Here is a 50,397-nt window from a genome sequence, read left to right as displayed (position 1 = left end):
TGGAGAAGGCGGCGGCCCGCGCCCGGGTGCTGGGGGTGTGCGGCGACGACGGCACGGTGAGCGCGGCGGCGTCGGCCGCGCTCAGGCACGGGCTGCCGCTGGCGGTGCTGCCGGGCGCCGCGCCGGGCGGGTTCGCCCGCGACCTGGGCCTGACGACGGTCGGCGACCTGGCCGGGGCGGTGCGGCGGGGCGAGGCCACCCGGGTGGACGTCGGCCGGTTCCGCTCGGGCGCCCGGGAGGGCGTCTTCCTGGACGGCTGCGGGATCGGCGTCCACCCGGACCTGGTGCGGGAGCGGGGACGCTGGTCGGAGTGGGTCGGGGAGTGGCCCGCCGGGATGCTCGCCGCGCTGCGCGTACTGAAGGCGGGTCACCGTCCGATGACGGCCCGGGTCAACGGGCACGAGCGTCCGCTGTGGCTGCTGACCGCGGGCAACGGCGCCCACCAGCGGACGGGGCTCGCGGCGGGCCGCCGTCTCGATCTGGCGGACGGGCTGCTGGACGTCCAGGTGGTGCACGGCGGCCGGAACCCTTCCTGGCGGCTGCTGGCCGCGTCGGCGGCGGGACGGCTGCCCCGCTCCCCCGTGCACGCCGCGGTCCGCACGGACCGGCTGCGGCTGTCGGACGTCGAGCCGGGCACACTGCTCGCGCACGACGGCGAGGTGACCGAGGTGTCGGGCGAGGTGGTCCTGGACAAGCTGCCCGCCGCCCTGACCGTGTACCGGCCGCGCGCCACGGACGGCAGCCGGGGCTGACGCCTGGCCTGTCCGGATGGTGAAACGGCGGTCTCATCATCCGACATGCGGGCGTACCGTGAGGCGTACCGCGACGAGGTCGTGCCCACGCCCCCGTGAGCGGGCCGACGAGTCACGACGACAGGGGACCAGCCATGTCCAGGCCGCAGGAGACCGCCGTCTACACGCACGGGCACCACGAGTCGGTGCTGCGCTCGCACACCTGGCGGACCGCCGCCAACTCCGCCGCCTACCTGCTCGGCTCGCTGAAGCCGCACATGAGGATCCTGGACATCGGCTGCGGCCCCGGCACCATCACCGCCGACCTGGCCGCGCTGGTGCCCGACGGACACGTCACCGGCGTCGACCACGCCCCCGGCATCCTGGACACGGCGCGCGCCGAGGCGGCGGGGCGCGGCCTCGAGAACGTCGACTTCGCGGTCGCTGACGTGCACGCGCTGGAGTACCCGGACGACACGTTCTGCGTGGTCCACGCCCACCAGGTGCTCCAGCACGTCGGCGACCCGGTGCAGGCGCTGCGCGAGATGCGGCGGGTCACCAGGCCCGGCGGGTTCGTCGCCGTGCGGGACGCCGACTACGCGGCCATGACCTGGTACCCGGCCTCCCCCGGCCTCGACGACTGGCTCGACCTGTACCGGACGGTGGCCCGCGCCAACGGGGGCGAGCCGGACGCGGGGCGGCGGCTGCGGTCGTGGGCCCTGGCGGCGGGGTTCGACGACATCACGGCGACCTCGTCCACCTGGACCTTCGCGACGCCCGGGGAGCGGGACTGGTGGAGCGGCCTGTGGGCGGACCGGACGCTGGCGTCGGCGTACGCGGACCGGGCGACCGGGGGCGGGCACGCGACGCCGGAGCGGCTGCGGGCGGTCGCGGACGCCTGGCGGGCGTGGGGCGTACGGGCGGACGGGTGGTTCGGTGTGCTGCACGGGGAAATTCTGTGCCGAAAGGATGTCTGAATCTCCGCATCCGGGTAAACCGGTGTGCAGGAGGTTCACATCATGGTTCCCATTCTTCTTGTTCTGCTTCTCGCCCTGATTCTCTTCGGCGCCGGTTTCGCGCTGAAGGTGCTGTGGTGGGTGGCCCTGGTGGTCATCGTGCTCTGGCTGCTCGGTTTCCTGGTGCGCGGCACGAACGCGTCCGGCGGTCGCGGTCGCTGGTACCGATGGTGACGTGAGGCAATTCCCGCGCGCCGGGAAAAGGCGCCTCGGCGTCATGGAAGGACCGAATTCCCGAATGCGGAATTCCACAAGGCCCGCGCCGCTCCAGGCGCGGGCCTTCCGCGTGTCCGGGACACCGGAACGGGCGGAAACGATCACCCGCGGGGATCCGCCCAACTAGGCTGCGGGGCATGGAGATTCTGGGAGCGACGCTGCGGATCTGCGTCGAGGACATGGAGAGCGCGGTCCCCTTCTACGAGCGGCTGGCGGGCGGCACCGCGCTGCGCTCCGAGCGCGGCGGTGTGCAGGTGGCCGCGATCGGCTGCTTCCTGCTGATGAGCGGGGACCCGTCGCAGCTCGACCTGCTGCGCAAGATTGCCGCGACGATCGCCGTGAAGGACGTGGACGCCACCCACCGCGTCCTCACCGAGCTGGGCGCGCGGGTGATCGCGGGCCCGGTGCCGACCCCGGCGGGCCGCACGCTGATCGCGATGCATCCCGACGGCAGCGTGTACGAGTACGCGGACCGCAACCTCCCCACCCCGTAGCCCGGACCGGGCCGGGCCCCTGGCCGCGCCCACCGGCCCCGGCCCGCTGGTGCCCTGACCGGAAAGGTCCACCGGCTCGCGATGCCCGGTCACGGCACTAGGCGGGCTCGGGCGGGCGCATCCGGAAGTCGTAGCGGGACGGCAGGGGGCCGTCGTCCAGGCTGCTCCAGACCAGGCCCAGGGTCTCCGCGCCCTCGCGCAGGTCGGCGACCTCGAAGCCCGCATCGAACACGGCGCGTGCCTCGGCCCGCCGGCCCTCGGCGAGCAGCAGCCTGGCCTCGATCAGCCGGAACCGGCCGCGTTCCCTGGTCGCGGGGTGCAACCGCTGCCAGACGGCCCGCGCCGCCGCCGTCCGGCCGACCGCGAGCAGCGCGTCGATCGCCTCGCGGCCGAGCGCGGCCGTGGCCGCCGTCCAGCGTTCGCCGTCGTCGCGCCGCTCCTGGCACAGGTCGTCGAAGGCCACCGCGTACCGGTCGGCGCAGCGCAGCGGGTTGCCGTCCTCCCGGTCGGCGACGGCGAGGCAGCGCAGCGCGGGCCAGAGCGACGGGGCGAGGGGCAGGGCGCGCTCCCAGCTCCGGACGGCCTGGGCGCGGTCGCCCGCGTGCCACTGGGCGACGCCGAGGTGGTACTCGGTGAGCGGGGTGGCCGGTGCCGTCTCCAGCAGTTCGCGCCAGTGCGGGGCGACCAGCGTCCCGCCGGGCGGGCAGGCCCGGCGCGGTTCGGGCAGCCGTCCCGTCCGCAGCAGGGCCAGCCACGGTTCCTGCTCCTCGCCGAGGGTGCTCGCGGGGAACGGGGTGCCGGGCAACTTCCAGTCGGCGCGCAGCACTTCGAGGGCGCCCCAGCCGGATCCGGTGGCGAGGACCTCGACCGGTGCGGTGTCGGCGTGCGCGCGCCAGGCGGTGTGGGCGGCCTCGACGGCGGCCCGCGGCAGCACCGACTCCAGGCGGTCACCGGCCGCCGCGACGACGGTGTCCCAGGCGCCGTGCGGATCGGCGTCCAGCGGCCCGTACGCCTCCAGCCAGGACACCTCGCTCTCCGCGTCCAGGCTCACGTGCTCCAACTGGGTGCGGGCGAGCCCGGCCTGGATCTCGCAGTAGCCGCCGGTGCCGGGTTCGGTGAGCCACTCCTGCCAGCGGCGGCCGCCGTCGCGGTGGCCCCAGACGAACAGCTTCCGGCCGCGCAGCACGTCGGTGGAGGTCTGGACGAGCCCGTGCCCGTCGGCGTCGAGCGCGGCGATCCAGCGCCGTCCGCCCTCGGGCAGGTCGTAGAAGTAGTCGGCCGCGTACGGGCTGTTGAGGGGATGGGTGCGGTCGATGCCGTCGTGCGCGGGGACCGGGACGCGGCTCAGTCGCCGCTCGTGGCCGAAGTGCCAGGCCGCGGTGGCGGGCGTGAGGACGCGGCGGTCCTCGGGGACGGCGGTGTTGGACCACCAGTAGGTGGGCCGGGGCCGCTCGTGCGGGTTGCGGATGCGGACGGCGACCAGGAGGAAGTCGGCGTCGGGGGGCAGCCACAGGTCGATCTGGAAGGGCAGGTCGCGCAGGCGCTCCCACTCCCACAGCCGGAGCATCGGGCCGCCGTCGGGGGCGGGGACCCGGGCGGCGTGCAGCGGGGCGCAGGAGAGGGTGGTGTGGCCGGTGGCGCCGATGTTCCACTCGACGCCGCCGGAGAACCAGGCGCCGTTGAGGGCGAAGTCGGCGGGCTGGAACACCGGGTTGCGGTACAGGAGTTCGCGTCCGGTGGGCTTGTGGAACAGGGAGGCGAGGCGCCCGCCGAGGCCCGGCAGGACGGTGGCGCGCAGCCGGTCGTTCTCCAGGACGAGGGCGGTGAGGTCTCTGGGCGCGCGGGCGCGTCCGTAGCCGTCCCGGATCCGGACCGGGAGGAGGCTGCGCAGCGGCGCGTGGCCGAGCTGGCGGGCCATGTCGTGGGGCAGGTCGCCGTCGCGGTCCCGGTCGTCGACGCGGTGGACCTCGTCGAGGGGCCGGAGCGGGGGCAGCGGGTTGTCCGGGCCCAACTCGGCGGCGGAGAGGGTGAGTACCTCACGTCGGATCGTCGTCACGATCACCATGGAAGCCGCAAGCCGGGTGGCTGACCAGGGGACCTACCGGTCAGGATTGGGCAAAGGCCGCACCGGGGGCGGGGTGGGAAATCCGGTGGGCGTCCGCCGCCGCCCGCCGTAGGGTCGGCCTTTCGCACGACGAGGAAGCGGGAGCGCGCATGAGTGAGCGGCACACCTACCGGGTGATCGTCCGGGGGACGTGGGACGGGCTGACCGAGGCGGCCAGGGAGCGGCTGCTCGCCCGTGCCGCCGATCACGGGCTGGCCAGCATGCGGTTCGCCGAGGAGGGCTCGCTGACCTATGAGGCGGCCCCGCTGAAGCACTTCTCGATGCGGTACGTGGTGGTGTCGGACGCCGAGGACGGCCCGGAGATGGCGGGCGCGATCGCGGAGGACCGGGCGGAGACCGCGCTGCGCGCCCTGGGCTACGGCTGGGCCGGTCTGCGCTCGACGGTCACCGACCTGGACACCATGAAGATCAACCGGAAGTCGGCTCCCCGGCGGTGAGCGCCCACCGCTCGTGGTCGCGCCAGGCGCCGTCGATGTGGAGCATGGCCGGTGAGTAGCCCTCCAGCCGGAACCCGCAGGCGCGGGCGAGGGCGATGGACGGCGCGTTGCCCGGCTGCACGTTGATCTCCAGCCGGTGCAGCCGCATCGGCCCGAAGGCGTGGCCGACGACGAGGCCGAGGCCCTCGCGCATCAGCCCGCGCCCGGCGGCGTGCGCGAAGGCCCCGTAGCCGAGCGCGCCGCACTGGAAGGCGCCCTGGACGATGTTGTTGACGGTGACGAACCCGGCGATGCCGTCGCCGTCGCGCTCGCAGAGCAGGAACCCGGCCTTGGTCGGGTCCTCGATGAGCCGTCCCGCGTAGGCGGCGTAGGCGTCCCGGCCCTGCGGCGGGAACAGCCAGGGGCGGTGCAGGTCCGTGCTCTCCCGGGCCCGCGCGGTGAACTCGTCGGCGTCCCCGTGGGTGAAGTGGCGTATGCCGACGCGGGGGCCTTCGGCGAGGTAGCGGTGTGCGGTGTGGGGCATCGCGCCAGGCTACGGCGGTTCAGCGGCGCCGTCGCAGGAAATAGGCGCCGCAGAGGGCGCCCACCACGGCGGTGCCGAGCAGGGCGGTCCACAGCGGCAGGGTCACCTCGGGGATGATCACCCGGATCCTGGTCTGCTGGGTGTTCTCGAAGATGAAGATCAGGGCGAGGGCGGCGAGCACCAGGACCACGATCCTGGCGGGCGTGAACAGACGGCGCCGCCCGTCGAGCCCGCTGCGCCGCTCGGTCGTCTTCCGGCTCATGTTCCCAGGGTGGACCCGGCGGGCCGGTCGCGCGCGGCGGGACCGGCGGGACGCCGTCGGGGGGCGCCTGCGGGGGACGGGCCCGCCCCCCGCAGAGGTCCGCCCCGCGGGCGTGCGCTCAGCTGAGGGCGGGTTCGTCGAGGGTGAGGGTGGCCGTGTCGGCGTCCAGCTCGGCCGGCACGCCGAAGGGGATGGTGCGGGCGCCGGGGCCGTGCCCGAAGCCGAACTCCTCGACCACCGGGACGCCGAGCCCGCCGAGCCGCTCCAGGAGCATCGGGCGGAGCCGCTCGTAGGGGTCGCAGCCCTGCCAGGAGCCGAGGAGCAGCCCGTGGACGCCGTCCAGCCAGCCCGCGCGCAGCACCTGGGTCAGGGCGCGGTCGAGGCGGTACGCGGGCTCGCCGACGTCCTCCAGGCAGAGCAGGCCGCCGCGCGCGCCGGGACGGGCGTGCGGGGTGCCGAGGTCGGCGGCGAGCAGCGAGAGGCAGCCGCCGAGGGTGACGCCCCTGGCCCGGCCGGGGACCAGCGGGGTGCCGCCGGAGGCGATGACGCGGACGGTCTCGGGGGCGAGCAGGGTGGCGCGCAGGTGGTCCTGGGCGGCCGGGTTCTTCACGAAGTCGATCCCCGCCGCCATCGGCCCGTGCAGGGTGACCAGGCCGAGCCGGGTGGCGAACGCCTCGTGCAGCGTGGTGATGTCGCTGAAGCCGACGAACACCTTGGGTCCTGCCGCCCGCATCGCCTCCCAGTCGAGCAGGTCGGCGACGCGCTGGGCGCCGTAGCCGCCGCGCGCGCAGAGGACGGCGTCCGTCGCCGGGTCGCACCAGGCGGCCTGGAGGTCGGCGGCCCGGTCGGCGTCGGTGCCCGCCAGGTAGCCGAACTCCGGGTGCCGGTCCAGGACATGGGGTGCGACGACCGGGTCGAGGTCCCAGCCGCGCAGCACGTCGAGCCCGGCGGCGAGCCGCTCCTCGGGCACCGGGCCGCTGGGGGCGACGACGGCGACCCGGGCGCCCGGCGCCAGCCGTCCGGGTCTGCGCAGTCCCCTCACCCGGACAGCCCCAGCGTCGGCACGTCCGGCGGGTTGAGGCCGAACACCTGGGCGTACAGGGAGAGTTCGGCCTCCAGGGCGCGGACGATCGTCTCCGCGCGGCGGAACCCGTGGCCCTCGCCCTCGAAGGTGAGGTAGGCGTGCGGGACCCTGGTGCCGTCGATCCCGGCGAGGAAGCGTTCGCACTGGGTGGGCGGGCAGATCACGTCGTCCAGGCCCTGGAGCAGCAGGAACGGCGCGGTGACCCGGTCGGCGTGGGCGGCCGGCGAGCGCTCGGCGTACCGTTCGGGCACCTCGGCGATCGGGCCGACGAGGCTCTCCAGGTACCGCGACTCGAAGTCGTGGGTCTCGCCGTCGTTCCAGCCCGCGAGGTCGAGGACGGGGTAGAGGATCGTGCCGCAGGCGTAGACGTCGGTGGTGGTGAGGGAGGCGGCCGAGGTCCAGCCGCCGGCGCTGCCGCCCCGGACGGCGAGCCGGTCGCGGTCGGCGGTGCCCTCGTCGGCGAGGGCGAGCGCGACGGCCGCGCAGTCCTCGACGTCGACGACGCCCCACTGGCCGCGCAGCCGGTTGCGGTAGGCGCGGCCGTGTCCGGTGGAGCCGCCGTAGTTGACCTCGGCGACCCCGATGCCGCGCGAGGTGAAGTAGGCGATCTCCAGGTCGAGGACGAGGGGCACCCGGCTGGTGGGTCCGCCGTGCACCCACACCACGTACGGCGGGAGTTGGCCGTCGGGGCCGCGGTACTCGGGGTGGTGCGGCGGGTGGACGTGGGCGTGGATGTCGCGTCCGTCGGGGCCGGTGAAGGTGCGGGCGACCGGCCGCGGGTAGTGGGCGGGGTCGACGGCGTCCCGGTGCGCGGCGCCGATGACCCGGGCCCGGCCGGTGCGGACGTCGAGCTCGACCGTCTCCCAGCCGCTGCGCGGGCCCGCGGCGACGGAGACCACGCGGTCGCCGTGGGCGGCGAGGGTGGCCGCGAACTCGGTCCAGGGGCCCGCCGCGTCGACGACCTCCCCGGTGGCCGGGTCGAGTATCCCGAGGGTGGCGGCGCCGTTCCCGTGCACGACCGCGACGAGCCCGCTGTCCAGGGGCGTGAACCAGTTCTGCCCGAGCTTCCACAGCGGTCCGGCGAACTCCTCCTCGCGCGGGCACAGCGGGGTGCCGTCGCGGTAGAGGTTCCACCAGCCGGTGCGGTCGCTGGCGTACAACAGGGAGCCGTCGGGCGCCCATTCGGCCTGCGGGACGGACTCCTCGGGGCCGCCCGCGACGGTGCGCGGCGGGGCGAGGGTGCCGTCGGCGAGGACGTCGGCGACGAGCAGGTCGGTGCCGTCCCACGGCATCAGCGGGTGGTCCCAGGCGATCCAGGCGGCCCGGGAGCCGTCCGGCGAGAGGCGCGGCGCGGTGACGAACCGGCGCCGGTCGTCGGTGAGTTCGCGGACGGCGTGCCGGTCGTCGGCGGCCGAGCCGTCCAGCGGTACGGCGGCCGGGACGCGCCGCAGGTCGGCGGGGCCCTCGCCGGTGAACTCCTCCAGGACGCACCAGACTTCGCCGCGCTCCGGGTGGATCGCCGGTTCCGCCCAGCGCAGTCCGCCGCCGACGGCGGAGACGGGGGTGAGCGGGACGGGCTCGGCGCCCGGCTCCCAGCGGTACAGGCGCTGGTCGGCGAAGTTCGCGAAGACCAGCAGCGGGCGGCCGTCGACGACGGTCCCGGTCCACGGCAGGCCGCCGTACTCGATGACGCGGCTGCGGACGTCCCACGGCGCGGGCAGCGCGGACTCCTCGGTGCCGTCGGCGTGCCGTCTGACCAGTGTCCTGCGGCCGCCCTCGGTGGGGCGCGGCTCGGTCCACCAGACCTCGTCGCCGACGAAGCCGACGTGGTCGGGCCGTCCGTCGTGGGCGGCGGCGAGCGCCGCGCCGACGGGCGAGGGCCACGAACCGTAATCGAGGACCCGCATGGTCTCCCCCTTCTCGTCTCGCCTAGGCCGACCGCAGGAAGCGGTCGAGGACACGGACGCCGAAGTGGAGTGCCTCGACCGGCACCCGCTCGTCGACGCCGTGGAACATCGCCTGGTAGTCGTACCCCTCGGGCAGCTTCAGCGGCGTGAACCCGTAGCCGGTGATGCCGAGCCGGGAGAACTGCTTGGCGTCGGTGCCGCCCGACATGCAGTACGGCACGACGTGCCCCTCGGGCGCGAACTCCTCGATCGCGGCCCGCATCCGGGCGTACGTCGGGGTGTCCAGGGGTGCCTGGAGGGCCACTTCGCGGTGGTGGAACTCCCAGTCGACGTCGGGTCCGGTGAGCCGGTCGAGGGTGGTGCGGAACTCGTCCTCGCCGCCGGGCAGGAAGCGTCCGTCGACGTACGCCACCGCCTCCCCCGGGATCACGTTGACCTTGTAACCGGCGTCCAGCATGGTCGGGTTGGCGCTGTTGCGGACGGTCGACTCGACGAGCTTGGCGGCCGGGCCGAGCTTCTCCAGGAGCTGGTCCACCCGGGCCAGGTCGGGGTCGACGCCGTAGAGCGCGGCGAGTTCGGTGAGGGCGGCGGAGACCGTCGGGGTCAGCCGCAGCGGCCACTCGTGGTCGCCGATCCGGGTGACGGCGGCGGCCAGCCGGGTCACCGCGTTCTCCCGGTTGACCTTGGAGCCGTGTCCGGCCCGGCCGCGCGCGGTGAGCTTGAGCCACCCGGTGCCGCGCTCCCCGGCGGCGACGGGGTAGATCTGGCGCCCCGAGCCGTCGTGGAAGGTGAACGCGCCCGACTCGCTGACGCCCTCGGTGCACCCCTCGAAGAGGCCGGGGTGCCGGTCGGCGAGGAATCCGGAGCCGTCCTCGGCGCTGGCCTCCTCGTCCGCGGTGAACGCGATCACCACGTCCCGCCGGGGCCGCTCCCCCGTGCGCGCCCAGCTCCGCACGACGGCCAGGATCATCGCGTCCATGTTCTTCATGTCGACCGCGCCGCGCCCCCACACGACGCCGTCCCTGACCTCGCCGGAGAACGGGTGCACGGTCCAGTCGGCGGCCTCGGCCGGGACGACGTCCAGGTGGCCGTGGAGCAGCAGCGCGTCGGCGCCGGGGTCGGTGCCCGCGACCCGCGCGACCACGTTGGTGCGGCCCTCGGTGCGCTCCAGGAGCACGGGTTCGAGTCCGGCGTCCGCGAGCCGCTCGGCCGCGTACTCGGCGGCGGGCCGCTCCCGGCAGTCGCCGCCGCCCCGGTTGGTGGTGTCCAGGCGGATCAGGTCGGAGGTGAACCGGACGACCTCGTCCAGCGCCAGGTCGTCAGCCATACTGCTCCTCCACCGCGGCCGAGGCGATCGTGGTGACCGCCTTGAAGGTCCTGATGCCCTCGTACATCGTGGGGCTGGTGTACGCGATCCGGCGTTCGCCGGTGCGGGTCACGCCCGGCACGACGGTCGCCGCCATCGCGAGGTGTTCGGCGTCGAACTCCAGGGCGATGGTGAACGGGCCGTCCTGCGACGGCTCCTGACGGACCGCCAGTTTCGCGGCGGCCGCCGCGGCGGTCCTGATGTCGGCGGCGGTCCTGGCGGGCGTGCGGCAGACGGCGGCGTACCGCGAGACGTGGTCCTTGACGGCGACCTTCAGCGCCTCGGGGGCGTAGCCGAGGGCGTCCTCGCAGGCCACGTCGTCGCCGGTGACCAGGACGACCGGGACGCCGTACTCGGCGACGACCCGCGCGTTCAGCAGCCCCTCGCTGGCGCGGACGCCGTCGACCCAGACGCCGGTGATGGAGTTGGCCAGGTAGGTGTGGGCGAGGACGCCCTCCATGCCGGCGCCCGCGTGGTAGCCGACGAAGGCGATGCCGTCGACGTCGCCGTGCTGGACGCCCTCCACCATGGACAGCGACTTGTGGCGTCCGGTGAGCATCTCGGCGCGCTCGTCGAGCTGTTCGAGGAGCAGGTTGCGCATCGTCCAGTGGGCCTCGTTGACGAGGACCTCGTCGGCGCCGCCGTCGAAGAAGCCGCGCACGGCGGCGTCGACGTCGGAGGTGAACATCGACCGGCAGCGTTCCCACTGCGGCGTGCCGGGCAGCACGTCGGCCGGCCAGGTCACGCCGGTCGCGCCCTCCATGTCGGCGCTGATCAGGATCTTCATGGGGCGCCACGTTACGCGCCGGGACCGGAACCGGCCAGGACGTCCGGGCCCGGGTGCCGCGCGGCCCGGCCGGGCGACCGGTCCGGCGCGCCGCCCCCACCGGACACTCCCCGGCGCACCCGCCACCCCATGGGGCGAACTTGGCCTTCTTTGCCGCGCGTTGACAAACCCATGGCCCGTGCACTTAGGTAAGCCTTACCTAATTTCGCCTCGCCGAGAAAGGTGCGCGCCTCGTCATGAGAGCCGTTCCCTCCCCCCGTACCGCCGCCCGCGCCGCCCTCGCCGTCACCGCGTCCGCCGCGCTGACCCTGGGCCTGGCCACCTCCGCCTCGGCGGCCACCGCCACCCGCACGGTCACGGACTCCGGCACCACCTACAACCTGTCGCTGACCTCCCCCGGCACCGCCGCCGCGGCGGGCCAGACGATCACCGTCTCGGGCTCCGGCTACAACACCACCCAGGGCGTCTACGTCGGCCTGTGCGTGGTCGACGGCGCGCAGGGCGCCAACAAGCCGAGCCCCTGCCTCGGCGGTCAGGACGAGTCCGGCACCACCGGGGCCTCGCACTGGGTCAACGACACCTACGGCGGACTCTTCGCCAACAGCTCCAAGTTCGGCACCGGCGGCACCTTCAGCGTCTCCATCTACGTGAAGGCGACCCTGGACGACGGCAGCGTCTGCGGCGAGGACGTCACCTGCGCCGTGGTCACCCGCGCCGACCACTTCGACAGCGCGGACCGCAAGTACGACGTCCACGTCCCGATCACGTTCCAGTGACACGGACCCACCCCAGAGGCCCGGCGGCGCTCCTCGGCGCCGCCGCGCTGGTGACCGCCTCGATCGCGACCGGCTCCGCCGCGCGGGCCGCGGACACCCCGGTCACCGCGCACGGCCGCGACGGGCAGGAACTCACCGTCTCCGCCACCGCCGACCTCGCCCCCGACGGCGAGCGGCTCCGGGTGGCCGGCTCCGGCTACGACGCGTCCAAGGGCATCTACGTCGCCCTGTGCAAGGACAACGGGGACGACCGCGTCCCCGGCCCCTGCGTCGGCGGCTCGGACGGCGGGTCCTCGAAATGGATCGTCCCGTCCGGCGACCCCAACGAGGGCGAACTCGCCCTCGCCTACGGCCCGGACGGCACCTTCGACGTCGAACTGGCCGTCAGGGGCGCGGACTCCAACGTCGACTGCCTCCAGGTCGCCTGCTCGGTCGTCACCCGGGTCGACCACCGGGGCACCGGCGACCGCTCGCAGGACGTGCGCGTCCCGGTCACCTTCCGGGGCACGGTCCCGGAGGACGGCGGCGACGGCGTCGACGTCCCGGCGGGCACCGTCAGCTACGCGCGGACCGCCGCCTTCACCACCGCGGGCCGCCCGCAGGACCTGCTGCTGCACCCCGACTCCGGGAAACTGTACGTCGGTTCGGTGGACATCCCGGACACCGCGGACGTCAACGAGCGGGGTCTGTACGCCCTCGACCCGGCGGACGGGACCGTCCTCGCGCACATCGCGCAGGCGCCCGGCGCCACCGGCGCGCTCGCCGCCCGCAACGTGCCGTCGCTGATCGCCCCGCTGGCGGGTGACGGCGTCGTCTTCCACTACCCGCTGCGCGGCATCGGCACCGCGCGCGCGGGCGACACCGCCGCCGGGGGCGTCTGGCTCGCGGGCGCCACCGTCACCGGCACCGGCCCCGGCACCACTCCGGAGACCGTCCTCGTCGCCCAGGGCCCGGCGCTCTCCGAGGTCGGGACCGCGACCGGCGAGGTCCGCAGGACGATCACCCTGGACGGCGGTTCGGTGCTCGGCGTGGACCCGGCGCACGGCGCGGCCTGGTCGGCGGGCCCGACCGGCGGCACGCTCCGGCGCGTCGACACCGGCTCCTTCACGGTGACGGCGACGGCCGAACTCCCCACGGGATACGTGACGTTCCTGGAGGCCGACCCGGCAACCGGCAACGTCTGGGCGGGAGTCGGGGACGCGGTCCTGGTCTACTCGCCGGACGCGCGCCTGCTCGCCACCCTGGACGGAGCCGACCGGCCGACCGCGCTGGCCTTCGACACCGCCACCCACCGGGCGTTCGTGCTCCGCGAGGACTACGGCAGCGCCGACGACGGCGCGGACAACGTCGGTTCACTGGAGGTCTTCGACAGCGCCGGCTTCGAGCGGGCCGCCGAGCCGACCGCCCTGCCCGGCAGCCGCGCCGAGGCCAACGCGGGCGTCGCCGTGACGCCGGGCGGCGGCACCGTCTACCTGACCGACCAGGCGCAGAGCACCGTCGTCCGGCTCGACCGGCGGGTCTCCCCGAAGGTGCTGCGCTCCCCCGCCGACCGCTCCGCCGCCCCGGGCGACGAGGTCACCTTCACCGCCGCGGCCGAGGGCACCCCGGCACCGGCCGTCCGCTGGCAGGTCAGCGACGACGGCGGTGACACCTGGGCGGACGCCGAGGGCGCGACGGAGGCGACGTACGCCTTCACCGCGCGGGCCGAGCAGAACGGGCACCGCTTCCGGGCGGAGTTCACCAACACGGCAGGCACCACCCGCACGGCCCCGGTCACCCTCACGGTCACCGAACCGGACGACGGCGACGACACGGGCGGCGCCACGGAGGGCGGCACCGGCGGCGACGGCGGCACGGGCGGCGAAGGCGGCGATCCGGGCGGGTCCGGCGCGACCGGCGGGTCCGCCTCGGGCACCGGCGGGTCGGGCGGCACCGGCTCCGTCACCGGCTCCACCGACGGCACAGGCGGCACGGACGGCACGGACGGCACCGCCGGTGTCACCGGGACCGGCTCCACCGGCGGCGGCTACAGCGCGACCGGCACGACCGGCGGCAGCCTCGCCTCGACCGGCGTCGGCGTGATCGGCACCGCAGCCGTCGCCGCCGCGCTGCTGGCCACCGGCTGGGCCGCCTACCGGCGCGGCCGGGCCACCGGCTGACCGACCGGCCCCGAAGGGGAGGAAGGGCCCCGGAGGGGCCGTGGACGGGTCCGCTCCCGCGCGGGGGCGGACCCGTCCGCACGACGGGGGCGGGACGGTCGGCTCAGCCCGTGCGCCCGGCCACGTACCAGCGCGACGGCAGCGCGACCCGGGTGCCGTTCTCCTCGGACTCCGTGGTGGTGAGCGGGAGTTCACCGCTGGCGAGGACGGTGAGACCGGCCGCCCCCAGGTACTCGGGCAGGGCCGCGTCCCGCATCTCGCCGGGCGTGATGCCGTGCCGCAGGACCGGCGCGAGTTTGGGCGGCGGGCCCGCCGCGCGTCCGGCCAGCTCCGCGAGCACCGACCGGGCGCGCTCGGAGAGTTCGACGAGGAAGGCCCGGCCCCGCCCGCCGACCAGGCTCGCGACGGCGTCCACCAGCGGCTGCCGGTCCTCGGGCGCGGCCTGGTGCACCACGCCCCGCACATAGACGTTGGCGTCGCCGAGTTCGGCGCGCAGGGTGTCCGTGTCGGTCTTGTCGGCCGCGTCGAGCACCTGGTAGGCCGCGAGCCCGCCGGGATCGGCACGGCGGGCGTGGCCGACGGCGGCCCCCGAGAGGTCGACGCCGATCACCCGCGGGAAGCGGTCGGCGAGGTACCGGGTCTGGGTGCCGTTGCCGCAGCCGAGGTCCACCAGCGGGAGCCCCGGGTCCGTCAAGTACGGTTCGTAGAGGGCGAGATGGTGGGCGGCGGTCAGGACCGGCTCCGCGTCCCAGAACACCGCCCCCGGTTCCTCGGGCGCCTCGCGCCAGAAGCCCTCCCAGGCCTCGCGGTACCGACTCGTCACGCTCATGTCCAACTCCCCAGGACGCGCCACCGACCCGCCGCCGAGAGCGGGCGAGTACGGTCCTACCGCGCCCTCACCGGCCCCGACAAGCGCAAGGCGCATTCCTTCACGCCCCGGTCGCGTTCCGTACGCCCGCGCACACCCCACACGCCCCCGCCGATCCCCGGGTACCGGGGCGCCACAGCCGTACCCGGACGTCGTCCGGGCCCGTCGGAGCACCCCGGCCGCCGGCCGCTCCGTCCGCGCCCGGTGTCAGCGTCAGGGGAGGGCGAGTTCGAAGCTGACCGTCTTGCCGGTGGCGGTGCGGCTGGTGCCCCACTCCCGGGCCAGCACGCTCACCACCTGCAGTCCGCGACCGGCCTCGTCGGTGGGCCCGGCGGCCCGCAGCGACGGCAACTCGGTGTCGTCGTCGTCCACTTCGCACAGCAGGGTGTCGCCGCGCACCAGCCGCAGCGTGACCGGCCCGCGCCGGGAGTGCCGGACGGCGTTGGTGACGAGTTCGCTGACCATGAGCACAGCCGGGTCGGCGAGCCGTTCGAGGCCCCAGCCGACGAGCCGCTCACGGACGGCGGCGCGGGCCCGGCGGACCTCGGCGGGGTCGGGGTCGAGGCGCCACTCGGCGACGGCCTCCGGGGCGAGCCCGTTGAGCCGGGCCATCAGCAGGGCGACGTCGTCCTTGCGTCCGCCCCGGGTGTTGAGGGCGCGGATGATGGTGTCGCAGGCGTGGTCCATGGAGGCGGCCGGGTGGGCGGCGGACTCGCAGAGCGTCGCCAGGCCGACGCCGATGTCCTCGCCGCGCATCTCGACCAGTCCGTCCGTGCACATCACCAGCCGGTCACCGGGGCGCACGGGCACCCGGACCGCCTCGAAGGGCACGCCGCCGACCCCGACGGGGGCACCGGTGGGCAGGTCGAGGAGTTCGCTGCGGCCGTCGTCGGCGCGGACCAGGACGGGCGGGATGTGACCGGCGTTGGCGAGGAGCAGTTCGCCCGCGATCGGGTCGTAGACGGCGTAGAGGCAGGTCGCGAGGTAGCCGTCACCGAGGCGCAGGGCGAGGTCGTCGAGGTTGCGCAGCAACTGCACGGGCGGCAGGTCGAGGGCGGCCATCGTGGCGACGGCCGTGCGTAACTGGCCCATCATGGCTGCCGAGTTGAGGCCATGGCCCATGACGTCGCCGACGACCAGGGCGGTACGGGCGCCGGGCAGCTTCACCGCGTCGAACCAGTCGCCGCCGACCTTGCCCAGCAGGGTGCCGGGCAGATAGCGGGTGGCGATGTCGCAGCCGGCCATCCGGGCCGGGATCTGCGGCAGCATGCTGTCCTGGAGCGTCTCGGCGACGTTCTCCTGGTAGGTGTACATGCGCGCGTTGTCCAGCACGAGGGCCGCGCGGACGGCGAGTTCGGCGCCGGTGACCCGGTCCATGTCGGTGAAGACGGGCCGCTCGGGGTGGCGCAGCAGGATCATGAAGCCGAGGACGACGGTGCGCGCCGTGAGCGGGACGACCAGCATGGAGCGGCCGTTGATCAGGGGCCGGATGTCGCGCTTCTCGAACTGCGCGGCGATGGCGTGCCCCATCTCCTCGGTGATGCGCGGGACGAGGACGGGCCGCCCGGTGGTCATGCACTGGAAGAACGGGGTGTGCGCCGGGAACGGCATGGCCTCGCCGACCGGCACGACGTCGTCCCAGCGGCCGGGTTCGTCGGTGTGCTCGACGGCGACCCGGTGCCAGAGGGTGGTGGTGTCGGGCACGCCGTCCGGGAACCCCTCGCCCGCGACGACCTGTTCGCGCAGATAGGTGCCCGCGACGTCGGTGAAGCGCGGTACGACGGCGCGGCTCACCTCCAGGACGGTGGCGGCCAGGTCGAGGGAGGTGCCGATCCGTCCGCTGACCTCGTTGAGGAACTCCAGGTGTTCGCGGACGGCCGCGTACTCCAGGTCCTTCTCCTCGTCCTCGGGTTCGCCGGGCAGGCCCTCGGCCGCGGCGCGGGCGGCCTGTTCGCGGCGGGCCCGGCGCGCGACCCGGCGGGGCACGCCCCAGTCCGGGGTGACGGGCACCAGGTCGTTCTGGCTGAACTCCAGGACCGGGTAGCCGAGTTCGAGGACCTGGGCGACGATCCTGGCGGCCTCGCCGACGCTCATGCTGGGCAGGATGTCGGGCAGCCTGCGGGCGAGTTCGTCGGCGCCGTCGAAGTCGGTGTGCAGGGCGAAGCCGGGCGCGATCCGCTCGTGGGCGAGGTCGCGGCCGGGGTCGTCGTGGCGCAGTCCCGCGGTGTCGGCGGCGAGCACGAGGAGCCGTTCGGGGCCCGGCCCGACCAGCGGGTAGGCCCACCACAGCACGTCCACCCGGTCCCGTTCGGGGACGGTGAGCCGGGCGCGTCCGGCGGCCGGGTAGGAGAAGCGGGCGCCGAGGGCGCTCTCGACGCCGGGGCCGAGCCCGTCGTAGGAGCCGTGCTCCCCGTACGGCCCGGTCTCGTCCTCGTCCGGCAGCGCTCCGGCGACGGGCAGCAGGTCGACGGCCGTGCTGCCGATGGCCTGCTCCTTGGTGACGCCGAACAACCGGCGTGCGCCCCTGCTCCAGTGGGAGACCAGCCCCGCGCGGTCCACCACGACGACGGCCAGCGGCACCCGCCCGGCACCGGAGGGATCGGGAGCAGGCCCGTCACCCGCTCCCGTGCTGGAAGGTGCGTCCCGCTCGGTGCCACGGTCCATGGCCCAGGCCCTCTCTCCCACGGCTCCCGCAAGATCTGTCACCTCGAACACCGTACGGGGCGGCTCGGTGACGATGTGCGGCAATCGGGGAATTGAGGCACGGGGGGCGCACTGGTGCGCGCGGGCGCACGATACGCGGGGCGCGGTCCCGGCCACCGGGGTGGCCGGGACCGGTCAGTCCTCGTGGCCGAGTTGCAGATCGCGCTCGGTGCGACCGCCGCCCGCGACCTGGAGGACGGTGGCGACCGGCGGGTACCCGGCGGCGATCACGGTGTACTCGCCGGACGACAGGTCGACGAACCGGAAGGTCCCGTCGGGCCCGGTGGTGAGGGTGTCGACGACGTTGCCCGCGGCGTCCAGGAGGGTCACCCTGGCGTCCTCGACGGCCCGGCCGCCGCTCGCCCGGACCGTACCGCGCAGCACCGCCCCACCGGCCAGTTCGACGTCCTGCCGGGTCTCCCGGGAGGCCTGCACGGTGACCGGGAGCGCGGCCGGGCGGTAGGCGGGGGCGCTGGCGGCGAGGGTGTACTCGCCCGCGACCAGCTCGGTGATGAGGTAGCCGCCCTCGCGGGCGCTGCGGGTGCTGGCGACGACCTCGCCGTGCACGTTGGTGAGGGTCACGGTGGCGTCCCGGACGGGGGTGCCGTCGGCGGTGAGCACGCTGCCCGCGAGGCGTCCGGCGCCGCCGAGGACGACGTCGAGTTCGACGGGGCGCTCGCCGACGGTCACCGAGACGGCCTGCGGCTGGTGGCCGCCCGCCGCGGCGATGAGCACGTACGCGCCCGCACCGGGGGTGGCGAGCGCGTAGCGCCCGTCCTCGCCGCTGGCGCCCCGGCCGATCTGGGTGCCCGCCACGTCGATGAGGGTGAGCGCGGCCCGGGGCACCACGGTGCCGTCGGGGTGCTGCACGGTGCCGCAGACCGCGATGCCCGCGGTGTACGCGGAACGGGCCTGCGGGACGGGGGCGTTCACGGGCGCGTTCTCCGTTTCGGCGGCGTTGTGGGACACCTGGGGACTCTCCTTGAGGAAGAAGGCGATGATCAGGCCGAGCACGAGCACCGGCACGAGGTACAGGAAGATCCGGGGCATGGCGTCGGCGTAGGCCCGGATGTAGTCGTCGCGCAGGCCCGGGGGCAGCGCGTGGACGAGTTGCGGGGTGAGGGACTCCGGGTCGGGCAGGGCGGCCCCGGCGCGCGGCGGCAGCCGGTCGGCGAGGGCGTCGGAGAGCCGTCCCGCGAAGAGGGTGCCGAAGACGGCGGCGCCGACGCTGCCGCCGATCTGCCGGAAGTAGGTGCTGGCGCTGGTGGCGGTGCCGAGGTCGGCGGGGCGCACGGAGTTCTGCACGGCGAGGATCAGCACCGGCATCACCATGCCGATGCCGGCCCCGAGGACGGCCATCCAGAGGCTGTAGTGGAGCCGGGGCGTGTCCACCTGGAGGCGGGAGAGCAGCCACATGCCGAGGACGGAGAGGGCGGAGCCGAGGATGGGGTAGAGCCGGTAGCGCCCGGTGTGGCTGATGAGTTGGCCGGAGACGACGGACGCGCCGACGATGCCGCCCATCATCGGCAGCATCAGCAGCCCCGACTCGGTGGCGGAGGCGCCGTCGACCATCTGGAGGTAGGTCGGCAGGTAACTGGCCGCGCCGAACAGGGCGACGCCGATGACGAGCCCCACCAGGCCGGTGACGTTGAAGACGGAGCTGGTGAACAGCCGTGGCGGGATGAGGGGTTCGGCGGCGCGGCGCTCGGCGAGCAGGAAGAGGACGGTGGCGACGACGGCGCCCGCGCCGAGGCCGAGGATCTCCCGTGAGCGCCAGGGGTACTCGGTCCCGCCCCAACTGGTCAGCAGGATCAGGCAGGTGGAGGCGGTGGCGAGCAGCAGGGCGCCGAGCACGTCGAACCGGGGCTTCGCGGCGGGCCTGGGCAGTTTGAGGACGACGCTGATGACAGCGAGGGTCAGCAGCCCGAAGGGCACGTTGACGTAGAAGCACCAGCGCCAGGAGAGGTGGTCGGTGAAGTAGCCGCCGAGGAGCGGTCCCGCGACCGAGGCGAGGCCGAAGGCGGCGCCGATCAGGCCCATGAACCGGCCGCGGCGGCGGGGCGGGACGATGTCCGCGATGATCGCCTGCACGCCGATCATGAGTCCGCCCGCGCCGACGCCCTGGACCGCGCGGAAGGCGATCAACTGGTCCATCGTGCGGGCCCGTCCGGCCAGCGCGGAGCCGATGACGAAGACGACGATGGCGAACTGGAAGACGCCCTTGCGGCCGAGGAGGTCGCCGAGTTTGCCGTAGACGGGCAGGCCGACGGTGGAGGTGAGCAGGTAGGCGGTGATCGCCCAGGACATCTTGTCGAGGCCGTGGAGTTCGCCGACGATCCTGGGCAGCGCGGTGGCGACGATCATCTGCTCCAGCGCGGCGAGCAGCAGCGCGAGCATGAGCCCGACGAAGACCAGCCGGACCCGGCGCGGGCTCAGTCCGCCCGCCGCGGCGGGCTCCGCGGCCCGGGGGTGCGGGGGCGCCTTTCCCGCCGTCGCGGGCGGCTGCCCCTCCACCAGCGTGGTCCCGCTCACGTACCGCTCCCCTCGTCGCGCCCACCGTTGTCGCACTTAGGGCGACAACTGCGGGCGCGGGCGGCGGGTTACGGTGTCCCCGGCGGTCCGCTGGAGATCCACTCGAACCGGTGAGGGAGGCCAACGGCCGCCGGGGTGCCGTGCGTTGGGCGCGGAGCGGGACGTCCCGACTCCGGGCGCGACAGCGCTACTCGGTGACCTCGGTGGCGAGGTTGCCGAGCAGCTCGTCGTAGATCCGGGCGAGGCCCTTGGGGGCGAAGGTCCGCTCGAAGAAGCCGCCGATGCCGCCCGCGCCGTTCCAGACGGTCGTGACGACCACCCGGGAGCTGCCCTCGCCCGCCGGGGTGACCCGCCAGGTGGTGACCATGGAGGAGTTGCGGTCCTTCTCGACCAGCTCGCCGTCGGTGGGCTCGGTGACCTCCAGGAGGCAGTCGCGGATCCGCTTGCTGGTGGCCTGGAGCTTCCAGTGGACGAGGGTGCCCTCGCCGTCGCCGCCCTCGCGCACCTCGTACTCGCTGAAGTGGTGGGGCAGCAGGCCGGCCCGCGTGCCGCTGTAGTCGGCGAGGGCGTCGAACACCTTCTCCGGGTCCGCCTCGACGACCCGCTCCGTAGTCGCCTCTACCTGCGCCATTGACTTCCTCCAGGCTTGGTTCTCGGGATCGGGGCAAGCCAACCACCCCCGGGTGCGGGCCCCCAAATCGGGGTCGGTTCCCGGTGCCGGAGGGGTCGGTTCCCGGTCCTGGCGGGGCCGGAACGTGTCCGAAAGCGTTCGGCGCGTGCCGTCGCGCACGATCATGCGAACTAATGTTCTATTATGTGGCCAGTGCTACCGAGGAGGCCTCATGCGCTGGGAGAACCTCTCAGTCGGTTCCGGCGACCACCGCCGGGCCGCCGACGCCGCGCTGTTCGGCGCCGACGCCGTCACCACCCGAACCTTCGAATCCCCCGAGTTCCGGGGCATCACCTTCCACGAGGTGCGCGCCCGCTCGATCGTCAACCGGGTGCCGGGCGCGTCCCGGATGCCGTTCGAATGGACGGTGAACCCCTACCGGGGCTGCTCGCACGCGTGCGTGTACTGCTTCGCCCGCAAGACCCACAGCTACCTGGACCTGGACACCGGCCTCGGCTTCGACTCCCAGATCGTGGTCAAGACCAACGCCCCCGAACTGCTGCGCCGCCAGCTCGGCTCGCGCAACTGGCGGGGCGAGCACATCGCGATGGGCACCAACGTCGACTGCTACCAGCGCGCGGAGGGCCGCTACCGGCTGATGCCGGGCATCCTGGCGGCGCTGCGCGACCACGCGAACCCGTTCTCCATCCTGACCAAGGGCACGCTGATCCTGCGCGACCTGGAGCTGCTGACCGAGGCGGCGCGGGTCACGGACGTCGGCGTCTGCGTCTCGGTCGGCTTCCTCGACGCGGAGCTGTGGCGGACCGTGGAGCCGGGCACCCCGGCCCCCGAGCGGCGCCTCGACGTGGTCCGCGCCCTCGCCGAGCGCGGCATCGGCTGCGGCGTCCTGATGGCCCCGGTGATCCCCTTCCTGGGCGACGACCCGGCCCGGCTCAGGGCCACCGTGCGGGCGGCGGCCGAGGCGGGCGCCACCTCCCTCACGCCCCTGGTGCTGCATCTGCGGCCGGGGGCCAGGGAGTGGTTCATGGCCTGGCTGGAGCGCCACCATCCGCACCTGGTGCGCCGGTACGAGCGGCTGTACGCGGACGGCGCCTACGCCCCGAAGTGGTACCAGCGCCGGATCACCCGTCAGGTCCACGAGCTGGCCCAGGAGTACGGGATCGGACCCGCGACGGCGGGCATGCCCCGGCGGCCCCGTCCGCCCGAGTCGGCCGAAACGGTTCTTCCCGTACCGGAGACGTCAGAACCCACGCAACTTTCGCTCATTTAAGAGCGTTAGAGGGCATCCCCGGACCCGTTCGGGTCAACTATGGGCGGAACGTGTTCCTCCGGTGCCCCTTTCCGGGACGATGCGGCCGGGACCGCGACCTCCGCGGTCCGCAGCCCCTCCGTCCTGGGAGGACCCTTTTGAGAAAACGCGCAGCCGCCGTCCACGTCTCCGCCCTCGTCGTCGCCGGGACGCTCCTGGCCGCCCCCGCCGACGCCAGCGCGCGCGACGCCGCGGCCGGTGCCACCGCCGTCGCGAGCCCCGCCTGGAAGAAGTGCGGCACCACCGACTACCCGACGCTCCAGTGCGCGACCCTGAAGGTGCCGCTGGACCACGCGCGCCCGCGCGGGAAGCAGATCACGCTCGCGCTGTCCCGGGTCCCGCACACCGCGAAGAAGTTCCAGGGACCCCTGCTGGTCAACCCCGGCGGGCCCGGCGGCAGCGGCCGCACACTGGCCGGTTTCGTCGCGTCGTCGCTGCCGAAGGCGGTCGCGGCCCAGTACGACGTGATCGGCTTCGACCCGCGCGGCGTCGGCCGCAGCAGCCCAGCCCTGGACTGCAGGCCCGGGTTCTTCGCGCCGGTGCGCCCCGACTCGGTGCCCGCCACCCCGGCGCTGGCGCGCGCCAACCTCGAACGGGTCAGGTCCTTCGCCGCCGCCTGCGGCACGAAGTACGCGGACGTCCTGCCCTACATCGACACGGTCTCCGCCGTGCGGGACATGGACGCGATCCGGCGGGCCGTCAGCGCCGAGAAGATCAACTACTTCGGCTACTCGTACGGCACCTACCTCGGCGCGGTGTACGCCAAGCTGTTCCCCGAGCGGGTGCGCCGCCTGGTGCTCGACTCCGTCGTGGACCCCACGGGCGTCTGGTACGACGACAACCTGTCCCAGGACCTGGCGTTCAACGACCGCCACCGCGCCCTGATGGCGTGGATCGCGCGGTACGACTCGACCTACCGGCTCGGCACCGACCCCGAGAAGATCGAGGCCCGGTGGTACGCGATGCGCCGGGCGCTGGCGAAGAAGCCGGCCGAGGGCACGGTGGGCGCCTCGGAGCTGGAGGACACCTTCATCCCCGGCGGCTACTACGACGGCTACTGGCCCTACCTCGCCGAGGCGTTCGCGGCCTACGTGCACGACAAGAAGACCGGGCCGCTGGTGGAGGCGTACCGCAACTTCGCCGCGGTCGACGCCGCGGGGGACAACGGCTTCAGCGTCTACGCGGCCGTGCAGTGCCGGGACGCCGCCTGGCCGCGCTCGTGGCGCCGCTGGGAGCGCGACACCTGGGAGGTGTACGGGAAGGCGCCCTTCATGGCCTGGAACAACACCTGGTACAACGCGGCCTGCGCCTCCTGGTTGACCGCCCCGAGGAAGCCCGTGAACATCGCCAACGGCAAGCTGCCGCCGGTGCTGCTGTTCCAGGCGACGAACGACGCGGCGACCCCGTACGAGGGCGGGGTGACGACGCACCGGATGCTGGCCCGCTCCAGCCTGGTCGTCGAGGAGGGCGGCGGCAACCACGGCATCACGCTGAGCGGCAACGCCTGCCTCGACCGCTACCTCGCGGACTACCTGTCCAAGGGCACGGTGCCGCGCGGGCACGGCACGGTCGACGCGGTGTGCGCCAAGCTGCCCGACCCGAAGCCGCTGACGTCCAAGGCAGCGGCGGCCACGGCGCACGGCGCGACGCTGCACGGGCTGCTCGGCCGCAACTGACGGCACCCGCGCGCGAGTCCCGTCGGGGGCGTTGTCAGACCCGTGGTGCACGATGGCCCCATGAGTGAGCTGACCAGGATTCCCGCCCCCGACGGGGTCTTCCCCGCCGCGCAGTACAGCCACGTCGTGACCGCCGCGGGCCGCCTGGTCGCGGTCTCCGGCCAGCTCGCGCTCGACGAGCGGGGCGGGATCGTCGGCGAGGGCGATCCGGCGGCGCAGGCCCGCCAGGTCTTCGAGAACCTCGGCCGCTGCCTGCGAGCCGCGGGCGCGGGCTTCGACGACGTCGTCAAACTCACCTTCTTCGTCACGGACATGGCGCACCTCCCGGCGATCCGCGCCGCCCGCGCCGCCCACCTCCCCGACGACCGCCTCCCGGCGATCTCCGCCGTCCAGGTGGCCGCGCTGGTCCGCCCGGAGTTCCTGATGGAGATCGAGGCCTGGGCGGTGGTCGCCGGGTGAGGCGCCCGGGGGCATCCACGGGCGGCCGGACGGCGCCGGCGTGAGCCGGGTCCTCCTCGGACCGCTGCCGCGAGAAGTCCGCGGGCGGACGGCGGCCCCTGAGCCGGGTTCCCCGACCGCCGCCGCGAGGGCGTCCGCGCGCGGCGGGCCCGGTGACCGCGCCTGAGCCCGCCCCGGCACCGCTTTCCAAGTCCCTAGCGCTGACGGGGAATCCGGGCCAGGGCGCGCACCGCCGCCTCCGCCAGTGCCGGGTGGGCGAGCGCCTCGTTGAGGACCGGGCGGGCCCGGGTGTCCTTCAGGGTGCCCAGGCCGTCGACGCAGGCCAGGGCGACCCGGCGGTAGGGGTCGTGCGGGTGCAGACGGCGGCGCAGGGTGGTGATCAGGGCCGGGACCGACTCCGGCGCGGCGAGTTCGGCGAGCAGCCTGACCGGCTGGAGGGCGTAGGCGACCCGGAGTTCGTTGGTGGCGAGGGCCGCCGCGGCGCGGGCGGTGCGCGGGTCGCCGAGCCGGGCCAGGGCGTGGGCGGCGGAGGCGCAGCGCTGCGGGTCGCGGTGGTTGAGCAGCAGGACCAGGGACTCGAAGGCCCGCCGGTCCCCCGCGAGTCCCAGCCGGAACGCGGCCAACTCCCGTGCCCAGAGCGGCTGTCCCGGCTCGGTGAGCACCCCCGCCAGTTCGTCGGTGTCCCCGGTGGCCACGAGACGCTCGTAGCGGGCGCCTCCTCCCGACTCCGCCCGTAAGCGCTCCGTGAGCGATCGCGACTCTTCGTCCATGAACCCGAGCCTAGAGCCGTCGCGGATCTCCGGGGACGTACATCACGAAGACGACCCGGGCAGGGGGTGGCGCGCTCGTTACCCGCCGGTTAAGCTCAGACGAGCGAGTCACCCACTCGCTCTTCCGCTGACGACGGCCTGGTGACGCAGCCGCCGTCAGAGCACCGCGCGACGCCGGTCCCGGGACAGGGCCGGTCGATCCCGCCGTCCGCTGCGAGGCGTGTGCACGCCCCGCACGGCGGCACCGGGCCCGCGTGCGTGCCCCGCACCACACCCTCCCTCCGCACCTGACGTGCCCGCGGCCCCGGTCGCGTTCCCGGCCCGTCCGGCGCGCTCCCCGTCGTCACCCCTCATCCTGGAGTCCCGCGATGGCCACTCCCCCGTCCCACCCCACCGCCGCGTCCGCCCTGCGCACCGTCGCCGTCGTCGGCCTCGGCACCATGGGCACCGGCATCATCGAAGTCCTCGCCGCGGCCGGACGCACGGTCGTCGGCATCGACGTCAGCGAGGCCGCGGCCGTCCGCGCGGTCGCCGCCGTGGAGGCCGCGACCGCCCGCGCCGTGGCGCGCGAGCGGCTGACCGGACAGGAGCGGGCGGACCTCCTCGCCCGCATCAGCGTCTCCACCGACCTGCGGGCGGCGGCCGACGCCGACCTCGTCGTCGAGGTGGCCCCGGAGTCCTACGAGATCAAGCAGCGCGTCTTCCGTGAACTCGACGCGATCGTCCGCCCGGACACCGTCCTGGCCACCGGAACCAACGCGCTCTCGGTGACCCGGCTCGCCGCCGAGTCACGGCGCCCCGAGCGCGTCCTCGGCCTGCACTTCTTCAACCCGGCCCCGGCCATGCGGCTGGTCGAGGTGGTCTCCTCGGTGCTGACCGCGCCGGACGCCGTCACCGCCGTCATCCGGCTGGCGCTCGACCTGGGCAAGGAACCCGTCGCGGTCGGCGACCGGCCCGGGTTCGTCGCGGACGGGCTGCTGTTCGGGTACCTCAACCAGGCGGCCGCGATGTACGAGGCCAAGTACGCCTCCCGGGAGGACATCGACGCGGCGATGCGGCTCGGCTGCGGGCTGCCGATGGGCCCGCTCGCGCTGCTGGACCTGATCGGCGTGGACACCGCCCGCACGGTCCTGGAGGCCATGTACGCGGAGTCCCACGACCGGCTGCACGCGCCCGCCCCGATCCTGGGGCAGCTCAGCGAGGCGGGGCTGACGGGCCGCAAGTCCGGGCGCGGCTTCTACACGTACGCCGAGTCCGGCTCAGCCGCCGTGGTGCGCGACGCGCTGACCCCGCTCTCCGGCGGCGGCCCGGTGCCCGGCCGCACGGTCCGCACGGTCGGCGTGGCCGGTTCGGGCACCATGGCGTCCGGGATCGCCGAGGTGTTCGCGAAGGCGGGCCACCCCGTGGTCCTCGCCGCCCGCTCCGCGGAGAAGGCGCAGGCGGCCAAGGCCCGGATCGGCACGTCGCTGGCCCGCTCGGTGGACCGGGGACGGCTGACCGCGGAGGCCGCCGCCCGGGTCCTGGACCGGGTCGTGCCCGCCGGGTCCTGGGACGCGTTCGCGGAGGCCGACCTCGTGCTCGAAGCGGTCGCCGAGGACCTGGAGGTGAAGCGGCGGCTGTTCGGGACGCTGGACGCGGTGTGCCGTCCCGGCGCGGTGCTGGCGACCACCACGTCGTCGCTGCCGGTCGTGGCCTGCGCCCGCGCCACCTCGCGCCCGCAGGACGTCATCGGCATGCACTTCTTCAACCCGGCGCCCGCGATGAAGCTGGTCGAGGTGGTCCGCACGGTCCTGACCTCGGACGAGACCCACGCGACCGTCCGCGCGGTCTGCGCCGGGATCGGGAAGCACCCGGTGGACTGCGGGGACCGCGCCGGGTTCATCGTGAACGCGCTCCTCTTCCCGTACCTCAACAACGCGATCAAGATGGTGCAGGAGCACTACGCCTCCCTGGACGACATCGACGCGGCGATGCGGCTCGGCGGCGGCTACCCGATGGGCCCGTTCGAACTCCTCGACGTCGTCGGCCTGGACGTGTCCCTGGCGATCGAGAAGGTGCTGCACCGCGCGTTCCGCGACCCCGGTCTGGCCCCGGCGCCGCTCCTCGAACATCTGGTCGCCGCCGGCTGCCTGGGCCGCAAGACGGGCCGCGGCTTCCGCGAATATGCCAGCCGCTGAGACGGACGGCGGCGGGGAGCAGGGGCGCGGCGGCGCGCCGGAGCGGGCCGCCGCACCCCGTCCGGCGGGCTGCGCGCCCCCGCCCCCGGCGAGTGGGGGAAACCCTCGACATGCGCACCGGGCTGCGCACATGCAGTACGTTCAGGGCATGCCCCAGCCCGCCAGGTCCCCACGTACAGCCGCTACGCCCGACGTGCCGGAAAGCGCCGCCGGCACGCGGGCCGCCGCCCAGCGGCTCAAGATGCGCCGCGAACTGGCGGCGGCGGCGATGGAGCTGTTCTCCACCAAGGGGTACGAGGCGACCACCGTCGACGAGATCGCGGCGGCGGCGGGCGTGGCCCGCCGCACCTTCTTCCGGCACTTCCGCTCCAAGGAAGAGGCGATCTTCCCCGACCACGACGACACCCTGATCCGCGCGGAGGCCGTCCTCAACGCGGCCCCCGCGCACGAGCACCCGCTCGACACCGTCTGCCGCGGCATCAAGGAAGTCATGCGGATGTACGCGGCGCAGCCGGAGATCTCGGTGGCCCGCTACAAGCTGACGCGCGAGGTGCCCACCCTGCGCGAGGCCGAGATCGCCTCGGTGGCCCGCTACGAGCGCCTCTTCACCCGTTATCTGCTCGGCCACTTCGACGAGCACGCGCACGACGACGACGCCAACGACGATCCGCTGCTCGCGGAGGTCGCCGCGTCGGCCGTGGTCACCGCGCACAACCACGTGCTGCGGCGCTGGCTGCGGGCGGGCGGCCAGGGCGACGTGGAGGCGCAGCTCGACCACGCCTTCGGGATCGTGCGCAAGACGTTCGGGACGGGCATCGGCGCCGGGCGCACCGCGCCGCCGCGCCCGGCGGTCCCGGCGGCGGTCTCCGCCCAGGGCGAGGTGCTGGTCACGGTGGCCCGCACGGACGCCCCGCTGGACGAGGTCATGCGGACCATCGAGGAAGCGCTCCGCGACCGCTGACCGAACCCGCCCCCGCGCGTCCCCCTTCTCCCCGCCCTCCCCGTCCTCCCTCTCGATCCTCGACGGCCGTCCTCCGGGGCGGCCGTCGTCGTGTGCCCGGCGGTTGCGCGCGGGACACGGGCTGACGCGGGGTGGCTAGGGGTGGCTCGGGCCGGTCCCGCGAGGGACGCGGGGTGCGGCAAAGGGCGATTCCGCGGGGCGCGTAGGGCGTCGTGCGGCCCTGTTCGATCGATCATCGCTCATCTGTCGCGTAAAGATTTCATCTGAGAGCATTTAGTGGCACGCAGTGCCTTGCGAGCTGACACCGGGTGTCATACGTTGAAGGTGTCCGGGCGGCCGGCGGCCCCAGACCTCGGGAACGCCGGCTGTCCCCGCGGGCCCATGACCCGCGCGCCCGGACGCCTGCGTCACAGGCAACCTCCCGCGCCACCACGCGCCGCCGCACCCTCATCCCTCACCAGCGTCCCCCCTCAGGACGTCATCCGCAGGAGGACCCATCGTGACCGTCAAGGACATCCTGGACGCGATCCAGTCACCCGAGGCGACCCCGGCCGACCTCGCCGCGCTGCCGCTGCCCGAGTCGTACCGCGCGATCACCGTCCACAAGGACGAGACGGAGATGTTCGCGGGCATGGAGACCCGCGACAAGGACCCCCGCAAGTCGCTCCACCTGGACGAGGTGCCGGTGCCCGAACTGGGCCCGGGTGAGGCCCTGGTGGCCGTGATGGCCTCCTCGGTCAACTACAACTCGGTCTGGACGTCGATCTTCGAGCCGCTGTCGACCTTCGGCTTCCTGGAGCGCTACGGCAAGGTCAGCGAACTGACCCGGCGTCACGACCTGCCCTACCACGTCATCGGCTCCGACCTCGCGGGCGTCGTCCTGCGCACCGGACCCGGCGTCAACGCCTGGCACCCCGGAGACGAGGTCGTGGCGCACTGCCTCTCCGTCGAACTGGAGTCGTCGGACGGCCACAACGACACGATGCTCGACCCGGAGCAGCGCATCTGGGGCTTCGAGACCAACTTCGGCGGCCTCGCCGAGATCGCGCTCGTCAAGTCCAACCAGCTGATGCCCAAGCCGCGGCACCTGAGCTGGGAGGAGGCCGCCTCCCCCGGGCTGGTCAACTCCACCGCCTACCGCCAGCTCGTGTCCCGCAACGGCGCCGGCATGAAGCAGGGCGACAACGTGCTGATCTGGGGCGCCAGCGGCGGACTCGGCTCGTACGCCACGCAGTTCGCGCTGGCCGGCGGTGCCAACCCGGTCTGCGTGGTCGGCAGCCCGCAGAAGGCGGAGATCTGCCGTCGGATGGGGGCGACGGCCGTGATCGACCGCACCGCCGAGGACTTCAGGTTCTGGCAGGACGAGCGGACCCAGGACCCGCGCGAGTGGAAGCGGTTCGGCAAGCGCATCCGCGAGCTGACCGGCGGCGAGGACGTCGACATCGTCTTCGAGCACCCCGGCCGGGAGACCTTCGGCGCCTCCGTCTACGTCACCCGCAAGGGCGGCACCGTCGTCACCTGCGCCTCCACCTCGGGCTACACCCACGAGTACGACAACCGGTACCTGTGGATGTCCCTGAAGCGCATCATCGGCTCGCACTTCGCCAACTACCGCGAGGCGTGGGAGGCCAACCGCCTGATCGCCAAGGGCAAGATCCACCCGACGCTCTCCAAGGTGTACCCCCTCGCCGACACCGGCCAGGCCGCCCACGACGTCCACCGCAACGCCCACCAGGGCAAGGTCGGCGTCCTGTGCCTTGCGCCCGAGGAGGGGCTCGGGGTGCGGGACGAGGAGCTGCGCGCCCGGCACATCGACGCCATCAACCGTTTCCGCGACATCTGAGACACCGGGGTCACCGATGACTGAGCGCCAGAAGGACCGGCCGTGGCTGATGCGCACGTACGCCGGTCACTCCACCGCCGAGGCGTCCAACGAGCTGTACCGGCGCAACCTCGCCAAGGGGCAGACGGGTCTGTCGGTCGCCTTCGACCTGCCGACCCAGACCGGGTACGACTCCGACCACGTCCTCGCCCGCGGCGAGGTCGGCCGGGTCGGCGTGCCGGTCGCCCATCTCGGCGACATGCGGCGGCTGTTCCAGGACATCCCGCTGGAACGGATGAACACCTCGATGACGATCAACGCCACCGCCATGTGGCTCCTGGCGCTCTACCAGGTCGTCGCGGAGGAGCAGGGCGCGGACCTCGCCGACCTCCAGGGGACCACCCAGAACGACATCGTGAAGGAGTACCTGTCCCGGGGCACCCATGTGTTCCCGCCGGGTCCCTCGCTGCGGCTGACGACCGACATGATCTGCTACACGGTCCACCACATGCCCAAGTGGAACCCGATCAACATCTGCAGCTACCACCTCCAGGAGGCGGGAGCCACCCCGGTCCAGGAGATCGCGTACGCGATGTCGACCGCGATCGCGGTGCTGGACGCGGTGTTCGCCTCGGGGCAGATCCCCGAGGACCGCAGGGGCGACGTCGTCGCGCGCATCTCGTTCTTCGTCAACGCCGGGGTGCGGTTCGTCGAGGAGATGTGCAAGATGCGGGCGTTCAGCCGGATCTGGGACCGGGTGACGCACGAGCGGTACGGCATCGAGGACCCCAGGCAGCGCCGCTTCCGCTACGGCGTCCAGGTCAACTCCCTCGGCCTGACGGAGGCGCAGCCGGAGAACAACGTCCAGCGGATCGTCCTGGAGATGCTGGCGGTGACCCTGTCCAAGGACGCCCGCGCCCGTGCCGTCCAACTCCCGGCCTGGAACGAGGCGTTGGGGCTGCCCCGGCCCTGGGACCAGCAGTGGTCGCTGCGCATCCAGCAGGTACTGGCGCACGAGAGCGACCTGTTGGAGTACGAGGACCTGTTCGCCGGGTCGCACGTGGTCGAGGCGAAGGTGGCCGATCTCGTCGGGGAGTCGCTCGCGGAGATGGCGCGGATCGAGGAGATGGGCGGCGCGATGGCCGCCGTCGAGTCGGGCTATCTGAAGGCGCAGCTCGTCTCCTCGCACGCCGAGCGCCGGGCCCGCATCGAGTCGGGCCAGGAGAAGATCGTCGGCGTCAACGTCTTCGAGACGACCGAGCCGAACCCGCTCACCGCCGATCTGGACACGGCCGTCCAGACGGTGGACCCGGCGGTCGAGGCACGGGTGGTCGAGGACCTCGCGCGCTGGCGCGACACCCGGTACCAGCCGCCGTTCAACCACCCCAGGCCGTGCAAGGCGCTCGAACGGCTGAAGGAAGCGGCGCGGGGCACGGGCAACCTGATGGCGGCCACCCTGGAGTGCGCCCGCGCCGGGGCCACGACCGGCGAGTGGGCCGGGGCCCTGCGCGAGGTGTTCGGCGAGTTCCGGGCCCCGACCGGGGTCTCCTCGGCGCCGGTCGCGGTCCCCGCGGAGGCGGGCTCGGCGCTCGCCGGGGTCCGCCGCAAGGTCGAGGACACGGCGCGCGACCTGGGCGTCGGCAGGCTCCGCTTCCTGGTCGGCAAGCCGGGGCTCGACGGGCACTCCAACGGCGCCGAGCAGATCGCCGTGCGGGCCAGGGACGCCGGGTTCGAGGTGGTCTACCAGGGCATCAGGCTGACCCCCGAGCAGATCGTGGACGCGGCGCTCGCCGAGGACGTGCACGCGGTCGGCCTCTCCATCCTCTCCGGCTCGCACGCCCAACTGGTGCCCGACGTGCTGGAGCGGCTGCGCGACGCCGGGGCGCACGACATCCCGGTGATCGCCGGGGGCATCATCCCGCAGGGCGACGCCGAGCGGCTCAGGGCCGCCGGAGTGGCCGCGGTGTTCACGCCGAAGGACTTCGACATCACCGGAATCATCGGCCGTATCGTCGACGAGATCCGCACAGCGAACAAGCTCGACCCTCTGGAGGTCACGGCATGACCGCCCGCCCGTCTCCCACCACCGCCCTCCCGGCGAGCGGCTCCGCCGCCCCGGACCGCCTGCGTCCGCGCCGCTCCTGCCTCGCGGTCCCGGGGAGCAACCCGCGCTTCCTGGAGAAGGCCCAGGGCCTCCCGGCCGACCAGGTCTTCCTCGACCTGGAGGACGCGTGCGCGCCGCTGGCCAAGCCCGGGGCCCGCCACACCATCGTGAAGTTCCTCAACGAGGGGGACTGGAGCGGCAAGACGCGGGTGGTGCGCGTCAACGACTGGACGACCGAGTGGACCTACCGGGACGTCGTCACCGTGGTCGAGGGGGCGGGCCAGAACCTGGACTGCCTGATGCTGCCCAAGGTGCAGGACGCGCAGCAGATCGTCGCCCTCGACCTGCTGCTCACCCAGATCGAGAAGGCCATGGGGTTCGAGGTCGGCCGGATCGGCATCGAGGCGCAGATCGAGAACGCCCGCGGCCTCACCAACGTCGACGCGATCGCGCAGGCCAGCCCCCGGCTGGAGACGATCGTCTTCGGCCCGGCCGACTTCATGGCGTCGATCAACATGAAGACGCTCGTGGTGGGCGAACAGCCGCCCGGCTACCCGGCGGACGCCTACCACTACATCCTGATGAAGATCCTGATGGCCGCCCGCGCCCACGACCTCCAGGCGATCGACGGCCCCTACCTCCAGATCCGCAACGTCGACGGCTTCCGCGAGGTCGCCGGGCGGGCCGCCGCGCTCGGCTTCGACGGCAAGTGGGTGCTGCACCCGGGGCAGGTCGAGGCGTCGAACGAGATCTTCTCGCCGTCCCAGGAGGACTACGACCACGCCGAGTTGATCCTCGACGCCTACGACTACTGCACGTCCGAGGCGGGCGGCAAGAAGGGCTCGGCGATGCTCGGCGACGAGATGATCGACGAGGCGAGCCGCAAGATGGCGCTGGTCGTCTCCGGCAAGGGCCGCGCGGCCGGCCTGAAGCGCACCAGTTCCTTCGAGATCCCGGAGGCGTGAGCATGCAGTTCGGGCGCACCTACGAGGAGTTCGAGGTCGGCGCGGTCTACAAGCACTGGCCGGGCAAGACGGTCACCGAGTACGACGACCACCTCTTCTGCCTCCTCACCATGAACCACCACCCGCTCCACCTGGACGCCAACTACGCCGAGAACACGACCGACTTCGGGAAGAACGTCGTCGTCGGGAACTACATCTACTCGCTGCTGCTCGGCATGTCGGTGCCGGACGTGTCGGGCAAGGCGATCGCCAACCTGGAGATCGAGTCGCTGCGGCACGTGGCGCCGACCTTCCACGGGGACACGCTCTACGGCGAGACCACCGTGCTGGACAAGTGGCCGTCGAAGTCGAAGGACGACCGCGGGATCGTGCACGTCGAGACCCGCGGTCACAAGCAGGACGGCACGCTCGTCTGCGTGTTCCGGCGCAAGGTGATGGTGCCGACCGGGACGTACATCAAGGAGCGCGGCGGCGAACAGCCGGGCCGACCCGAACCCGAGCAGCAGGAGAAGTAGCCATGGCGCGACTCGCCCAGACCGCCGGACTCGACGACGTCCAGCGGGAGATCCTCTCCACCGTGCGGGACTTCGTGGACAAGGAGATCCTGCCGGTCGCCACGGAGCTCGAGCACCGTGACGAGTATCCGCAGCAGATCGTCGACGGGCTCAGGGAGTTGGGCCTCTTCGGCCTGATGATCCCGGAGGAGTACGGGGGCCTCGGCGAGTCGCTGCTCACCTACGCGCTGTGCGTGGAGGAGATCGCGCGCGGCTGGATGTCGGTCTCCGGCATCATCAACACCCATTTCATCGTGGCGTACATGCTCAAGCAGTACGGCACCGCGGAGCAGAAGGAGCACTTCCTGCCGCGGATGGCGGCCGGTGACATCCGGGGCGCCTTCTCGATGTCCGAACCGGGCCTCGGCTCCGACGTGTCGGCCATCACCTCGAAGGCGGTCAGGGACGGCGACGAGTACGTCCTGAACGGTCAGAAGATGTGGCTGACGAACGGTGGGACGTCAAGTCTGGTCGCCGTTCTCGTCAGAAGTGATGAAGGACACTCCGCGGAGGAGGTGGCCGCCCGACCGCACCGGTCGATGACGACGTTCCTGGTCGAGAAGGAGCCCGGTTTCGGCGAGGTCCGCCCCGGCCTCACCATCCCCGGGAAGATCGACAAGATGGGCTACAAGGGCGTCGACACCACCGAGTTGATCATGGACGACCTGCGGGTTCCCGCCGATCGTGTGCTCGGCGGCACCACCGGCCGAGGTTTTTACCAAATGATGGACGGCGTCGAGGTGGGCCGCGTCAACGTCGCGGCGCGTGGCTGCGGGGTCGCTCAGCGTGCCTTCGAACTCGGCGTCCGGTACGCGCAGCAGCGCCACACCTTCGGCAAGCAGATCGCCCACCACCAGGCCATCCAGTTCAAGCTGGCGGAGATGGCTACCAAGGTCGAGGCCGCGCATGCCATGATGGTGAACGCGGCACGCAAAAAGGATTCCGGGCAGCGAAACGACCTCGAAGCGGGGATGGCGAAGTACCTCGCCTCCGAGTACTGCAAGGAGGTCGTCGAGGACGCCTTCCGGATCCACGGCGGCTACGGCTTCTCCAAGGAGTACGAGATCGAGCGCCTCTACCGCGAGGCGCCGATGCTGCTGATCGGCGAAGGTACCGCCGAGATCCAGAAAATGATCATCGGTCGCAGGCTGCTCGAAGAATATCGGTTCCAGGGCTGATTGTCCGGATACGGGGTGTTTTCTTGGAGAAGAAGATCACACCCCTCCGACGCGCTTCGAACGCCGACTCGGCTTCCTGGCTTGCCCAGTTGTGGCCCGCGCCCGGTACGATCCCGGGAAAGCCGCCGTCCCCCGTCACAGCGCGGCATCATCCGCTACGAAGGTCATCCATGCCCCACAGCCAAACCTCTGCACCTCGCGACAGCCTGGTCGGCACACGCCTCGCGCGCGGAGCATCGCCGTGGCTTCTCCCGACCGTCGCCACCGCAGCCCTCAGCCTGGTCCGCGCCCGCAAGAGCGGTGCCGCCAAGGCCGTGGCCGTGCCCGCCACCGCGCTCGCGGCGGGCATGCTGTGGTTCTTCCGCGACCCCGAGCGCGAGATCACCCGGGGCCGGGTCATCTCGCCCGCCGACGGTGTGGTGCAGAGCATCATGCCGTGGAAGGACGGACGCACCCGCGTCGCGATCTTCATGAGCCCGCTCAACGTCCACGTCAACCGCGCCCCGCTCGCCGGTACCGTGACGTCGGTCGAACACATCCCCGGTGGGTTCGTCCCGGCGTTCAACAAGGAGAGCGAGAACAACGAGCGCGTAGTCTGGCATTTCGACACCGAACTCGGCGACATCGAGATGATCCAGATCGCCGGCGCCGTCGCCCGACGCATCGTCCCCTACGTGCCGCAGGGCACCAAGGTCGAGCAGGGTGAGCGCATCGGTCTGATCCGCTTCGGTTCGCGCGTGGACATCTACCTGCCCGAGGGCGTGGAGATCGCGGTCGAGGTCGGTCAGAAGACGGTGGCTGGGGTGACTCGCATTGACCGTGATTGATCCTGAGACTCAGGCGGGCTGGGTGCCCGAGGCCGACGAGGCGGACGACGAGGAGGAGATGCCCCTCTCTCTGCGCCTGTCGATAGCGGACACCCTGACGCTCGGCAACGCCACGTGCGGCTTCATGGCGGTGTACTTCACCACCACCGGCATCCTGATCCCGCACCTCACCGGCAGCCAGGAATCCGGCATGGCCCGCCACAGCGCGGCCACCGCGGTCATCCTGATGCTCTGCGCGGCGGTCTTCGACCTCTTCGACGGCCTCGTGGCGCGCAAGCTGCGCTCCTCCCCCATGGGCGCCGAGCTGGACAACCTCTCGGACCTGATCAGCTTCGGTCTGGCGCCCGCGTACTTCGTCCTCGTCTACGGCATGGTCGCCGACGACGCGCACCAGAGAATGGCCGCGCTCGGGGCGATCGTCGTGCTGCTGGCCGTCGTGCTGCGCCTGGCCCGCTTCTCCTGCGTGACGCCGCGCAACGGCATGTTCCAGGGCATGCCGAGCCCGTTCGGCGCGCTGACGGTCGTCTCCATCGTCCTGCTCGAACTGCCCTTCGTGGCGACGCTGCTGGCCATCCTCGGCACCGCCTGGCTGATGGTGAGCCGGGTCGAGTACCCGAAGCCGCGCGGCCGCCTCGCCGTGGCGATGCTGTCCTGGATCGTGCTCTCGATGGGGCTGCTCGCCGCCTGGGCCTTCGACGCCCCGAGCGGTCAGCTCCTCCTCCAGACGGGCTGTGCGCTCCAGCTCGTCATGGGCGCGGTGATCCCGCTGTTCGCCACGGCCCGCCGGGTGAACAACTTCCGCGACAACCGCCGCGAGGCGCGCGCGGCACAGCTGCCGTAACACGGCGGCGCGACGACGACGAAGGGCCCCGAGCCGACCGGCTCGGGGCCCTTTCCGTCGGTACCCGGGCGGCTGTCCGGGGCGGGCGGGTCAGACCAGGAAGTCGCGGGCGATCTGCTCCGCCACCCGTTCCAGGATCGGGCCCGCGTCCGCGATGCAGGTGGCCACGTCGGGCTCGACGCCGGTCAGGGGGTAGGCGCGGCGGATACCGGCCCGGCCGAGGGCCTCCGGGGGCAGGGTGAGACGTCCGCAGACCGCGACGACCTCCTTCTCCGCAGCCCGCGCCGCCGCCGCGACCCCCGCGGGAGCCTTGCCGTGCAGGGTCTGCTCGTCGAGGGAGCCCTCGCCGGTGATCACCAGCTCGGCGCGCTCCAGGGCGGCCGCGAAGCCGAGGACGTCCAGCATGACCTCGATGCCGGGCCGGAAGCGCGCCCCGACGAGGAGCGCCCCGTAGCCGATGCCGCCCGCCGCGCCCGCGCCCGGCGACACCGCGTGCTCGGCGGCACGCGCCCCGAGGACGGCACCGCGCCCGCCGCCCGAGGCGTCCCGCGCGCCGGACGGTCCGCCGGAACCGGCCCCTCCGGGGCGGGGGCGCCCTCCAAAATCTTGGCGTAGTGGGTGAGGGCCTCGTCGAGGGCCCGCACGTCCTCGGGCGAGGCGCCCTTCTGCGGCCCGTACACGGCCGGCGCCCCCTTCGGACCGGTGAGCGGGTTGTCGACGTCGCTGGCGAGGACCAGCTCCACGGCGGCCAGGCGCGGGTCGAGTCCCGACAGGTCGGCGGAGGCCAGCTCCGCGAGCCCGCCGCCGCCCGGCGGCACCGGCTCCCCGTCGGCGTCCAGGAACCGCGCGCCCAGCGCGGAGAGCATCCCGGCCCCGCCGTCGGTGGTGGCGCTGCCGCCGACGCCGAAGACAATCGTGCGCGCCCCCGCGTCCAGCGCGGCCCGCAGCAGTTCGCCCGCGCCGTACGTGGACGCCGTCAGCGGCGCGAGGACGCCCGCGGGCAGCCGCTGCAACCCGCTCGCCTCGGCCATCTCGACGACCGCCGTGTCGCCGCGCAGCGCGAACGCCGCCGTCACCTCGTCGCCCAGCGGCCCCGCGACGCGGACCTCGTGCCGCGCGAAACCGGCGGCGACCGCCGCGTCCACGGTGCCGTCCCCGCCGTCGGCCACCGGCAGCGACGTCACCTCGACGCCCGGCACGACCCGGCGCAGCCCGGCCGTCACCCGCTCCGCGACCTGCACGGCCGTCAGCGACCCCTTGAACTTGTCCGCGGCGACCAGCACCCGCTGGTCCCTCGCGGCCCTGTTGCCCACAGCGTCCGCCACGTGTGTTTCCCCTTGCTCTCCGGGCCCGACGCATGTCGCGGCCAGTCGCGCCGCTGCGACCTTAACCGGAGCAGGGCCGCGCCGCCATGCTCCGCCCGGCCGCCGCACACCCCCCGGCGGCGCCGCCGACCTGCACGGGGACGGCGCACAGGGCCGCATGCGCCGTCCCCACCCCGGCCCCGGCTCCCCGCGCGACGGTTCCCGGACCCCCGAACTCCGCGTGTGCACAGACGTGTTGAGGGTGATCGCCGGGCGGCCCGCCCGCTCGCCCCGACCGGCTGGCTAGGCTTCCCCCATGGCCACCACCCAAGACTTCGCCACGTACATCGCGGGCCTGCCCCGCGTCCTCGCCGGGGCAGCCGTCCTCCTGCGCGACGAGGAGGGCCGGGTCCTGCTCGTCGAGCCGAACTACCGGGAGGGCTGGGCGCTGCCGGGCGGCACCGTCGAGTCCGACGACGGCGAGACGCCCCGGCAGGGCGCGCGCCGCGAGACGGCGGAGGAGATCGGCCTGGACCGCGAGCCCGGCCGCCTGCTCGCGGTGGACTGGGTGCGGGGCCCGGACCGCCCGCCCCTGGTCGCGTACCTGTACGACGGCGGTCTCCTGACCGCGGCCGACCTCGGGGCGATCCGGCTCCAGGAGGAGGAACTGCTGTCCTGGCGCCTGGTCGCGCCCGCGGACCTGCCCGAGCACCTCTCCGGCTCCCTCGGCCGCCGGGTCCAGGTCGCCCTGGAGATCCTCGCGGACGGCGGCGGCACGGCGGAGCTGGAGAACGGCCACCGGGTGGCCTGACGGCGGCCCCGGGCGCGTCTCCGCCACGCCGGGACCCTGACGAGAGGCCAGCGCGCCCGCCTTCACGCGGGCGTGCGCCGGTGGGGGCGCCGGTCACGGTCGGGCGTCACTGCGGACGCCGGTCCCGGTAGGGCGCCCTGATCCGTACGGGCGCCGGTCAGGTGCGGGCGCCCTGTCCCCTGCGGGCGCCGGGCACGGTCGACGCCGGTCACGTGCGGGCTCCGGGCACGGTCGGGCGCCCTGATCCGTGCGGGCGCCGGGCACGGTCGGGCGCCGGTCACCCCGGTGTCCTCATATCCGTTCGCCCCGTTCCCCTCCGCCGACCTACCCTCGGTGCCATGACGAAGCCCCTCGTCGCCGTGTTGAGCGGCGCAGGCATCTCGACGGACTCCGGGATCCCCGACTACCGGGGACCCAACGGCGTGTGGCGCAAGGACCCCGAGGCCGAGAAGCTCGTCACGTACGCGTACTACATGGCCGACCCGGAGATCAGGCGGCGCTCCTGGCAGTTGCGGCTCAGGAACCGCGCCCTCCAGGCCGAGCCGAACGCGGCGCACGTGGCGGTGGCCGATCTGGAGCGGGCCGGGGTGCCGGTGCGGGTGATCACGCAGAACGTCGACGGACTGCACCAGCGCGCCGGGCTGAGCGCCCGCAAGGTGCTGGAGCTGCACGGCAGCGCCCGGAGTGTCGTCTGCACCGGCTGCGACGCGCGCGGCCCGATGGCGGACGCCCTCGCCCGGGTCGTGGCGGGTGAGGCCGATCCGCCGTGCCTGGTCTGCGGCGGCATCCTCAAGTCGGCGACGGTGATGTTCGGCGAGCGCCTCGACCCGGTGGTGCTCTCCGAGGCGCTCGCCATCAGCAAGGCGTGCCGTCAGTTCTTCGCCGTGGGGACGACCCTCCAGGTGCAGCCCGCCGCCGGGCTGGCCGGGATCGCGGCCGACCACGGCGCCCGGCTGACCATCGTCAACGCCGAGGCCACCCCCTACGACGACCGCGCGGACGAGCTGGTGCGCGAGCCCATCGGCACCGCCCTGCCCAGGCTCCTCGCCGCCCTCCGGGACGCCGCCGACGCCTGACACCCCGGCGGGGCCTGCGCACGGCACGTCCCGAGGCCGGGGCTGACGGTCAGAAGAGGGCCGTTCCGCTCTCGAAGTCCAGGAGCTGCTGCTTGCGGCTCAGGCCGCCGCCGTACCCGGTGAGGCTGCCGCTCGCCCCGACCACCCGGTGGCACGGGACGATGATGCTGACCGGGTTCTTCCCGTTGGCGAGGCCGACCGCGCGGGACGCCTGCGGGTTGCCGAGCGCGTCGGCGAGCTGGCCGTAGGAGCGGGTCTCGCCGTAGGGGATGGCGAGGAGCTGCTCCCAGACGGTCCGCTGGAACGGGGTGCCGTGCAGCCGCAGGGGGACCGTGAACTCCGTCAGCTCGCCCGCGAAGTACGCCGCCAACTGCTCCTCGGTCGCGGCGAAGGGTGTGTCGTCGCGGGGGCCGAAGTTCTCCTCGGGCGGGCGGTGGCGCTGCTCGGTCATGTAGAGACCGCACAGGACGCCGTCGTCCGCGACGAGGGTCAGAGCGCCGTACGGGCTGTCCATCACCGTGTGTTGCTTGGTCATCGTGTGTTTCCTAGGCCGGAAGGACGTTGATCGGGTGGCTGTCGGTCGCCCACAGGTACTGCACGGCGTACGCCCGCCAGGGGCGCCACCGAGCCGCTCGGGCCGTGAGGGCGGCCGGGGTGGTGGGAAGGCCGAGTCCCCCGGCGGCGCGGCGGACGCCGAGGTCGGTGGGGAGGAAGGCGTCGGGGTCGCCCAGGGCGCGCATCGCGATGGCGTCGACCGTCCAGGGACCGAACCCGGGCAGGGCCAGGAGCCGGGCGCGTGTCTCGGCCCAGTCGCTGTCGGGGCCCAGGTGGATCCCGCCGTCGGCGAGGCGGCTCACCAGGGTGGTGAAGGTGGTGCGGCGGGTGCGGGGCATCGCGAGGGACTCGGGGTCGAGCCCGGCGAGCGACGCGGCGGTCGGGAAGAGGTGGGTGAGACCGCCCTCGGGGTCGTCGACCGGGTCGCCGTGGGCGAGGACCAGGCGGCCCGCGTGGGTGCGGGCGGCGGCGGTGGAGACCTGCTGTCCGAGGACGGCGCGCAGCGCGAACTCCTCCTCGTCCACCGTGCGCGGCACCCGGCGGCCGGGCGCCTTGTCGACCAGGGGCGCCAGGACCGGGTCGGTGCGCAACTGGTCGTCGACGGCGACCGGGTCCGCGTCCAGGTCGAGCATGCGGCGGCAGCGGCTGATGGCGACGGTCAGGTCCCGCAGGTCGCTGAGGGTGAGGCGGCAGGCGATGTGGTCGGGGCGCGGGGCCAGCGCGACGATGCCGTGTCCGTAGGGCAGGCGCAGGGTGCGGCGGTAGGCGCCGTCCCGCCACTCCTCCACCCCGGGCACCGCGGTGGCGGCGAGATGCCCGAAGAGGTTGTCCGGATGCAGCGGGGCCCGGAAGGGAAGCCGCAGGGTGAGCGTGCCGGGGGTGCCGGGAGCACCGGGGGCACCGGGAGTCTCTGGCGTGCCAAGTGTGCTTGACATGCCCCGTGCGTTTGACGTGCCCGGCGTGGACGACCCGCCCAGCGCGCCTGACCAGCCAGGTGTGCCTGACGTGTCGGGTGCACCAGGAGTACCTGGCGTGCCCGATGTTCCGAGGGCGTTCGCCGAGCCTCGCGCCCCGCCCCCCGATCCACCCGCCGTGTCCGCCCGGACCGCGGGCCGTGAGTGCCCGGCCGACTTCCCCGCGCGCGTGCGCAGCTCGCTCGGGGTGAGGGCGTAGACCTCGCGGACGGTGTCGTTGAAGGCGCGGATCGAGGCGAACCCGGCGGCGAAGGCGACGTCCGCCATCGGGAGCGGCGTGGTCTCGATCAGCACCCGTGCGGTCTGCGCGCGCTGGGCGCGGGCGAGCGCGAGCGGGCCCGCGCCCAGCTCCGCGAGCAACTGGCGCTCGGTCTGCCGGGTGCTGTAGCCGAGCCGGGCGGCGAGCCCGGGGACGCCCTCGCGGTCCACCACGCCGTCCGCGATCAGCCGCATCGCGCGCGCGACCAGGTCGGCGCGGAGGTTCCACTCCGGGGAGCCGGGGCTGGTGTCGGGGCGGCAGCGTTTGCAGGCCCGGAATCCGGCCTGCTGGCAGGCCGCGGCGCTGGGCAGGAACGTCATGTTCTCGGGCTTGGGCGGCACCACGGGGCAGCTCGGGCGGCAGTAGATGCGCGTGGTGAGGACGGCCGTGAAGAACCAGCCGTCGAAGCGGGCGTCCTTGGACCGGACGGCCCGTACGCAGCGCTCGGTGTCGGTGTGCATCCCGTTCCGCATGGGTCCAGCATCGACGATCCGGCGGGGCCGGGCTGGCGGATTTCCGACATCGAGCCCGGCTGCCCTGGGCGCGCCCGAGGCCCCCCGGCCGCCGTGACCGCTCGGGTCGGGCCGCCGGGGAGCCTCGGGCAGGTGGTCGCGGCCGCCCGCCGGGGAGCGACCGCTCGGGCCGGTGCCGACGGGGTGGTCGGGCCCGGCCCCGCTCAGACCGCGCGGCGGCCGGCCGCCTCCTGCTGGGAGGCGAGCGCCCAGATGACGAAGACGTCGATCGCCATCATCACGACGGACCAGACCGGCAGGTACGGCAGGAACAGGAACTGGGCGATCAGGCTGAGCGAGACCAGGAAGATCCCGAGGAACCTGGCCCAGGCCGCGCCCTTGAGGACGCCGAGACCGGTGACGGCGACCAGGGCGCCGAGGATCACGTGGATCCAGCCCCAGCCGGTGAGGTTCAGCTCGTAGACGTAGGTCCCGACGCGGCCGTAGACGTCGTCCGAGGCGATCGCGGCGATGCCCTGGAGCACGGCGAGGATGCCGCTGCACAGCATCAGCACACCGGCGAAGACGACGCCGCCGGTCACCCAGCCACCGGCTCCGTGACGGGCGTGCTGCGGGGGCTCCGGGGGCTGGCCCGATCGCGGCGAGGCACCGCCCGACCAGGTGTCCTGCGCGCCGCCCGAGGGCGTTCCTGACGGTATGCCCGACGGTTCTCCTGGGTGCTGGCTCATGGGTGGTGATCCCTTCTGCGGCCCCCTCTGTCGGCTGCCTCCGAGCCTTCGGCCGGCGGTCCCCCGCCGCCATTCCGGTTAGGCCGAACAGGTGACACCGCAGCGCGGCCCACGCCCGTGAGCAGCCGGAACGCACCCGGGAACCGCCTGCTGCCATCGGGGCACCCCCTCGCATACTGGAACCGACGGCGCGGGCCCGCGCCCGCGCCGGTCCCCACCGTCCGCGCAGAACGTCTACCGTCTTGTAGACGACGGAGAGCCGAGGAGAGTTCCCATGCCCGAGAGGCAGCACGACGAGGAGGCCGACGGCCGCCCGGACCGCCGGCCCGCGGGCGAGCTGGAGGCCGGCGTGCTGGCCGCGCTGTGGGCCGCGGGCGCGCCCCTCACCCCGGCCGCCGTCCAGCTCGAACTCGGCACCGGTCTCGCCCGCACCACCGTGACGACGATCCTCACCCGGCTGCACGCCAAGGGCGTGGTCACCCGCGCCCGCTCCGGACGCGGCTACGCGTACGCGCCCGCGCAGGACGCGCCGGGGCTGACCGCCCGCCGGATGCACGCGGAACTCGACAAGGACGACGACCGGAGCACGGTCCTCGCCCGTTTCGTCTCCGATCTGAGCCCCGAGGACGAGGACCTCCTGCGCGACCTCCTGGAGGGCGGCCAGGACGCCTCCCGTCCCCTGCCGTCCCCGCAGCCGCCCGAGGGGCCCGCGTGATCTACGCCGTCTGGCTCCCCCTCCTCGTGCCGTTCCTCGCCGCCCCGCTCGCCCGGCGCGGCGCCGAGCAGTTGCCGCCCCGGGTCGCGGCCTGGTCCCTCACCGTGCTGTCGGGCGCGCTCGCCCTCTCCGCGACGGCGGCGCTGGCCCTGCTGACGCTGGCGGGGGCGCTGCGCCTGCCCTCCGTCGCCCGGTTCGCGCGGCTCTCCCCTTCGCTGCCCGACGTCGGCCCGCCCGCCACGGTCCCAGCCGCCGTCGCGGCCGCCCTGGCGCTGACGGCGCTCTGCGCCCTGGCCGCCCGCGGTGTCCGCCGTCAGGTGCGCGAAGTGCGCCGCGCGCGGCGGGAGTCGGGGGCCGTCCCGGGCGCGGGCGACCTCGTCGTCCTGCCGGACGAGCGCCCCGACGCGTACGCGCTGCCCGGACGTCCTGGCCGGATCGTCGTGACCTCCGGGATGCTGCGGGCCCTCGACGGGCGGGAGCGCGAGGCGCTGTTGGCGCACGAGCGCGCCCATCTCGCCGGGCGCCACCATCTCTTCCTCGTCTGCGCCGAGTCGGCCGCCGTCCTGCACCCGGCCCTGCGTTCCCTGCGCGAGCCGCTGTCGTTCGCGCTGGAGCGCTGGGCCGACGAGTCCGCCGCGCGGGCCACCGGGGACCGCGCCTTCACCGCCCGCGCGGTCGGGCGTGCCGCGCTCGCCGCCCGCTCCGTCCGGGGCCCTGGGCCCGGTCCGCGCCGTCCGCGGCTGGCGCTCGGGGCGACGGCGGGTCCCGTCCCCCGCCGGGTCTCCGCGCTGCTCGCGGGCGCCCCGCGCACCCGCGCCCCGCTCTCCCGCGTCCTCGCCTGCCTGCTGCTGGCCTCGGTGGCCCTGTCGGCGGCCGCGGCCCTGGACGCGGCGACCGATCTGCACACCGGCGTCGAGATCGCCCAGGGCGAGCGGCCGCCGTCTCCCCCGGCCGACGACGACTGACCGCACGCCCCGGGGAAGCACCGGGAGCCCCCTGCGGAAACCATCCGCACCCCGCACGTCCCTTGACGCCGCCGGAGCCTCCGTGCCAGGTTCTCCCTGCGGTTTTTATCGATACAAAGGATCTCCGAGGAACCCAGGCACGGCGGATCTCCGGTCCGTCAGAGGGGAACACACGCGTGTCCGCAGCCAGCGCCTCCACCTCCGTCCCCGCCGTCTCGGCGACGGCCGTCATCAACCTCGACATCGAAGGCCCGACGATCAGCCGCCATCTGTACGGCCACTTCGCCGAGCACCTCGGAAGCTGCGTCTACGGCGGCTTCTGGGTCGGCGAGGACTCCGCGATCCCCCACGAGGGCGGCATCCGGCTCGACGTCGTCGAGGCGCTGCGCGCGCTGGACATCCCCAACCTCCGCTGGCCCGGCGGTTGTTTCGCCGACGAGTACCACTGGCGGGACGGCATCGGGCCGCGCGAGGAGCGGCCCACGATGGTCAACACGCACTGGGGCGACGTCGAGGAGAACAACCACTTCGGCACCCACGAGTTCATGGCGCTGTGCGAACTCCTGGGCGCGGAGCCGTACATCAGCGGCAACGTCGGCAGCGGCACGGTCCGCGAGATGAGCGAGTGGGTCGAGTACCTGACCCGGGACGGCGACAGCCCGATGGTGCGGCTGCGCAGGGCGAACGGCCGGGAGCGGCCGTGGCGGGTGCCGTTCTGGGGCATCGGCAACGAGACCTGGGGCTGCGGCGGCAACATGCGCGCCGAGTACTCGGCCGACCTCGCCCGGCAGTACGCCACGTACTGCCGCGACCACGGCGGCAACCGGCTCCACCGGATCGCGTCCGGCGCCTCGGACGACGACTACAAGTGGACCGAGACCCTGATGCAGCAGATCAGTTGCTTCGGGTGCGAGGCGACGCCGAAGACCTACTTCCAGTCCCTCTCGGTCCACCACTACACGCTGTCCGGACCGTGGGAGGCGAAGGGCAGCGCCACCGTCTTCGACACCGACGACTACTACCGGACGATGCTGTCGGCGCGCGACGTCGACCGGATCATCGCCGGTCACAGCGCCGTCATGGACGTCTACGACCGGGGCCGCACGGTCGGGCTGGTGCTCGACGAGTGGGGCACCTGGTGGGACGTCGAGCCGGGCACGAACCCCGGCTTCCTCTTCCAGCAGAACACGCTGCGCGACGCGTTGGTGGCCGGCATCCACTTCGACGTCTTCCACAAGCACGCGGCCCGTCTGCGCATGGCGAACATCGCGCAGACGGTCAACGTGCTCCAGGCGATGCTGCTCACCGACGGCGACGCGCTGGTGCGGACGCCGACATACCACGTGTTCGAGATGAACAAGGGCCACCAGGACGCGACTTCCCTCGCCGTGCACCTGCGCGCCCCGCAGGCCCGACGGAGCGTCGGGGAGGCCGAGTTGGAGACGGTGTCGGCCTCGGCCAGCGTCAAGGACGGCTCGCTCCTGGTCTCGTTGACCAATCTGGACGCGGACCGGCCGGTCGAGGTGCGGCTCGATCTGCGCGGCGGCACGGTCGGCGCCCCGGACGCCAGGCTGCTGACGGCCGCCAGGATCCAGGACCACAACACCCCGGGCGCGCAGGCCACGGTCGCGCCCCGTCCGTTCGAGGACGTCCGGTCCGTCGACGGCGGCCTGACGCTGACCCTGCCCCCGCACGCCTTCGCCACCGTGCGCGCCCCGCTGACCGCCGTCGCACCCTGAGCACAGGCGTGCCCGTCCGCACGGGCAGCACCCCACCTCCGCCGTCCGCGCCCGTAATACGGGAGACCCCGCCGATGAACCGACCCGCCCGTCCGCTCCCCGACCGCCGCGCACGCCCGCCGATGGGGTGGAACAGCTGGGACTGCTACGGCACCACCGTCACCGAGCAAGAGGTGCTCGCCAACGCGGAGTTCCTCGGGCGGCGGATGCTGCCGTACGGCTGGGACACCGTCGTCGTGGACATCCAGTGGTACGAGCCGACCGCACGAGCCCACGGCTACAACCCGGACGCGCCGCTGGTCCTCGACGCGTACGGGCGTCAGCTCCCCGCCCCCGGACGCTTCCCGTCGGCTGCGGACGGCGCCGGGTTCGGGCCGCTCGCCGCACGGGTGCACGCCCTCGGCCTGCGGTTCGGGGTGCACATCATGCGGGGCATCCCGCGCCGCGCGGTGGCCGCCCGACTCCCTGTACTGGGCACGGAGTTCACCGCCGACGAGGTCGCGGACACCTCGTCCGTCTGCCCCTGGAACTCCGACAACTACGGCCTGGACCACGGCAGTCCGGGGGCGCAGGCGTACTACGACTCCCAGGTGGCGCAGTTCGCCGCGTGGGGCGTGGACTTCGTCAAGGCCGACGACATGCTCTTCCCGTACCACGAGCGGGAGATCGCCGCCTACGCGCGGGCGATCGAGCGCTGCGGGCGTCCGATCGAGCTGAGCCTCTCCCCCGGCACCGACGTCTCGCTGGCACGCCTGGACCATCTGCGGGAGAACGCCACCATGTGGCGGGTCTGCGACGACCTGTGGGACCGATGGGCCGACGTCGAGGCGCAGTTCGCCCGGATGGCGCGGTGGGCGCCCTGGCAGGGCGCGGGCGGCTAGGCGGACGCGGACATGCTGCCGCTCGGGCACATCGGCATCCGCGCCGAGCGCGGCGAGGACCGGATGAGCGCGCTGACCCGGGACGAGCAGATCAGTCTGCTGACGCTGTGGCTGATCTCCCGCTCCCCGCTGATGATGGGCGGCGATCTGCCGACCAGCCCGCCGGAGACGATCGATCTGCTCACCCACGACGAGGCGCCGGCGGTGCTGTGGCACGGCACCGGCGGCCGCGAGGTGCTGCGCGAGGGCGACCTCGTGCTGTGGACGGCCCGGGACACCGACGGCGGGACGCGGTACGCCGCCGTCTTCTCGACGTCCGGCGCGGCACGCCGGTTCCACGTGCCGCTCGGCTCGATCGGCGCCCGGCGCCAGGACCGGGTGCGCGAGCTGTGGACGCGCCGCGACACCCCGCACGACGGCCACCGGCTCGCCGTCGACCTGCCCGCGCACGGCGCCGCCCTCTACCGTCTGGGGGAGGAACGGCGGCAGGAGTGAGCGTGACGACCATCCAGGACGTGGCCAGGGCGGCGGGGGTGTCGGCGATGACGGTGTCGAACGTCATCAACGGCCACCCGAACGTGCGGCCCGCCACCAGGGAACGGGTCATGGCGGCGATGACCCGGCTCGACTACCGGGTGAACGTCGCCGCCCGCAATCTGCGCAAGGGCCGCACCGGCACGATCGGGCTCGCCGTCCCGGAGATCGACCGCCCCTACTACGGCAGGCTCGCCGCCGCGCTCATCGCGGCGGCGGCCCGGCACGGGCTGCGGGTGGCCGTCGAACAGACCGGCGCGGTACGGGAGAACGAGCTGGCGGCGCTGTCGCTGTCCCGCAACCGGCTCTACGACGGGCTCATCCTCAGCACGGTCGGGCTCGGCCCCGCCGACGCGGACCGGCTCAGGACGGACCATCCGCTGGTCATCCTGGGCGAGCGGATCTTCGGCGGTCCCGTCGACCACGTCGCCATGCCCAACGTCGACGGCGCCCACGCGGCGACCCGCCATCTGATCGACCGGGGCTGCCGCCGGATCGCCCTGGTCTGCGGCCCGTTGGCCGGCGAGACGGACGTCTCCGGCCTGCGCCACAGCGGCTACACGCGGGCCCTGACGGAGGCGGGACTGCCGGTGCAACCGGACCTGGTGCGCACGGTGGACCGGCTCACCATGGCGGCCGGGGCGGCGGCGGCCCGCGAACTGGCGTTTGGGGGACGGGGCGTGGACGGGGTGTTCTGCGTGACCGACACGGTCGCCCTCGGCGTCCTGCGGGGACTGGCCGACTGCGGGGTGCGGGTGCCGGGCGAGGTCAAGGTGATCGGCTTCGACGACGTCCCGGAGAGCGCCTACCTCGTCCCGTCGCTCTCCACCGTCGACCCGGACCACGATCTGATGGCCGCCCGCGCGGTCGACCTCCTGGTGCAGCGCATCGAACGTCCCGGACAGGCCCTTGAGCGGCAGGAGTTCGTGAGCCCGTTCCGGGTGGTGGCCCGGGAGTCGACGGCGGCGGACTGACCGCCCGCCGCCCGCTTCTCCCCGCGGCCTGGGCCAACACGCCCTGTCCGCAAGGGACTTCAGCCGAGCGCCGTGGCGAAGGCCCGGTACGCCGCGTCGTCGAAGAGCACGAACCTGGCCTCACGGACCGCGGTGTCCGCCGTGCGGACGGTGTCGAGCGCGATGCGGGCGCCGTCGTCCATCGGCCAGCCGTAGACACCGGTGGAGACGGCGGGGAACGCCACGGTGGTGGCGCCGAGTCCGTCGGCGACGCGGAGCGACTCCCGGTAGCAGGAGGCCAGCAGCGCGGAGCGGTCCTCGTCCGCGCTCCACACCGGGCCCACGGTGTGGATCACCCAGCGCGCGTCCAGCGCGCCCGCGGTCGTCGCCACCGCCTGTCCGGTCGGCAGGCCCTTGCCGTACCGGGAGGCGCGCAGCGCCCGGCAGGCGGCGAGGATCTCGGGGCCGCCCCTGCGGTGGATGGCGCCGTCGACACCGCCGCCGCCCAGGAGGGAGGAGTTGGCCGCGTTGACGATCGCGTCGACGCTCTCCCGGGTGATGTCGCCCCTGACCAGGGTGAGGGTCGTCGTCATGGGGTGCGCAGCCTCCTCCACACGGCCTTCGCCGCGTTGTGTCCCGACATCCCGTGCACGCCGGGACCCGGCGGGGTCGCCGACGAGCAGAGGAAGACCGCCGGGTGCGGGGTGGTGTACGGGGACAGGGACAACCGGGGGCGCAGCACGGTCTGGAGGCCGGTGAACGCGCCGGTGCCGATGTCGCCGCCGACGTAGTTGGCGTTGCGGGCGGCGAGTTCGGGCGGCCCGGCCGTGGCGCGGGCGAGGACCAGATCGCGGAACCCCGGTGCGAAGCGCTCCAGTTGGCGTTCCATGGCGTCGGTGAGGTCTCCGGTCCAGCCGTTCGGCACGTGCGCGTACGCCCAGAACACCTGCTTGCCCGCGGGGGCACGGCCCGGGTCGACGACGCCGGGCTGCACCGTGATCATGAAGGGCCGCCGGGGCGCCCGCCCGCCGCGCGACGCGTCGTGCAGCGCGGCGCCGATCTCCGCGCTGTCGGCGCCGATCTGGACGGTGCCCGCGGAGCGGGCCGCCTCCGCGGTCCAGGGCACCGGGCCGTCCAGCGCGTAGTCGATCTTGAAGACGCCCGGTCCGTAGCGGTACCCCTCGAAGGCGCGCCCGAAGCCCGCGATGCGGGCCAACGCGGTGGGCGAGGTGTCGAAGACGTAGGCGCGCGCCGGGGGCAGGTCGTCGAGGCGCTTGACCTCGTAGTCGGTGTGGATCGCGCCGCCGAGGTCGGCGAGGTGGGCGGCGAGCGCGTCCGAGATGGACTGGGAGCCGCCGCGCGCCACCGGCCAGCCCCTGGCGTGCGCGGCGAGCGCGAACACCAGGCCGATCGCGCCGGTCGCGAATCCGGAGAGCGGGGCCATGACGTGGCCGACGAGCCCGGCGAACAGGGTCCGGGCCCGCTCGTCCTGGAACCGGCGGCTGAGCAGCGTCGACGGCGGCAGCCCGGCAAGGCCGAAGCGGGCCAGCGTCACCGGGTCGCGTGGCAGGGCGGTGCGCGGCAGCGACATGAAGTCCTGGACGAGGGTGTCCCACCGGGTCAGGAACGGCGCGACGAGCCTGCGGTACGCGCCCGCGTCCCGGGGGCCGAGGGAGGCGGCGGTCTCGCCGACCGAGCGGGAGAGCACGGCCGCGGTGCCGTCGGTGAAGGGGTGCGCCATGGGCAGCTCGGGGTGGAGCCACTCCAGGCCGTACCGCTCCAGGGGCAGGGCGCGGAACGCCGGGGAGCTGATCCCGAGGGGGTGGGCGGCGGAGCAGGGGTCGTGACGGAAGCCGGGGAGGGTGAGTTCCTCGGTGCGGGCTCCCCCGCCCACGGTGTCCCGGGCCTCGAAGACGGCCACGGAGAAGCCGCGCCGGGCCAGCTCCACGGCGGCCGTCAGTCCGTTCGGCCCCGCTCCCACCACGACCGCATCGAGCATCGACGGCACCTTCGGACCCCTAACGTCAGCCGACGGCCAGTGGGATCAGGATAGGCCGGACACCGGACGGAGCCCCGAAGCGGGTGGAGTTCGCCCGGGGGCGGGGCGGGGCGGGGGCCCGGGGACGGGGCTGAGCGCGGCGCCCGGTGGGGGCGTGGGCGCGGCACCCGT

At 73.8% G+C, this 50,397-nt stretch carries 44 protein-coding genes and 1 pseudogene; 27 read left to right on the top strand and 18 right to left on the bottom strand.

All coding sequences use genetic code 11. The features are described from left to right. From GA0115242_RS32190 to GA0115242_RS32175, 4 genes are all read left to right on the top strand, one after another. The coding region (locus GA0115242_RS32190) for a diacylglycerol/lipid kinase family protein (protein WP_272925366.1) at positions 1-752 on the top strand (752 nt) is incomplete at its 5' end. A gap of 134 nt (positions 753-886) precedes the next feature. Further along, positions 887-1,708 carry a class I SAM-dependent methyltransferase gene (locus GA0115242_RS32185; protein ID WP_093834803.1) on the top strand — a complete coding sequence of 274 codons (822 nt, stop codon included), beginning with the start codon at positions 887-889 and terminating at the stop codon, positions 1,706-1,708. A gap of 42 nt (positions 1,709-1,750) precedes the next feature. After that, on the top strand, positions 1,751-1,921 hold the full coding sequence (locus GA0115242_RS32180; RefSeq protein WP_093834807.1) for a hydrophobic protein: 171 nt from the start codon (positions 1,751-1,753) through the stop codon (positions 1,919-1,921). A 179-nt stretch (positions 1,922-2,100) separates the two neighbouring features. Further along, a complete protein-coding gene (locus tag GA0115242_RS32175) occupies positions 2,101-2,457 on the top strand; it encodes a VOC family protein (protein ID WP_093834801.1) in 357 nt (118 codons plus the stop codon). A gap of 97 nt (positions 2,458-2,554) precedes the next feature. Here the strand turns inward: GA0115242_RS32175 and GA0115242_RS32170 are convergent, their stop codons facing one another. After that, positions 2,555-4,522, bottom strand: a complete 1,968-nt coding sequence (locus GA0115242_RS32170) for a DUF5107 domain-containing protein (protein ID WP_093834799.1) — start codon at positions 4,520-4,522, stop codon at positions 2,555-2,557. Between the two features lie 149 nt (positions 4,523-4,671). Here GA0115242_RS32170 and GA0115242_RS32165 point away from each other — a divergent pair, with 149 nt between their 5' ends. Further along, the gene (locus GA0115242_RS32165; protein WP_093834797.1) at positions 4,672-5,019 is read left to right on the top strand and encodes a DUF6204 family protein; all 348 of its coding nucleotides are present in this window, start codon (positions 4,672-4,674) and stop codon (positions 5,017-5,019) included. Here GA0115242_RS32165 and GA0115242_RS32160 read toward each other — a convergent pair. From GA0115242_RS32160 to GA0115242_RS32135, 6 genes are all read right to left on the bottom strand, one after another. Beyond that, the gene (locus tag GA0115242_RS32160) at positions 4,991-5,542 is read right to left on the bottom strand and encodes a GNAT family N-acetyltransferase (RefSeq protein WP_093834795.1); all 552 of its coding nucleotides are present in this window, start codon (positions 5,540-5,542) and stop codon (positions 4,991-4,993) included. The genes GA0115242_RS32165 and GA0115242_RS32160 overlap by 29 nt on opposite strands. Positions 5,543-5,561: 19 nt before the next feature. Beyond that, the gene (locus GA0115242_RS32155; RefSeq protein WP_093834793.1) at positions 5,562-5,804 is read right to left on the bottom strand and encodes a DUF1049 domain-containing protein; all 243 of its coding nucleotides are present in this window, start codon (positions 5,802-5,804) and stop codon (positions 5,562-5,564) included. 118 nt (positions 5,805-5,922) lie between these two features. Further along, positions 5,923-6,846, bottom strand: a complete 924-nt coding sequence (locus GA0115242_RS32150; protein WP_093834791.1) for a S66 peptidase family protein — start codon at positions 6,844-6,846, stop codon at positions 5,923-5,925. Continuing rightward, positions 6,843-8,795: a prolyl oligopeptidase family serine peptidase gene (locus tag GA0115242_RS32145; protein WP_093834789.1), complete on the bottom strand. Its 1,953-nt coding sequence runs from the start codon at positions 8,793-8,795 to the stop codon at positions 6,843-6,845. Before GA0115242_RS32145 ends, GA0115242_RS32150 begins: the two co-directional genes overlap by 4 nt. A 22-nt stretch (positions 8,796-8,817) precedes the next feature. Beyond that, positions 8,818-10,122 carry a M20/M25/M40 family metallo-hydrolase gene (locus tag GA0115242_RS32140; RefSeq protein WP_093834787.1) on the bottom strand — a complete coding sequence of 435 codons (1,305 nt, stop codon included), beginning with the start codon at positions 10,120-10,122 and terminating at the stop codon, positions 8,818-8,820. Continuing rightward, entirely contained in the window at positions 10,115-10,948 is an 834-nt protein-coding gene (locus tag GA0115242_RS32135) for a M55 family metallopeptidase (RefSeq protein ID WP_093834785.1), read from the bottom strand. Before GA0115242_RS32135 ends, GA0115242_RS32140 begins: the two co-directional genes overlap by 8 nt. Before the next feature lie 236 nt (positions 10,949-11,184). Between GA0115242_RS32135 and GA0115242_RS32130 the strand changes: the two genes are divergently transcribed. Together GA0115242_RS32130 and GA0115242_RS42360 are read left to right on the top strand one after the other, a co-directional pair. Next, positions 11,185-11,724, top strand: a complete 540-nt coding sequence (locus tag GA0115242_RS32130; protein WP_093834783.1) for a hypothetical protein — start codon at positions 11,185-11,187, stop codon at positions 11,722-11,724. Beyond that, on the top strand, positions 11,721-13,883 hold the full coding sequence (locus tag GA0115242_RS42360; protein ID WP_093834781.1) for a hypothetical protein: 2,163 nt from the start codon (positions 11,721-11,723) through the stop codon (positions 13,881-13,883). Before GA0115242_RS32130 ends, GA0115242_RS42360 begins: the two co-directional genes overlap by 4 nt. Before the next feature lie 103 nt (positions 13,884-13,986). On the opposite strand, the gene GA0115242_RS32120 is transcribed toward GA0115242_RS42360, so the two are convergent. The 4 genes from GA0115242_RS32120 to GA0115242_RS32105 all read right to left on the bottom strand — a co-directional run bounded on the left by GA0115242_RS32120 (position 13,987) and on the right by GA0115242_RS32105 (position 20,617). Then, positions 13,987-14,712 carry a class I SAM-dependent methyltransferase gene (locus tag GA0115242_RS32120; RefSeq protein WP_093834779.1) on the bottom strand — a complete coding sequence of 242 codons (726 nt, stop codon included), beginning with the start codon at positions 14,710-14,712 and terminating at the stop codon, positions 13,987-13,989. Positions 14,713-14,964: 252 nt separating this feature from the next. Then, complete coding sequence (locus tag GA0115242_RS32115; RefSeq protein WP_161353386.1) at positions 14,965-17,415, bottom strand: SpoIIE family protein phosphatase; 2,451 nt, start codon at positions 17,413-17,415, stop codon at positions 14,965-14,967. Positions 17,416-17,589: 174 nt separating this feature from the next. Beyond that, positions 17,590-19,986 carry an MFS transporter gene (locus GA0115242_RS32110; RefSeq protein WP_093834777.1) on the bottom strand — a complete coding sequence of 799 codons (2,397 nt, stop codon included), beginning with the start codon at positions 19,984-19,986 and terminating at the stop codon, positions 17,590-17,592. Between the two features lie 187 nt (positions 19,987-20,173). Continuing rightward, positions 20,174-20,617: an SRPBCC family protein gene (locus GA0115242_RS32105; RefSeq protein WP_093834775.1), complete on the bottom strand. Its 444-nt coding sequence runs from the start codon at positions 20,615-20,617 to the stop codon at positions 20,174-20,176. 211 nt (positions 20,618-20,828) lie between these two features. On the opposite strand from GA0115242_RS32105, the gene GA0115242_RS32100 reads away from it, so the two are divergent. The 3 genes from GA0115242_RS32100 (at position 20,829) to GA0115242_RS32090 (ending at position 24,061) form a co-directional block, all read left to right on the top strand. Further along, a complete protein-coding gene (locus tag GA0115242_RS32100; RefSeq protein WP_093834773.1) occupies positions 20,829-21,887 on the top strand; it encodes an Rv2578c family radical SAM protein in 1,059 nt (352 codons plus the stop codon). 137 nt (positions 21,888-22,024) lie between these two features. Next, positions 22,025-23,602, top strand: coding sequence for an alpha/beta hydrolase (locus tag GA0115242_RS32095; protein ID WP_093834771.1), 1,578 nt, complete (start codon positions 22,025-22,027; stop codon positions 23,600-23,602). Between the two features lie 60 nt (positions 23,603-23,662). Next, on the top strand, positions 23,663-24,061 hold the full coding sequence (locus GA0115242_RS32090) for a RidA family protein (RefSeq protein WP_093834769.1): 399 nt from the start codon (positions 23,663-23,665) through the stop codon (positions 24,059-24,061). A gap of 194 nt (positions 24,062-24,255) precedes the next feature. Here GA0115242_RS32090 and GA0115242_RS32085 read toward each other — a convergent pair whose 3' ends face one another. Beyond that, a complete protein-coding gene (locus GA0115242_RS32085) occupies positions 24,256-24,831 on the bottom strand; it encodes an adenylosuccinate lyase (RefSeq protein ID WP_093834767.1) in 576 nt (191 codons plus the stop codon). A 368-nt stretch (positions 24,832-25,199) separates the two neighbouring features. Between GA0115242_RS32085 and GA0115242_RS32080 the strand changes: the two genes are divergently transcribed. The 9 genes from GA0115242_RS32080 (at position 25,200) to pssA (ending at position 36,260) form a co-directional block, all read left to right on the top strand. Next, positions 25,200-27,008, top strand: a complete 1,809-nt coding sequence (locus GA0115242_RS32080; RefSeq protein ID WP_093834765.1) for a 3-hydroxyacyl-CoA dehydrogenase family protein — start codon at positions 25,200-25,202, stop codon at positions 27,006-27,008. Positions 27,009-27,138: 130 nt separating this feature from the next. Next, complete coding sequence (locus tag GA0115242_RS32075) at positions 27,139-27,969, top strand: TetR family transcriptional regulator (protein WP_202556119.1); 831 nt, start codon at positions 27,139-27,141, stop codon at positions 27,967-27,969. A 499-nt stretch (positions 27,970-28,468) separates the two neighbouring features. Continuing rightward, positions 28,469-29,812: a crotonyl-CoA carboxylase/reductase gene (gene ccrA / locus GA0115242_RS32070; protein ID WP_093834761.1), complete on the top strand. Its 1,344-nt coding sequence runs from the start codon at positions 28,469-28,471 to the stop codon at positions 29,810-29,812. 16 nt (positions 29,813-29,828) lie between these two features. After that, positions 29,829-31,856 carry a protein meaA gene (locus tag GA0115242_RS32065; protein WP_093834759.1) on the top strand — a complete coding sequence of 676 codons (2,028 nt, stop codon included), beginning with the start codon at positions 29,829-29,831 and terminating at the stop codon, positions 31,854-31,856. Beyond that, on the top strand, positions 31,853-32,860 hold the full coding sequence (locus GA0115242_RS32060; protein ID WP_093834757.1) for an HpcH/HpaI aldolase/citrate lyase family protein: 1,008 nt from the start codon (positions 31,853-31,855) through the stop codon (positions 32,858-32,860). Before GA0115242_RS32065 ends, GA0115242_RS32060 begins: the two co-directional genes overlap by 4 nt. A gap of 2 nt (positions 32,861-32,862) precedes the next feature. Further along, positions 32,863-33,375 (top strand): MaoC family dehydratase, encoded by a 513-nt coding sequence (locus GA0115242_RS32055; protein WP_093834755.1) that lies wholly within the window; start codon positions 32,863-32,865, stop codon positions 33,373-33,375. A 2-nt stretch (positions 33,376-33,377) separates the two neighbouring features. After that, positions 33,378-34,592 carry an acyl-CoA dehydrogenase family protein gene (locus GA0115242_RS32050; RefSeq protein WP_093834753.1) on the top strand — a complete coding sequence of 405 codons (1,215 nt, stop codon included), beginning with the start codon at positions 33,378-33,380 and terminating at the stop codon, positions 34,590-34,592. A 170-nt stretch (positions 34,593-34,762) separates the two neighbouring features. Continuing rightward, complete coding sequence (locus GA0115242_RS32045; RefSeq protein WP_093834751.1) at positions 34,763-35,419, top strand: phosphatidylserine decarboxylase; 657 nt, start codon at positions 34,763-34,765, stop codon at positions 35,417-35,419. A 22-nt stretch (positions 35,420-35,441) separates the two neighbouring features. Further along, positions 35,442-36,260, top strand: a complete 819-nt coding sequence (gene pssA, locus GA0115242_RS32040) for a CDP-diacylglycerol--serine O-phosphatidyltransferase (RefSeq protein ID WP_093834749.1) — start codon at positions 35,442-35,444, stop codon at positions 36,258-36,260. Positions 36,261-36,350: 90 nt separating this feature from the next. Here pssA and GA0115242_RS32035 read toward each other — a convergent pair. Beyond that, positions 36,351-37,543 (bottom strand): annotated as a pseudogene (locus GA0115242_RS32035) (glycerate kinase). A 337-nt stretch (positions 37,544-37,880) separates the two neighbouring features. Between GA0115242_RS32035 and GA0115242_RS32030 the strand changes: the two are divergent. After that, positions 37,881-38,375 (top strand): NUDIX domain-containing protein, encoded by a 495-nt coding sequence (locus tag GA0115242_RS32030; protein ID WP_093834747.1) that lies wholly within the window; start codon positions 37,881-37,883, stop codon positions 38,373-38,375. 338 nt (positions 38,376-38,713) lie between these two features. Next, positions 38,714-39,451 carry an SIR2 family NAD-dependent protein deacylase gene (locus GA0115242_RS32025; protein ID WP_093834744.1) on the top strand — a complete coding sequence of 246 codons (738 nt, stop codon included), beginning with the start codon at positions 38,714-38,716 and terminating at the stop codon, positions 39,449-39,451. Between the two features lie 49 nt (positions 39,452-39,500). Here GA0115242_RS32025 and GA0115242_RS32020 read toward each other — a convergent pair whose 3' ends face one another. The 3 genes from GA0115242_RS32020 to GA0115242_RS32010 all read right to left on the bottom strand — a co-directional run bounded on the left by GA0115242_RS32020 (position 39,501) and on the right by GA0115242_RS32010 (position 42,440). Then, positions 39,501-39,986, bottom strand: a complete 486-nt coding sequence (locus GA0115242_RS32020; protein WP_093834742.1) for a methylated-DNA--[protein]-cysteine S-methyltransferase — start codon at positions 39,984-39,986, stop codon at positions 39,501-39,503. Positions 39,987-39,996: 10 nt separating this feature from the next. Next, complete coding sequence (locus GA0115242_RS32015) at positions 39,997-41,700, bottom strand: AlkA N-terminal domain-containing protein (protein ID WP_093834740.1); 1,704 nt, start codon at positions 41,698-41,700, stop codon at positions 39,997-39,999. A gap of 215 nt (positions 41,701-41,915) precedes the next feature. After that, positions 41,916-42,440, bottom strand: a complete 525-nt coding sequence (locus GA0115242_RS32010; protein ID WP_237549425.1) for a DUF7144 family membrane protein — start codon at positions 42,438-42,440, stop codon at positions 41,916-41,918. Between the two features lie 274 nt (positions 42,441-42,714). Here GA0115242_RS32010 and GA0115242_RS32005 point away from each other — a divergent pair, with 274 nt between their 5' ends. The 6 genes from GA0115242_RS32005 (at position 42,715) to GA0115242_RS31985 (ending at position 48,248) form a co-directional block, all read left to right on the top strand. Beyond that, positions 42,715-43,155, top strand: coding sequence for a BlaI/MecI/CopY family transcriptional regulator (locus GA0115242_RS32005; protein WP_093834738.1), 441 nt, complete (start codon positions 42,715-42,717; stop codon positions 43,153-43,155). Beyond that, complete coding sequence (locus GA0115242_RS32000; protein WP_093834736.1) at positions 43,152-44,120, top strand: M56 family metallopeptidase; 969 nt, start codon at positions 43,152-43,154, stop codon at positions 44,118-44,120. Before GA0115242_RS32005 ends, GA0115242_RS32000 begins: the two co-directional genes overlap by 4 nt. A 176-nt stretch (positions 44,121-44,296) precedes the next feature. Continuing rightward, positions 44,297-45,859, top strand: a complete 1,563-nt coding sequence (locus GA0115242_RS31995) for an alpha-N-arabinofuranosidase (RefSeq protein WP_093834734.1) — start codon at positions 44,297-44,299, stop codon at positions 45,857-45,859. 74 nt (positions 45,860-45,933) lie between these two features. Then, complete coding sequence (locus GA0115242_RS42010; protein ID WP_237549424.1) at positions 45,934-46,740, top strand: hypothetical protein; 807 nt, start codon at positions 45,934-45,936, stop codon at positions 46,738-46,740. 12 nt (positions 46,741-46,752) lie between these two features. Next, complete coding sequence (locus GA0115242_RS42005; protein WP_237549423.1) at positions 46,753-47,235, top strand: hypothetical protein; 483 nt, start codon at positions 46,753-46,755, stop codon at positions 47,233-47,235. A gap of 2 nt (positions 47,236-47,237) precedes the next feature. Then, the gene (locus GA0115242_RS31985; protein WP_093834732.1) at positions 47,238-48,248 is read left to right on the top strand and encodes a LacI family DNA-binding transcriptional regulator; all 1,011 of its coding nucleotides are present in this window, start codon (positions 47,238-47,240) and stop codon (positions 48,246-48,248) included. Positions 48,249-48,307: 59 nt separating this feature from the next. Here the strand turns inward: GA0115242_RS31985 and GA0115242_RS31980 are convergent, their stop codons facing one another. Further along, positions 48,308-48,820: an O-acetyl-ADP-ribose deacetylase gene (locus tag GA0115242_RS31980; protein ID WP_093834730.1), complete on the bottom strand. Its 513-nt coding sequence runs from the start codon at positions 48,818-48,820 to the stop codon at positions 48,308-48,310. After that, a complete protein-coding gene (locus GA0115242_RS31975; RefSeq protein ID WP_093834728.1) occupies positions 48,817-50,226 on the bottom strand; it encodes a phytoene desaturase family protein in 1,410 nt (469 codons plus the stop codon). Before GA0115242_RS31975 ends, GA0115242_RS31980 begins: the two co-directional genes overlap by 4 nt. Positions 50,227-50,397 lie beyond the last annotated feature (171 nt).

Source organism: Streptomyces sp. SolWspMP-5a-2 (assembly GCF_900091845.1).
Lineage (GTDB): Bacteria > Actinomycetota > Actinomycetes > Streptomycetales > Streptomycetaceae > Streptomyces > Streptomyces doudnae.
The sequence above is the reverse complement of the archived record's forward strand: the minus strand, read 5'-3'. Positions and strand labels throughout refer to the sequence as shown.

Coding starts and splice junctions, on each gene's coding strand:
- GA0115242_RS32185 (WP_093834803.1), top strand. CDS start 887: ATGTCCAGGCCGCAGGAGACCGCCGTCTACACGCACGGGCACCACGAG.
- GA0115242_RS32180 (WP_093834807.1), top strand. CDS start 1,751: ATGGTTCCCATTCTTCTTGTTCTGCTTCTCGCCCTGATTCTCTTCGGC.
- GA0115242_RS32175 (WP_093834801.1), top strand. CDS start 2,101: ATGGAGATTCTGGGAGCGACGCTGCGGATCTGCGTCGAGGACATGGAG.
- GA0115242_RS32170 (WP_093834799.1), bottom strand. CDS start 4,522: ATGGTGATCGTGACGACGATCCGACGTGAGGTACTCACCCTCTCCGCC.
- GA0115242_RS32165 (WP_093834797.1), top strand. CDS start 4,672: ATGAGTGAGCGGCACACCTACCGGGTGATCGTCCGGGGGACGTGGGAC.
- GA0115242_RS32160 (WP_093834795.1), bottom strand. CDS start 5,542: ATGCCCCACACCGCACACCGCTACCTCGCCGAAGGCCCCCGCGTCGGC.
- GA0115242_RS32155 (WP_093834793.1), bottom strand. CDS start 5,804: ATGAGCCGGAAGACGACCGAGCGGCGCAGCGGGCTCGACGGGCGGCGC.
- GA0115242_RS32145 (WP_093834789.1), bottom strand. CDS start 8,795: ATGCGGGTCCTCGATTACGGTTCGTGGCCCTCGCCCGTCGGCGCGGCG.
- GA0115242_RS32140 (WP_093834787.1), bottom strand. CDS start 10,122: ATGGCTGACGACCTGGCGCTGGACGAGGTCGTCCGGTTCACCTCCGAC.
- GA0115242_RS32135 (WP_093834785.1), bottom strand. CDS start 10,948: ATGAAGATCCTGATCAGCGCCGACATGGAGGGCGCGACCGGCGTGACC.
- GA0115242_RS32130 (WP_093834783.1), top strand. CDS start 11,185: ATGAGAGCCGTTCCCTCCCCCCGTACCGCCGCCCGCGCCGCCCTCGCC.
- GA0115242_RS32120 (WP_093834779.1), bottom strand. CDS start 14,712: ATGAGCGTGACGAGTCGGTACCGCGAGGCCTGGGAGGGCTTCTGGCGC.
- GA0115242_RS32115 (WP_161353386.1), bottom strand. CDS start 17,415: ATGGACCGTGGCACCGAGCGGGACGCACCTTCCAGCACGGGAGCGGGT.
- GA0115242_RS32105 (WP_093834775.1), bottom strand. CDS start 20,617: ATGGCGCAGGTAGAGGCGACTACGGAGCGGGTCGTCGAGGCGGACCCG.
- GA0115242_RS32100 (WP_093834773.1), top strand. CDS start 20,829: ATGCGCTGGGAGAACCTCTCAGTCGGTTCCGGCGACCACCGCCGGGCC.
- GA0115242_RS32090 (WP_093834769.1), top strand. CDS start 23,663: ATGAGTGAGCTGACCAGGATTCCCGCCCCCGACGGGGTCTTCCCCGCC.
- GA0115242_RS32085 (WP_093834767.1), bottom strand. CDS start 24,831: ATGGACGAAGAGTCGCGATCGCTCACGGAGCGCTTACGGGCGGAGTCG.
- GA0115242_RS32080 (WP_093834765.1), top strand. CDS start 25,200: ATGGCCACTCCCCCGTCCCACCCCACCGCCGCGTCCGCCCTGCGCACC.
- GA0115242_RS32075 (WP_202556119.1), top strand. CDS start 27,139: ATGCAGTACGTTCAGGGCATGCCCCAGCCCGCCAGGTCCCCACGTACA.
- GA0115242_RS32065 (WP_093834759.1), top strand. CDS start 29,829: ATGACTGAGCGCCAGAAGGACCGGCCGTGGCTGATGCGCACGTACGCC.
- GA0115242_RS32060 (WP_093834757.1), top strand. CDS start 31,853: ATGACCGCCCGCCCGTCTCCCACCACCGCCCTCCCGGCGAGCGGCTCC.
- GA0115242_RS32055 (WP_093834755.1), top strand. CDS start 32,863: ATGCAGTTCGGGCGCACCTACGAGGAGTTCGAGGTCGGCGCGGTCTAC.
- GA0115242_RS32050 (WP_093834753.1), top strand. CDS start 33,378: ATGGCGCGACTCGCCCAGACCGCCGGACTCGACGACGTCCAGCGGGAG.
- GA0115242_RS32045 (WP_093834751.1), top strand. CDS start 34,763: ATGCCCCACAGCCAAACCTCTGCACCTCGCGACAGCCTGGTCGGCACA.
- GA0115242_RS32030 (WP_093834747.1), top strand. CDS start 37,881: ATGGCCACCACCCAAGACTTCGCCACGTACATCGCGGGCCTGCCCCGC.
- GA0115242_RS32025 (WP_093834744.1), top strand. CDS start 38,714: ATGACGAAGCCCCTCGTCGCCGTGTTGAGCGGCGCAGGCATCTCGACG.
- GA0115242_RS32020 (WP_093834742.1), bottom strand. CDS start 39,986: ATGACCAAGCAACACACGGTGATGGACAGCCCGTACGGCGCTCTGACC.
- GA0115242_RS32015 (WP_093834740.1), bottom strand. CDS start 41,700: ATGCACACCGACACCGAGCGCTGCGTACGGGCCGTCCGGTCCAAGGAC.
- GA0115242_RS32010 (WP_237549425.1), bottom strand. CDS start 42,440: ATGAGCCAGCACCCAGGAGAACCGTCGGGCATACCGTCAGGAACGCCC.
- GA0115242_RS32005 (WP_093834738.1), top strand. CDS start 42,715: ATGCCCGAGAGGCAGCACGACGAGGAGGCCGACGGCCGCCCGGACCGC.
- GA0115242_RS42010 (WP_237549424.1), top strand. CDS start 45,934: ATGAACCGACCCGCCCGTCCGCTCCCCGACCGCCGCGCACGCCCGCCG.
- GA0115242_RS42005 (WP_237549423.1), top strand. CDS start 46,753: ATGCTGCCGCTCGGGCACATCGGCATCCGCGCCGAGCGCGGCGAGGAC.
- GA0115242_RS31980 (WP_093834730.1), bottom strand. CDS start 48,820: ATGACGACGACCCTCACCCTGGTCAGGGGCGACATCACCCGGGAGAGC.
- GA0115242_RS31975 (WP_093834728.1), bottom strand. CDS start 50,226: ATGCTCGATGCGGTCGTGGTGGGAGCGGGGCCGAACGGACTGACGGCC.